Origin of the sequence: Roseateles cavernae (assembly GCF_040187885.1) — a bacterium.
GTDB lineage: Bacteria > Pseudomonadota > Gammaproteobacteria > Burkholderiales > Burkholderiaceae_C > Roseateles_E > Roseateles_E cavernae.
The window spans coordinates 165,967-217,014 of record NZ_JBDPLH010000009.1; the positions used below are offsets into that span (position 1 = coordinate 165,967).

Annotated in this window: 47 protein-coding genes and 1 pseudogene; 12 read left to right on the top strand and 36 right to left on the bottom strand. The window is 67.8% G+C overall.

Annotated elements, in window-relative coordinates:
* Positions 1–168: 168 nt before the first annotated feature.
* The 6 genes from asd to ABGI63_RS20805 all read right to left on the bottom strand — a co-directional run bounded on the left by asd (position 169) and on the right by ABGI63_RS20805 (position 6,496).
* Positions 169–1,299: an aspartate-semialdehyde dehydrogenase gene (asd, locus tag ABGI63_RS20780; RefSeq protein ID WP_349744364.1), complete on the bottom strand. Its 1,131-nt coding sequence runs from the start codon at positions 1,297–1,299 to the stop codon at positions 169–171.
* An 86-nt stretch (positions 1,300–1,385) separates the two neighbouring features.
* Positions 1,386–2,477 carry a 3-isopropylmalate dehydrogenase gene (gene leuB, locus ABGI63_RS20785; protein WP_349744365.1) on the bottom strand — a complete coding sequence of 364 codons (1,092 nt, stop codon included), beginning with the start codon at positions 2,475–2,477 and terminating at the stop codon, positions 1,386–1,388.
* A 2-nt stretch (positions 2,478–2,479) separates the two neighbouring features.
* The gene (gene leuD / locus ABGI63_RS20790; RefSeq protein WP_349744366.1) at positions 2,480–3,130 is read right to left on the bottom strand and encodes a 3-isopropylmalate dehydratase small subunit; all 651 of its coding nucleotides are present in this window, start codon (positions 3,128–3,130) and stop codon (positions 2,480–2,482) included.
* A complete protein-coding gene (gene leuC, locus ABGI63_RS20795; protein ID WP_349744367.1) occupies positions 3,130–4,560 on the bottom strand; it encodes a 3-isopropylmalate dehydratase large subunit in 1,431 nt (476 codons plus the stop codon). The genes leuD and leuC overlap by 1 nt, the downstream gene beginning before the upstream one ends.
* Positions 4,557–5,468, bottom strand: coding sequence for a LysR family transcriptional regulator (locus tag ABGI63_RS20800; RefSeq protein ID WP_349744368.1), 912 nt, complete (start codon positions 5,466–5,468; stop codon positions 4,557–4,559). Before ABGI63_RS20800 ends, leuC begins: the two co-directional genes overlap by 4 nt.
* Before the next feature lie 17 nt (positions 5,469–5,485).
* On the bottom strand, positions 5,486–6,496 hold the full coding sequence (locus tag ABGI63_RS20805; protein ID WP_349744369.1) for a Bug family tripartite tricarboxylate transporter substrate binding protein: 1,011 nt from the start codon (positions 6,494–6,496) through the stop codon (positions 5,486–5,488).
* Positions 6,497–6,874: 378 nt separating this feature from the next.
* Between ABGI63_RS20805 and ABGI63_RS20810 the strand changes: the two genes are divergently transcribed.
* Positions 6,875–9,178, top strand: a complete 2,304-nt coding sequence (locus ABGI63_RS20810) for a TIGR03790 family protein (protein ID WP_349744370.1) — start codon at positions 6,875–6,877, stop codon at positions 9,176–9,178.
* A gap of 20 nt (positions 9,179–9,198) precedes the next feature.
* On the opposite strand, the gene ABGI63_RS20815 is transcribed toward ABGI63_RS20810, so the two are convergent.
* From ABGI63_RS20815 to scpA, 6 genes are read right to left on the bottom strand one after another with little or no spacing between them, the layout of a single operon-like run.
* The gene (locus ABGI63_RS20815; RefSeq protein ID WP_349744372.1) at positions 9,199–9,663 is read right to left on the bottom strand and encodes a VOC family protein; all 465 of its coding nucleotides are present in this window, start codon (positions 9,661–9,663) and stop codon (positions 9,199–9,201) included.
* Positions 9,663–11,708, bottom strand: a complete 2,046-nt coding sequence (gene accC, locus ABGI63_RS20820; protein WP_349744373.1) for an acetyl-CoA carboxylase biotin carboxylase subunit — start codon at positions 11,706–11,708, stop codon at positions 9,663–9,665. Before accC ends, ABGI63_RS20815 begins: the two co-directional genes overlap by 1 nt.
* A gap of 21 nt (positions 11,709–11,729) precedes the next feature.
* Positions 11,730–13,262: an acyl-CoA carboxylase subunit beta gene (locus ABGI63_RS20825; RefSeq protein WP_349744375.1), complete on the bottom strand. Its 1,533-nt coding sequence runs from the start codon at positions 13,260–13,262 to the stop codon at positions 11,730–11,732.
* A complete protein-coding gene (gene meaB, locus ABGI63_RS20830; RefSeq protein ID WP_349744377.1) occupies positions 13,255–14,268 on the bottom strand; it encodes a methylmalonyl Co-A mutase-associated GTPase MeaB in 1,014 nt (337 codons plus the stop codon). Before meaB ends, ABGI63_RS20825 begins: the two co-directional genes overlap by 8 nt.
* Positions 14,265–14,708 (bottom strand): GNAT family N-acetyltransferase, encoded by a 444-nt coding sequence (locus ABGI63_RS20835; protein WP_349744378.1) that lies wholly within the window; start codon positions 14,706–14,708, stop codon positions 14,265–14,267. The genes meaB and ABGI63_RS20835 overlap by 4 nt, the downstream gene beginning before the upstream one ends.
* Positions 14,708–16,876 carry a methylmalonyl-CoA mutase gene (scpA, locus tag ABGI63_RS20840; protein WP_349744379.1) on the bottom strand — a complete coding sequence of 723 codons (2,169 nt, stop codon included), beginning with the start codon at positions 16,874–16,876 and terminating at the stop codon, positions 14,708–14,710. The genes ABGI63_RS20835 and scpA overlap by 1 nt, the downstream gene beginning before the upstream one ends.
* Before the next feature lie 83 nt (positions 16,877–16,959).
* Here scpA and ABGI63_RS20845 point away from each other — a divergent pair, with 83 nt between their 5' ends.
* The gene (locus ABGI63_RS20845; RefSeq protein WP_349744381.1) at positions 16,960–17,607 is read left to right on the top strand and encodes a GntR family transcriptional regulator; all 648 of its coding nucleotides are present in this window, start codon (positions 16,960–16,962) and stop codon (positions 17,605–17,607) included.
* Positions 17,608–17,612: 5 nt separating this feature from the next.
* Here ABGI63_RS20845 and ABGI63_RS20850 read toward each other — a convergent pair whose 3' ends face one another.
* The 7 genes from ABGI63_RS20850 to ABGI63_RS20880 form a co-directional block, all read right to left on the bottom strand.
* Positions 17,613–18,365 (bottom strand): substrate-binding periplasmic protein, encoded by a 753-nt coding sequence (locus tag ABGI63_RS20850; protein ID WP_349744382.1) that lies wholly within the window; start codon positions 18,363–18,365, stop codon positions 17,613–17,615.
* A 21-nt stretch (positions 18,366–18,386) separates the two neighbouring features.
* A complete protein-coding gene (locus tag ABGI63_RS20855) occupies positions 18,387–19,085 on the bottom strand; it encodes an RES family NAD+ phosphorylase (protein ID WP_349744383.1) in 699 nt (232 codons plus the stop codon).
* On the bottom strand, positions 19,082–19,504 hold the full coding sequence (locus tag ABGI63_RS20860) for an MbcA/ParS/Xre antitoxin family protein (protein ID WP_349744385.1): 423 nt from the start codon (positions 19,502–19,504) through the stop codon (positions 19,082–19,084). The genes ABGI63_RS20855 and ABGI63_RS20860 overlap by 4 nt, the downstream gene beginning before the upstream one ends.
* An 81-nt stretch (positions 19,505–19,585) precedes the next feature.
* The gene (locus tag ABGI63_RS20865) at positions 19,586–20,602 is read right to left on the bottom strand and encodes a TRAP transporter substrate-binding protein (protein ID WP_349744386.1); all 1,017 of its coding nucleotides are present in this window, start codon (positions 20,600–20,602) and stop codon (positions 19,586–19,588) included.
* Positions 20,603–20,642: 40 nt separating this feature from the next.
* The gene (locus ABGI63_RS20870) at positions 20,643–21,935 is read right to left on the bottom strand and encodes a TRAP transporter large permease (RefSeq protein WP_349744387.1); all 1,293 of its coding nucleotides are present in this window, start codon (positions 21,933–21,935) and stop codon (positions 20,643–20,645) included.
* A gap of 5 nt (positions 21,936–21,940) precedes the next feature.
* Positions 21,941–22,456 (bottom strand): TRAP transporter small permease subunit, encoded by a 516-nt coding sequence (locus ABGI63_RS20875; protein ID WP_171018069.1) that lies wholly within the window; start codon positions 22,454–22,456, stop codon positions 21,941–21,943.
* The gene (locus tag ABGI63_RS20880) at positions 22,453–22,953 is read right to left on the bottom strand and encodes a gluconokinase (protein WP_349744389.1); all 501 of its coding nucleotides are present in this window, start codon (positions 22,951–22,953) and stop codon (positions 22,453–22,455) included. Before ABGI63_RS20880 ends, ABGI63_RS20875 begins: the two co-directional genes overlap by 4 nt.
* Before the next feature lie 169 nt (positions 22,954–23,122).
* Here ABGI63_RS20880 and gntR point away from each other — a divergent pair, with 169 nt between their 5' ends.
* A complete protein-coding gene (gene gntR, locus ABGI63_RS20885) occupies positions 23,123–24,163 on the top strand; it encodes an HTH-type transcriptional regulator GntR (protein ID WP_349744390.1) in 1,041 nt (346 codons plus the stop codon).
* A gap of 6 nt (positions 24,164–24,169) precedes the next feature.
* On the opposite strand, the gene ABGI63_RS20890 is transcribed toward gntR, so the two are convergent.
* From ABGI63_RS20890 to ABGI63_RS20920, 7 genes are all read right to left on the bottom strand, one after another.
* Positions 24,170–27,370 (bottom strand): efflux RND transporter permease subunit, encoded by a 3,201-nt coding sequence (locus tag ABGI63_RS20890; protein WP_349744392.1) that lies wholly within the window; start codon positions 27,368–27,370, stop codon positions 24,170–24,172.
* A gap of 26 nt (positions 27,371–27,396) precedes the next feature.
* The gene (locus ABGI63_RS20895; RefSeq protein ID WP_349744393.1) at positions 27,397–28,554 is read right to left on the bottom strand and encodes an efflux RND transporter periplasmic adaptor subunit; all 1,158 of its coding nucleotides are present in this window, start codon (positions 28,552–28,554) and stop codon (positions 27,397–27,399) included.
* Between the two features lie 92 nt (positions 28,555–28,646).
* Positions 28,647–29,855: an MFS transporter gene (locus ABGI63_RS20900; RefSeq protein WP_349744394.1), complete on the bottom strand. Its 1,209-nt coding sequence runs from the start codon at positions 29,853–29,855 to the stop codon at positions 28,647–28,649.
* Between the two features lie 2 nt (positions 29,856–29,857).
* Positions 29,858–30,955, bottom strand: coding sequence for a chorismate synthase (gene aroC, locus ABGI63_RS20905; protein WP_349744395.1), 1,098 nt, complete (start codon positions 30,953–30,955; stop codon positions 29,858–29,860).
* Positions 30,956–31,016: 61 nt separating this feature from the next.
* Entirely contained in the window at positions 31,017–31,781 is a 765-nt protein-coding gene (locus ABGI63_RS20910; RefSeq protein ID WP_349744397.1) for an alpha/beta fold hydrolase, read from the bottom strand.
* A gap of 13 nt (positions 31,782–31,794) precedes the next feature.
* A complete protein-coding gene (locus tag ABGI63_RS20915) occupies positions 31,795–33,096 on the bottom strand; it encodes a 3-deoxy-D-manno-octulosonic acid transferase (protein ID WP_349744398.1) in 1,302 nt (433 codons plus the stop codon).
* Positions 33,093–34,490 (bottom strand): phosphomannomutase/phosphoglucomutase, encoded by a 1,398-nt coding sequence (locus ABGI63_RS20920; RefSeq protein WP_349744400.1) that lies wholly within the window; start codon positions 34,488–34,490, stop codon positions 33,093–33,095. Before ABGI63_RS20920 ends, ABGI63_RS20915 begins: the two co-directional genes overlap by 4 nt.
* Positions 34,491–34,682: 192 nt before the next feature.
* Between ABGI63_RS20920 and ABGI63_RS20925 the strand changes: the two genes are divergently transcribed.
* The 3 genes from ABGI63_RS20925 to ABGI63_RS20935 are packed head-to-tail and all read left to right on the top strand — an operon-like array spanning position 34,683 to position 36,940.
* Positions 34,683–35,819, top strand: a complete 1,137-nt coding sequence (locus tag ABGI63_RS20925; protein WP_349744402.1) for a sensor histidine kinase — start codon at positions 34,683–34,685, stop codon at positions 35,817–35,819.
* Positions 35,816–36,580, top strand: a complete 765-nt coding sequence (locus ABGI63_RS20930) for a LytR/AlgR family response regulator transcription factor (protein ID WP_349744404.1) — start codon at positions 35,816–35,818, stop codon at positions 36,578–36,580. Before ABGI63_RS20925 ends, ABGI63_RS20930 begins: the two co-directional genes overlap by 4 nt.
* Before the next feature lie 42 nt (positions 36,581–36,622).
* On the top strand, positions 36,623–36,940 hold the full coding sequence (locus tag ABGI63_RS20935) for a DMT family transporter (RefSeq protein ID WP_349744423.1): 318 nt from the start codon (positions 36,623–36,625) through the stop codon (positions 36,938–36,940).
* 79 nt (positions 36,941–37,019) lie between these two features.
* Here the strand turns inward: ABGI63_RS20935 and ABGI63_RS20940 are convergent, their stop codons facing one another.
* The 3 genes from ABGI63_RS20940 to ABGI63_RS20950 all read right to left on the bottom strand — a co-directional run bounded on the left by ABGI63_RS20940 (position 37,020) and on the right by ABGI63_RS20950 (position 38,572).
* Entirely contained in the window at positions 37,020–37,436 is a 417-nt protein-coding gene (locus ABGI63_RS20940; protein WP_349744406.1) for a hypothetical protein, read from the bottom strand.
* 114 nt (positions 37,437–37,550) lie between these two features.
* Positions 37,551–38,144 carry a hypothetical protein gene (locus ABGI63_RS20945; protein ID WP_349744407.1) on the bottom strand — a complete coding sequence of 198 codons (594 nt, stop codon included), beginning with the start codon at positions 38,142–38,144 and terminating at the stop codon, positions 37,551–37,553.
* A gap of 59 nt (positions 38,145–38,203) precedes the next feature.
* On the bottom strand, positions 38,204–38,572 hold the full coding sequence (locus ABGI63_RS20950) for a VOC family protein (RefSeq protein ID WP_349744409.1): 369 nt from the start codon (positions 38,570–38,572) through the stop codon (positions 38,204–38,206).
* A 245-nt stretch (positions 38,573–38,817) separates the two neighbouring features.
* Between ABGI63_RS20950 and ABGI63_RS20955 the strand changes: the two genes are divergently transcribed.
* Genes ABGI63_RS20955 through ABGI63_RS20965 form a run of 3 tightly spaced genes read left to right on the top strand, consistent with a single transcriptional unit; the run spans position 38,818 to position 41,745 of the window.
* Positions 38,818–40,353 (top strand): DNA-3-methyladenine glycosylase 2 family protein, encoded by a 1,536-nt coding sequence (locus ABGI63_RS20955; RefSeq protein WP_349744410.1) that lies wholly within the window; start codon positions 38,818–38,820, stop codon positions 40,351–40,353.
* Positions 40,350–40,862: a methylated-DNA--[protein]-cysteine S-methyltransferase gene (locus tag ABGI63_RS20960; protein ID WP_349744412.1), complete on the top strand. Its 513-nt coding sequence runs from the start codon at positions 40,350–40,352 to the stop codon at positions 40,860–40,862. The genes ABGI63_RS20955 and ABGI63_RS20960 overlap by 4 nt, the downstream gene beginning before the upstream one ends.
* Before the next feature lie 7 nt (positions 40,863–40,869).
* A complete protein-coding gene (locus tag ABGI63_RS20965) occupies positions 40,870–41,745 on the top strand; it encodes a DMT family transporter (RefSeq protein ID WP_349744413.1) in 876 nt (291 codons plus the stop codon).
* Between the two features lie 5 nt (positions 41,746–41,750).
* On the opposite strand, the gene ABGI63_RS20970 is transcribed toward ABGI63_RS20965, so the two are convergent.
* From ABGI63_RS20970 to mltG, 7 genes are all read right to left on the bottom strand, one after another.
* The gene (locus ABGI63_RS20970; protein WP_137940605.1) at positions 41,751–41,978 is read right to left on the bottom strand and encodes a hypothetical protein; all 228 of its coding nucleotides are present in this window, start codon (positions 41,976–41,978) and stop codon (positions 41,751–41,753) included.
* A gap of 108 nt (positions 41,979–42,086) precedes the next feature.
* Positions 42,087–42,725: an ankyrin repeat domain-containing protein gene (locus tag ABGI63_RS20975; RefSeq protein ID WP_349744414.1), complete on the bottom strand. Its 639-nt coding sequence runs from the start codon at positions 42,723–42,725 to the stop codon at positions 42,087–42,089.
* A complete protein-coding gene (locus ABGI63_RS20980; RefSeq protein ID WP_349744415.1) occupies positions 42,722–43,513 on the bottom strand; it encodes a TatD family hydrolase in 792 nt (263 codons plus the stop codon). Before ABGI63_RS20980 ends, ABGI63_RS20975 begins: the two co-directional genes overlap by 4 nt.
* Positions 43,514–43,903 (bottom strand): PilZ domain-containing protein, encoded by a 390-nt coding sequence (locus ABGI63_RS20985; protein ID WP_137940608.1) that lies wholly within the window; start codon positions 43,901–43,903, stop codon positions 43,514–43,516.
* Between the two features lie 38 nt (positions 43,904–43,941).
* Positions 43,942–44,958: a DNA polymerase III delta subunit-related protein gene (locus ABGI63_RS20990; protein WP_349744417.1), complete on the bottom strand. Its 1,017-nt coding sequence runs from the start codon at positions 44,956–44,958 to the stop codon at positions 43,942–43,944.
* On the bottom strand, positions 44,952–45,581 hold the full coding sequence (gene tmk, locus ABGI63_RS20995) for a dTMP kinase (protein WP_349744418.1): 630 nt from the start codon (positions 45,579–45,581) through the stop codon (positions 44,952–44,954). Before tmk ends, ABGI63_RS20990 begins: the two co-directional genes overlap by 7 nt.
* 4 nt (positions 45,582–45,585) lie before the next feature.
* The gene (mltG, locus tag ABGI63_RS21000; protein ID WP_432767448.1) at positions 45,586–46,578 is read right to left on the bottom strand and encodes an endolytic transglycosylase MltG; all 993 of its coding nucleotides are present in this window, start codon (positions 46,576–46,578) and stop codon (positions 45,586–45,588) included.
* Between the two features lie 96 nt (positions 46,579–46,674).
* Between mltG and ygfZ the strand changes: the two genes are divergently transcribed.
* The 3 genes and pseudogenes from ygfZ to ABGI63_RS21015 form a co-directional block, all read left to right on the top strand.
* Positions 46,675–47,619 (top strand): CAF17-like 4Fe-4S cluster assembly/insertion protein YgfZ, encoded by a 945-nt coding sequence (gene ygfZ, locus ABGI63_RS21005; protein WP_349744420.1) that lies wholly within the window; start codon positions 46,675–46,677, stop codon positions 47,617–47,619.
* Positions 47,616–47,909: a DUF4936 family protein gene (locus ABGI63_RS21010; RefSeq protein WP_349744421.1), complete on the top strand. Its 294-nt coding sequence runs from the start codon at positions 47,616–47,618 to the stop codon at positions 47,907–47,909. The genes ygfZ and ABGI63_RS21010 overlap by 4 nt, the downstream gene beginning before the upstream one ends.
* Before the next feature lie 355 nt (positions 47,910–48,264).
* Positions 48,265–51,048, top strand: a pseudogene (locus ABGI63_RS21015) (hypothetical protein); the annotation flags it as partial.

Here is a 51,048-nt window from a genome sequence, read left to right on the forward strand (position 1 = left end):
GCGATGCTGTCCTCATGGCTCTTGCGATCCGAAATCACAACAGCATCAAGCATATACGCTGCAACCCTCATGCAAAGGCTGAATACGCCCCAGGACACCTGCCTGATTCACTGCCCGTTACAGGCTTGTCGTTTGCCGGCAACGGGCGGGGCTCGGAAACTGGGGAAATTACCGAGCCAGCAGGATGCGCAGCATGCGGCGCAGCGGCTCGGCCGCGCCCCACAGGAGCTGGTCGCCGATCGTGAAGGCGCCGACATACTCCGGGCCCATGGCCAGCTTGCGGATGCGGCCCACGGGGATGGTCATCGTGCCGGTCACCGCCACCGGGGTCAGGTCTTGAATCGTCGCCTCGCGGGTATTGGGCACGACCTTCACCCACTCGTTGTCAGCGGCGATCATCGCCTCGATGTCGGCCAGCGGCACGTCCTTCTTCAGCTTGAAGCTCAGAGCCTGGCTGTGGCAGCGCATCGCGCCGACGCGCACGCAGAAGCCGTCCACCGGAATCGGCGCCGAGCCGAAGCCCTCGCCGAGGCCGAGAATCTTGTTGGTCTCGGCCATGCCCTTCCACTCTTCCTTGGACTGGCCATTGCCCAGATCCTTGTCGATCCAGGGGATCAGCGAGCCGCCCAGCGGCACGCCGAAATTGGCGGTCTCGGCCGCGCTCAAGGCCCGCTGCGTGGCGATCACCTGACGGTCGATCTCGAGGATGGCGCTCTTCGGGTCATCCAGCAGCGAGCGCACCGAGGCATTCAGCGTACCGTACTGCGTCAGCAGCTCGCGCATATGTTGCGCGCCGCCGCCCGAGGCCGCCTGGTAGGTCTGGGTGCTCATCCATTCGACCAGGCCGGCCTTGTAGAGCGCGCCCACGCCCATCAGCATGCAGGAGACGGTGCAGTTGCCGCCGACCCAGTTCTTGCCGCCCTTGCTAAGCGCGTCCTTGATGACGGGCATGTTCACCGGGTCCAGCACGATGACGGCATCGCCGTTCATGCGCAGCGAGGAGGCGGCGTCGATCCAGTGGCCATTCCAGCCGGCCGCGCGCAGCTTCGGGAAGACCTCGTTGGTGTAGTCGCCGCCCTGGGCCGTGATGATGATCTCGCAGCGCTTGAGCTGCTCGATATCGAAGGCGTTCTGCAGCTTGGTTTCGTTCTTGGCCTGCGCCGGGGCGGCGCCGCCCGCGTTCGAGGTGCTGAAGAACAGCGGTTCGATCAGATCGAAATCACGCTCGGCCACCATGCGGTCCATCAGCACGGAGCCCACCATGCCGCGCCAGCCTACCAGTCCTACCAATGTCGTCATCTTGAATTCCTCTTGATCACAAACCCCAGTCTCTGTGCCCCGGCTCGCTTCGCCGGGGTTTGTGGGGGCGAGACGATCCGAGAGCTTCAGCTCTTGATGGTTTTGGTGGTGGTAATCGCGGCAACGACCGCATCACCCATCTCGCGCGTGCTCACCTTCTGGGTGCCCTCGCTCCAAATGTCCGCAGTGCGCAGACCTTGGGACAACACAGCGCTCACCGCCGCTTCGATACGAGCGGCAGCTTCGGGCTGGTTGAGGGTGAACTTGAGCATCATGGCAGCGGAGAGGATTGTAGCCAGAGGATTGGCGATTCCCTTGCCCGCGATGTCCGGTGCGCTGCCATGGCTGGGTTCGTACAGGCCTTTGTTGTGCTTGTCCAACGAGGCCGAGGGCAGCATGCCGATCGAGCCGGTCAGCATCGCGGCCTCGTCCGACAGGATGTCGCCGAACATATTGCCGGTGACGACCACGTCGAACTTCTTCGGCGCCTTGACCAGCTGCATCGCGGCGTTGTCCACATACATATGGTCCAGCTCGACATCCGGATATTCGGCGCTGACCTCGATCATCACGTCCTTCCAGAACTGGAAGGTTTCCAGCACATTGGCCTTGTCCACCGAGGTGACGCGCTTGCTGCGCTTGCGCGCCGCCTGGAAGGCCACATGGGCGATGCGCTCGATCTCAGGGCGCGAGTAGCGCATCGTGTCGAAGGCCTCCTCAGAACCCGGGAAGTGGCCGTCGACGGCGGTGCGGCGGCCGCGCGGCTGGCCGAAATAGATGTCGCCGGTCAGCTCGCGGATGATCAGGATGTCCAGGCCGGCGACCAGCTCGGGCTTCAGGCTCGATGCATGGGTCAGCTGCTCATAGCAGATCGCCGGGCGGAAGTTGGCGAACAGGCCCAGATGCTTGCGCAGGCCCAGGATGGCCTGCTCGGGGCGCAGCGGGCGGTCCAGCTTGTCGTACTTCCAGTCGCCGACGGCGCCGAACAGGATGGCGTCGGCGTCCTTGGCCAGCTGCAGCGTCGATTCAGGCAGCGGGTGGCCGGCGGCCTCATAGGCGGCGCCACCCACCGGGGCGCTTTCCAGCGTCAGCGGCAAGTCCAGCACCTTCAGGACCTTGACGGCCTCGGCGACGATTTCGGTCCCGATGCCATCACCGGGTAGCACTGCAATTTTCATGGTCATCCGATCAGACGGTTGTTGAGCCAGGGCTTGCTGGCGATACGTTCGGCCTCGAAGGCCTTGATCTTGTCGGCATGGCGCAGGGTCAGACCGATGTCATCGAAACCGTTGAGCAGGCAGAACTTGCGGAAGGGCTGGACCTCGAACGCCAACTCCCCCCCATCGGCCTTGATGACGAGCTGGCGCGCCAGATCGATGGTCAGCTGATAGCCCGGGAAGGCGAACACCTCGTCGAACAGCTGGGCCACCTGGGCCTCAGGCAGCACGATGGGCAGCACGCCGTTCTTGAAGCAGTTGTTGAAGAAGATGTCGGCAAAGCTCGGCGCGATCAGCGCGCGAAAGCCGTACTGCTCCAGCGCCCAGGGCGCGTGCTCGCGGCTGGAGCCGCAGCCGAAATTGCTGCGCGCGATCAGCACCGAGGCGCCCTGGTAGCGCAGCTGGTTCAGCACGAAATCGGGGTTGGGCTTGCGGCTGGCCGGATCCTGGCCGGGCTCGCCCGCATCCAGATAGCGCCATTCGTCGAACAGATTCGGGCCGAAGCCGCTGCGCTTGATCGATTTCAGGAACTGCTTGGGGATGATCGCGTCGGTGTCGACATTGTCGCGATCCATCGGGGCGACGAGGCCCTTGTGAACGGTGAACTTTTCCATCACGAAATCCTTCGAACATCAACGAAATGGCCTTGCATCGCGGCCGCTGCGGCCATCGCCGGGCTGACCAGATGGGTGCGGCCGCCGGCGCCCTGGCGTCCTTCGAAATTGCGATTGCTGGTCGAGGCACAGCGCTCGCCCGGCTCCAGCCGGTCGGCATTCATCGCCAGGCACATCGAGCAACCCGGCTCGCGCCACTCGAAGCCGGCCGCCTTGAAGACCTGGTCCAGGCCTTCGCGCTCGGCCTGCTCCTTCACCAGGCCCGAGCCCGGCACCACCATCGCCAGCTTCACATTGGCGGCGATCTTGCCGCCATTGCTTCCGGACATCCGGCGCACGACGGCCGCAGCCTCGCGCATGTCCTCGATGCGGCTGTTGGTGCAGGAGCCGATGAAGACCTTGTCGATCAGGATGTCGTTGATGGCCTTGTTCGGCTCCAGATTCATGTACTGCAACGCCCGCTCGATGGCGCCGCGCTTGACGGCATCCTTTTCCTTGTCCGGATCGGGCACACGGTCCTCGATCGACAAGACCATCTCGGGGCTGGTGCCCCAGGTGACTTGCGGGCGGATCTGGGCGGCGTCGAGCTCGACCACTTTGTCGAAGCTCGCACCCGGGTCCGAGTGCAGGGTGCGCCAGTAGGCCACCGCCTGCTCCCATTCGACACCGCTGGGCGAGAAGGGCCGGCCCTTGCAGTAGTTGATCGTGGTCTCGTCCACGGCAATCAGGCCGGCGCGGGCGCCCGCCTCGATGGCCATATTGCAGACCGTCATCCGCCCTTCCATGCTCAGCGCGCGGATTGCCGAGCCGCCGAATTCGATCGTGTAGCCGGTGCCGCCGGCCGTGCCGATCTTGCCGATGATGGCCAGCACGATGTCCTTGGCGCCGACGCCTTTCGGTGTCTGGCCCTCGACCTTGATCAGCAGGTTCTTGGCCTTCTTGGCCAGCAGGGTCTGGGTGGCCAGCACATGCTCGACCTCGGAGGTGCCGATGCCGTGGGCCAGCGCGCCGAAAGCGCCGTGGGTCGAGGTGTGGCTGTCGCCGCAGACCACGGTCATGCCCGGCAGGGTCGCGCCCTGCTCCGGGCCGATCACATGGACGATGCCCTGGCGCTTGTCGCTCATCTTGAACTGGGTGATGCCGAAGCGGTCGCAGTTCTGGTCCAGGGTGTCGACCTGCAGCTTGGAGATCGGGTCGGCGATGCCCTGGCTGCGGTCGGTGGTCGGCACATTGTGGTCGCTGACCGCCAGATTGGCCGACAGGCGCCAGATCTTGCGCCCGGCCAGATCCAGACCTTCGAAGGCCTGCGGGCTGGTCACCTCATGGACCAGATGGCGGTCGATATAGAGGGTGGCCGTGCCGTCCTCCTCGGTGTGGACGACATGCTCGTCCCAGAGCTTGTCGTAAAGCGTGCGAGCTGCAGTGGTCATGGCTGGCTTTCTACGGGGATGTTGGGGAGGGGACAGAGGGCATCGACAAAGCGTTGCACCACGGTGGGCAGGCGCTCCTGACGCTGCACACCCAGACAATAGTCGCGCGCGGCCCAGGCTTCATCGAGCACGAGATGACTGACCGCGAAGACACGCGAGAAACGTTCGGCCGGCACCGAAGGCAGCACCGCCACGCCCAGGCCGGCCTCGACCAGCTGGGCAATCGCATCGAAGCCGCGCACCTGCAGGCGCGCGTTCAGCGTGCGGCCGCGCGACAGCGCCTGCTCGCGCATCAGCTGCTGGGCGCTGGCGCCGGCATGCAGGCCGATCAGGTCGTAGTCCAGCAGGTCGGAGAAGCTGACCGACCGCTGCCGCGCCAGCCCATGATTCTTGGGCACCAGCACGGCCAGCCGGCTCTGGGCATAGACCCAGGCCTGGACCCGGTTGTCCAGCAGCGGCGGCGTGAACACGCCGATATCGGCGCGGCCCTCGGCCACCGCTGCCTGCACCTCGGCGCTGGTCTGGTCTTCCAGGCTGATGCGGATCTGCGGATGGGCCTGGCTGAAGGCGGCCAGATCGGCCGGCAGGCATTCGGCGATCGCGCCGCTATTGGCGGCGATGCGCAGATGGCCCTTGATGCCGCGCGCGAACTCGACCACCTCGCTCTCCAGCGCATGCAGCGAGGCATGCAGCGAGCGGATATGGCGCACCAGCGCGCGGCAGGCCTCGGTCGGCTCGACACCGCGGGCGCGGCGCTCGAACAGCTGCACGCCCAGCCGCGCCTCCAGGTCGGAAACCCGCTTGCTGGCCGCCGCCAGCGCCAGGTGCTCGCGCGCCGCCCCGGCGGTGATCGAGCGGGTCTGCTCGATCGCCAGCACGAGATTCAGCGTGGTCAGGTCCAGGCGCATGGCGGCGGCGGCTTTTATTACTCGGCGTTGATGCCGGCGGCCTGTACGGCCTTGGCCCACTTCAGCGTTTCCTTGGCCGCGAACAGGCCCAGCTCGGGCGGCGTGCTGGGCGTCAGCTCGAAGCCCGACAGCGCCAGCTTGGCCTGCACGCTCTTGTCGGTCAGCGCCGAGCGCACCCACTGGTTCATCTTCGCGAGCACCGGCTCGGGCGTGCCGGCCGGCGCATACATCGCGAACCAGGCCGTCATCTCGAAGCCGGGCACGACGCTCTTGGTCATCGTCGGCACGCCCGGCAGCATCGGATGCTCCTTGCCCGAGGTGACCGCCAGCGCGCGCAGCTTGCCGGCCTTGACCTGGGGCACGCCCGAGGCCAGATCGCCGAACACCAGCTGTATCGTGCCGCCCATCGTGTCCGTCATCGCCGGCTGCACGCCCTTGTAGGGAATATGGGCCATCACCAGCTTGTTGGCATGCACCAGCGCATGGCCGGGGATCAGGCTGCCGCTGGAGCCCGAGCCCCAGGCCAGCTTGTCCGGATTGGCCTTCACATAGGCGACGAACTTTTCGGCCGTGTCGGCCGGCACCGCCGGGTTGACCAGCATGATGAAGGGGATCTCGGCCAGGCGGCTGACCGGCGTGAAGTCCTTGATCGGGTCATAGGGCAGCTTGCGGTACAGCGAGGCATTGGCCGCGTGCGTGGTGCTGGTGGCGATCAGGAAGTTGTAGCCGTCGGGGGCGGCCTTGGCGGCTGCGCCCGTGCCCAAGGTACCGTTGGCCCCGGGCTTGTTGTCGACGACGACCGCCTGGCCGGCCGCCTTGCCCACATGTTCGGCCAGCACCCGGGCCAGCTGATCGGTGGCGCTGCCGGCTGGGAAGGGCACGATCCAGTTCAGGCCGCGCTGCGGATAGCCGGCCGGCAGCTCGCTCTTGGGTGCGGCCAGCAGCGTCGTGCTCGCCGCCAGCAGGCCCAGGCAGACGGCGAGGTGCCGGCGGGCGGCGGACGGGCTGGAAATCTTCGACACAGGCATGGCAGTCTCCGCGTTGGTATAGGGCATAGACCCGTCGCCGGGCCGGCAGCTCGCACGATAGCCTTCGCAGCTCCGCTTGATCTACTCAAGCTGCCAATTAAGACTTCGCGCCAAGCGAAGTCTCGCAGATTCCTGGCTGCTGCGGCAATGCGCGGATCAGTTTCGTCCCCGCTCCAACTCGCTCATTTGGTGCACTGGTTGCTGACCGCGACGGCGCAGCCGGGCATGGACGGGGTGAGCCTGCAGCAGGCCATGTGTGCGATGGCCAAGCTGAACCGACTAGCTCCTTCGGCCCACCGACGGCGAGCCGGCCACGGGGCGGCACGTCATCTCCCGCCCCTAAGCTGAGGCGCTTCGACCACCACCCGCCGAAGCGTCATGTCCACCTTTCTCGCCTGTGCTGCCCTGCTGCTGACCGCCGTCCTGCCGATTCGGGCTGCGGCCGATTGCAAGGCGCTCGACAACTCGCTGACCGTGCGGATTGGCGCTTATGACTCCGGCGTCGACAACCCTATGGTCGAGGGCAAGTGCACCATCGACGACCTGCTGGATGACGAGCGGACCTGGGGCAGCCAGAGGGAATTTCTGGACCATGCCGGCAAGGTCTTCAACGACCTGCTGAAGGATGGCCTGATCAGCCTGGATGAGCGCGACCGGCTGATGGCCGCGGCCCGCTCATCTGGCATCGGCAGCCAGCTGACGGTCAAGCTGATCGCCTTCAACGATCTCCACGGCGCGATCAAATCCGCTGAAGGTGCGCCCGGCAACCCCGGTGTGGCCCGACTTGCGAACCGCATCCAGGCCTTGAAGGCCACCAATCCCTTGCATGCGGTCGTCTCGGCAGGCGATATGGTCGGCGCCAGCCCGCTGAGCTCGGCCCTGTTCAAGGACGAACCGACCATCGAGGCGATGAACCGCATCGGCATCGACTTTGCCGCCACCGGCGTCCACGAGTTTGACGAGGGCCGCGACGAACTGCTGCGCCTGCAGCAGGGCGGCAATCACCCGAGCAGCGGCTTCTCCGGCCAGGGGCTCGCAGCGGACCGGCGTCAGGACGGCCAGTTTTCCGGCGCCGCCTTCCAGTTCCTGGCCGCCAATGTCATGGACGCCGCCAGCCTTCAAGCCCTGCTGCCGGCGCTAGGCTACAAGGAATTCATGGGCCACAGGATCGCCTTCATCGGCGTCGCGCGCCGCAGCACGCCGGCCCATGTCCCGGCTGCTGGCGTGGCCGGCCTGGAGTTCCGGGACGAGGCCGAGACCATCAACGCCCTGGTGCCCGGCATCCTGGCCCAGGGGGTCAAGAGCATCGTCGTGCTGGTGCATGAGGGCGGGCTGACGGCCGGGGGGACCAGCAATGGCTGCAGCGGCCTGTCCGGTCCCATCGTGGACCTCGTCGGTCGACTGGACCCGGAAATTGATCTGATCGTGTCCGGCGGCAGTCATCTGGCCTACAACTGCAGCGTCAACAACCGGGCCGGCATCCCGGTGCCCCTCACATCGGCCGGTCATCACGCCAGCCATCTGTCGGATATCGAACTGACTCTGGATACCAGTAGCGGCAATGTGGTGGCGGCATCTGCGACCAACTACCCGATCGGACCCGATGAACCGGAAGCCGCCGAGATCCAGGCCGTCGTCGCCCACTATGCAGCGCTGGCCTCGGCCACCCCGGCCGTGGGGCGCATCACGGCCGAAGCGCTGGGCCTGGTGATCAATCTCAACGATCCCTATTCGGTCGCCGTCGGGGAGTACTACGCAAGGCGCAGAGGCATACCCGAGAGCCATATCGTCCGCGTCAGCCTGCCAACCACGGCGTCGATCAGCAGGAGCAGTTTCGAAGCCCTGGCCGCCGAGTTGCGGAACCGCCTGCCCGAGACGGTCCAGGGCTTGGCGCTGGCCTGGGTCAAGCCCTATGCGGTCGAATGCAACTCGATCACCTCGGCCCTGACCATGGGCTTCCAGCCCGAGATCTGCAGCAGCCCCAACGTCTGCACGCCCAGCAAGGCATCGCCTTATTTCCGCTACATCGGCGCGCGGCCGTTCACCGACATGGGCCAACGGCCCAGCATGCTGATCGCGGCACGCAGCATCGACAGCGCCAAGGCGCTGATCGAGCGCGGCATCAGTGCCGACCAGAGCATGCCGGCCGACCACCGGTCATCGGCCAAGGCCTACTTCATCAAGACCTGGGATGGCTTTCGCAGTGTGCGACATGGCGATTTCCCGGCGGCCGGCCCCATCGGTCCCTGGGGCCTGACGGTGCAGCGCGAAAGCCTGAACAGCGGCTACACCCAGGTGCCGATTTCCGAGGTGCTGATCTACCAGACCGGGCTGACCCGCGTCGACGGCTTGAATCAGGTGCAGTGGCGGCCCGGCGCCTTGGCCGACCACCTGACCTCGTTCGGCGGCCGGCTCGATGCAGCACCGGGCAGCGCCCAGATGAGCGTGCTCGACTGGATCGAGTCCGGCGCCACCGCCAGCTACGGCACGGTCACCGAACCCTGCAACTACAACACCAAATTCCCCCACCCTCGCCTGCTGACGAAAAGCTATCTGCAGGGCGCCACGGCGCTGGAGGCCTATTGGAAGAGTGTCGAGTGGCCCGGCCAGGGGGTCTTTGTTGGCGAACCTTTGGCCGCGCCTTTCGCCCCTTTGCTGGAGTTGCCGCCGGGCCGGCCCTGAGCCCGGAACGGCATGGCGAATTAAGCCAGCGCTGCGATCACCTCGGCCGGCGCCTGCACCAGCTCGATCAGCACGCCCTCCCCGCCAATCGGGAACTCGGCGCTGCTCTTCGGGTGGATGAAGCAGATATCAAAGCCGGCCGCGCCCTTGCGGATACCGCCCGGGGCGAAGCGCACACCGTTGGCCGTCATCCACTCGACGGCCTGGGCCAGATCATCGACCCACAGGCCCACATGGTTCAGCGGCGTGGTGTGGACGGCCGGCTTCTTGTCGGGGTCCAGCGGCTGCATCAGATCGACCTCGACCTTGTACGGACCGCTGCCGATCGCGCAGATGTCCTCGTCGACGTTCTCGCGCTCGGAGACGAAGTTGCCGGTGACGGTCAGACCCAGCACATCGACCCAGAGCTTGCGCAAGGCCTGCTTGTCGGGGCCGCCGATGGCGATCTGCTGGATGCCAAGGATCTTGTAGGGTTTCTTGTCCATTACTCGAACCTCAAAATCGGCTGATCGACCGACAGACTTTCACCGGTCTTTGCCAGCACCTCGGCGATCTTCACATCGCGTTCGGCGACGAGGATGTTCTCCATCTTCATCGCCTCGATCACCGCCAGGCGCTCGCCGGCCTGCACGGTCTGCCCCGGCTCGGCGGCGATATGAACCAGCAGACCCGGCATCGGCGAGAGCAGGAATTTGCTGGTGTCGGGCGGAGCCTTGTAAGGCATCAGCGCCTGCAGCTCGGCGGCGCGCGGCGACAGCACGCTGACCTCGATGGCCAGGCCGTTGTGCTGGATGCGGTAGGCCAGCGGATTCTTGGCCGTGCCGCGCTCGGCCTGGGCCGTGAAGGGCCGGCCGTTGACGGTGCCGGCGATGCGGATGTCGTTCAGGCGCGAGGTGCTGACGATGCGGTAGCTGCGGTCGCCGACCCGCACATGGGCCTCGCCAAGATGACCGACGAACTCGTCGATATGCAGCGCATGGCGCTGATGCCGGCCGCCGCCCTCGTTGACCAGGGCCATATAGTCATGCTCGATCTTCACCTCATGGCCGGGCAGCTGGCCGGTGATGCCGGCCTCGCGCTCGCGCGCCTTGCGGCGGATGAAGCCGGCCAGCGCGTCCAGAAAGCCCGGATCCTCATGCACCACATCCTCGGCCTTGAAGCCGCCGCCGTAGTGCTGGGCGATGAAGCCGGTGTTGAAGTTGCCGCTGCCGAAATCGGGGTGGGCCAGCAGGGCGGACTGGAAGGGGATGTTGCTGCTGATGCCGCGGATCACAAAGCCGTTCAGGGCCTCGCGCATCTTCGCGATGGCCTCGGCGCGGTCCTTGCCGTGCACGATCAGCTTGGCAATCATCGAGTCATAGAACATCGGAATCTCGCCGCCCTCGTAGACGCCGGTGTCCACCCGCACGCCGAAGCGTTCGGGCGCCGCCTGCTCCATGCTGGTCTCGGGCGGCTGGTATTTCACCAGGCGGCCGGTCGAAGGCAGGAAGTTGCGGAAAGGATCCTCGGCATTGATGCGGCACTCGATGGCCCAGCCTTCGCGCTTGATCTCGTCCTGCTTGAAGGGCAGCGGCTCGCCGGCGGCCACGCGAATCATCTGCTCGACCAGATCGACACCGGTGATGCACTCGGTCACCGGATGCTCGACCTGCAGCCGGGTGTTCATCTCCAGAAAATAGAAGCTCTGGTCCTTGCCGACGACGAACTCCACCGTGCCGGCGCTCTGGTACCTGACGGCCTTGGCCAGCGCCACGGCCTGCTCGCCCATGGCCTTGCGCGTGGCCTCGGAAATAAAGGGCGACGGCGCCTCCTCGATCACCTTCTGGTGGCGGCGCTGGATCGAGCATTCGCGCTCATGCAGATAGACGACGTTGCCCTGGCTGTCGCCCAGCACCTGGATCTCGATATGACGCGGCTCCTCGACGAACTTCTCCATGAAGACACGGTCGTCGCCGAAGCTGTTGCGGGCCTCGTTGCGGCAGCTGGTGAAGCCCTCGAAGCAGTCCTTGTCGTTGAAGGCCACGCGCAGGCCCTTGCCGCCGCCACCGGCGCTGGCCTTGATCATCACCGGGTAGCCGATACCCTTGGCGATCTCGACGGCCGACTCGGCCGACAGGATGGGCTCGTTGTGGCCGGGGATGGTGTTGACATTCGCCTCCTTGGCCAGCTTCTTCGAGGCGATCTTGTCGCCCATCGCAGCGATCGAATAGTGCTTGGGGCCGATAAAGGTGATGCCCTCTTCCTCGACACGACGCGCGAAGTCCTCGTTCTCGCTCAGAAAACCGTAGCCGGGATGGATGGCCTGGGCGCCAGTAGCCTTGGCCGCTGCGATGATCTTGTCGGCCACCAGATAGGACTCGCGCGAGGGCGCGGGGCCGAGCAGCACCGCTTCATCGGCCAGCTCGACGTGGCGGGCGTCCTTGTCGGCCTCGGAGTAGACGGCTACCGTCTTGATGCCCAGCTTTTGCGCGGTCTTGATGACGCGGCAGGCGATCTCGCCACGATTTGCAATCAGGATCTTGGTAAACATTGTTCTTCTCCTAGGGCCTGATCACAGCGGGATATTGCCGTGCTTGCGCCACGGGTTCTCGAGCTTCTTGTCCTTGAGCATGGTCAGCGAGCGGCAGATGCGCTTGCGCGTCTCGTGCGGCTGTATCACGTCGTCGATGAAGCCGCGCGCGCCGGCCACGAAGGGGTTGGCGAAGCGGGCCTTGTACTCGGCCTCCTTGGCCGCCAGCTTCTCGGGGTCGCCCTTGTCCTCGCGGAAGATGATCTCGACCGCGCCCTTGGCACCCATCACCGCGATCTCGGCATTGGGCCAGGCAAAGTTGACGTCGCCGCGCAGATGCTTGGAGCTCATCACATCGTAGGCGCCGCCATAGGCTTTGCGGGTGATCACGGTGACCTTGGGCACCGTGCACTCGGCATAGGCATACAGCAGCTTGGCGCCGTGCTTGATGATGCCGCCGTACTCTTGAGAAGTTCCGGGCATGAAACCGGGCACATCGACAAAGGTAATCACCGGAATGTTGAAGGCGTCGCAGAAACGCACAAAGCGTGCCGCCTTGATGCTGCTCTTGATGTCCAGGCAGCCGGCCAGCACCAGTGGCTGGTTGGCCACGATGCCGACGGTCTGCCCCTCCATCCGCGCAAAGCCGGTCAGGATGTTCTTCGCATAGTCGGCCTGCAACTCGAAGAAGTCGCCATCGTCGACGACCTTCAGGATCAGCTCCTTCATGTCGTAAGGCTTGTTGGCGTTGTCCGGCACCAGGGTGTCGAGCGAATGGTCCAGGCGCTGGCCGGGATCGCCGCTGGGTCGCGTCGGCGCCTTCTCGCGGTTGTTCAGCGGCAGGTAGTTGAAGAAACGCCGCAACATCAGGATGGCCTCGACATCGTTGTCGAAGCTCAGATCGGCCACACCGCTCTTGCTGGTATGGGTGCCGGCGCCGCCCAGTTCCTCGGCCGTCACTTCCTCGTGCGTCACGGTCTTCACCACCTCGGGGCCGGTGACGAACATATAGGACGAGTCCTTCACCATGAAGATGAAGTCCGTCATCGCCGGCGAGTAGACCGCGCCGCCCGCGCAAGGACCCATGATCATGCTGATCTGCGGGATCACGCCCGAGGCCATCACATTGCGCTGAAACACATCGGCATAGCCGCCGAGGGACGCCACACCCTCCTGGATGCGCGCACCGCCCGAGTCGTTCAGGCCTATCACCGGGGCGCCGACCTTCATCGCCTGGTCCATCACCTTGCAGATCTTCTCGGCATGGGCCTCGGACAGCGCGCCGCCGAAGACAGTGAAGTCCTGGCTGAAGCTGAAGGCCAGCCGGCCGTTGATCATGCCGTAGCCGGTGACGACGCCGTCGCCGGGGATCTTGTTGTCCTGCATGCCGAAGTCGACGCAGCGGTGCTCGACAAACATATCCCATTCCTCGAACGTGCCATCGTCGAACAGCAGCTCCAGGCGCTCGCGGGCGGTCAGCTTGCCTTTCGCATGCTGGGCGGCGATGCGCTTCTCGCCGCCGCCCTTGCGCGCTTGCTCGCGCTTTTCTTCGAGCATTTGTTGGATGTCATGCATGGTGATCGTCTCCGGAAAACTTGGCTAACAGAATTCTCGCGGCCGTCGAGGCGGCCAGTTGGCCATTCAAGACTTGGGCGGTGGTGTCGGCCAGCGCCGCGCGCACGGCGCTGGCCTGGGCGAACTGCTGGCGCAGCCCCGCCTGGATGCGCTCCCACATCCAGGCCAGCGCCTGCTGGCGGCGCTTCTCGGCCAACAGGCCATTGGCGCCCTGCAGCTCGAGGTACTCGCTGACCGCCGCCCAGAAGCGGTCCAGCCCCTCGCTCTTCAGCGCGCTGAGTTGCAGCACCTGCGGGTGCCAGGTCTTGACATCGTGATGGGCATGGTCCGGATGGCCGTGCATGCCATACAGGCGCAGGCTGGAGACGATCTGCGCCCGCGCGCGGGTCGCCGCCGCATCGTCCAGATCGGCCTTGTTGATCACGACCAGATCGGCCAGCTCCATCACGCCCTTCTTGATCGCCTGCAGATCGTCGCCGGCATTGGGCAGCTGCAAGAGGCAGTACATATCGGTCATGCCCGCCACCGCCGTCTCGCTCTGGCCGACGCCGACGGTTTCGACGATGACGATGTCGTAACCGGCCGCCTCGCAGACCAGCATGGCCTCGCGGGTCTTCTCGGCCACGCCGCCCAGCGTGCCGCTGCTGGGGCTGGGGCGGATGTAGGCGCGCTCGTCCATCGACAGCCGCTCCATCCGGGTCTTGTCGCCGAGGATGGAGCCGCCGGACACGCTGCTCGATGGGTCGACCGTCAGCACCGCGACACGATGGCCCTGCTCGATCAGCATCAGGCCCAGCGCCTCGATGAAGGTGCTTTTGCCCACGCCGGGCACGCCGGAAATGCCCAGGCGGAAGGAGCTGCCGGTGTGCGGCAGCAGCTCGGTCAGCAAGGCGTCGGCCTGCGCCCGGTGGTCGCTGCGCGTCGATTCCAGCAGCGTGATGGCCTTGGCGATGGCCCGGCGCTGCGCGGGGCCGGGGCCGGCCAGCAGAGGGGGGGCCCAGCTCATGGCCGGACCTTCCAGCGGTATTCGATTTCCAACTCGTTCTCGCCGACCGGCTCGAAGCCATGGCGCCGGTAGAAGCGGTTGGCATCGCTGAGCTTCAAGGCGCTGAGGGTCACGTCTTGCCCATGCGCTCGTGCCACACTTTTGACCCAGTCCAGCACCCAGCCCCCCGCGCCGCAGCCCTGCGCGCCGGGGCGGATGAACAGTTGCTCGAGATGCAGATGATCGCCGGCCGGCCTCAGCAGCACGAAGCCGATACGTTCACCATCGCGCAGGATGGACCGGGTCCGCTGGGCGTCGAACTGGCTGGTGAAGCGATCGCGACTGCGCTGGACATCACCCAGACCGAGCCGAGCCAGGCTCTCGCGCATCGCGTCCATGCGCAACGCAAACAAGGCCTCGAAGTCCTCGGCCGCGATCGATGCCAACGACAGGCTGGCCATCAGGCGGCCACCGCCTGACGGATCTGCTCCAGCACATCCTTGGCACTGGCCGGGATCGGCGTGCCGGGGCCGTAGATGCCCTTGACGCCTGCTTCGTACAGCATGTCGTAGTCCTGCGCCGGGATCACCCCGCCGACGAAGACGATGATGTCGTCGGCGCCCTGGGCCTTCAGCGCCTGCAGGATGGCCGGCACCAGGGTCTTGTGGCCGGCGGCCAGCGTGCTGACGCCCACCGCATGGACATCGTTCTCGATCGCCTGGCGTGCGCACTCCTCCGGGGTCTGGAACAGCGGCCCCATGTCCACGTCGAAGCCCAGGTCGGCATAGGCGGTGGCCACCACCTTGGCGCCGCGGTCATGGCCGTCCTGGCCCAGCTTGGCGATCATCACGCGCGGGCGGCGGCCCTGCGCCTCGGCAAAGGCCTGGATCTCCTCCTGCAGCTTGGCCCAGCCCTCGGCGGAGTCGTAGGCAGCGGCGTAGACGCCGCTGACCTTCTGCGTGTCGGCGCGGTGGCGGCCGAACACCGCCTCCAGCGCGTCGGAGATCTCGCCGACGGTGGCGCGCAGCCGGCAGGCCTTGATCGCCAGGTCCAGCAGATTGCCCTGGCCCGAGCGGGCGGCCTCGGTCAGCGCCGCCAGTGCGGCCTGCACGCTGGCCGCGTCGCGCGTGGCCTTGATGGCCTTCAGCCGCTCGATCTGGCCGTCGCGCACCTTGACGTTGTCCACATCCAGGATCTCGATCGGGTCCTGCTTCGCGAGCTTGTATTTGTTGACGCCGACGATCACATCGCGACCCGAGTCGATGGCCGCCTGCTTCTCGGCCGCGCTGGCCTCGATCTTCAGCTTGGCCCAGCCGCTGTCCACCGCCTTGACCATGCCGCCCATGGCCTCGACCTCCTCGATGATGGACCAGGCCTTGTCGGCCATGTCCTGGGTCAGCTTCTCCATCATGTAGCTGCCGGCCCAGGGGTCGATCACGCTGGTGATGTGGGTCTCTTCCTGGATGATCAGCTGGGTGTTGCGGGCGATGCGGGCGCTGAACTCGGTCGGCAGCGCGATCGCCTCGTCCAGCGAATTGGTGTGCAGCGATTGCGTGCCGCCGAACACCGCCGCCATCGCCTCGATGGTGGTGCGCACGACGTTGTTGTACGGGTCCTGCTCGGTCAGGCTCCAGCCCGAGGTCTGGCAGTGGGTGCGCAGCATCAGGCTTTTCGGACTCTTGGCCTCGAAGCCCTTCATGATGCGGCACCACAGCAGGCGCGCGGCCCGCATCTTGGCGATCTCCAGATAGAAGTTCATGCCCACGGCCCAGAAGAAGGACAGGCGCGGCGCGAAGTCGTCGACATCCATGCCCTTGGCCATCGCGGTCTTCACATATTCCTTGCCGTCGGCCAAGGTGAAGGCCAGCTCCAGCGCCTGGTTGGCCCCGGCCTCCTGCATGTGATAGCCGCTGATGCTGATCGAGTTGAACTTGGGCATGTGCTGCGCCGTGTACTCGATGATGTCGCCGATGATCTTCATCGACGGCTCGGGCGGGTAGATATAGGTGTTGCGGACCATGAACTCCTTGAGGATGTCGTTCTGGATGGTGCCGCTCAGCTTGTCCTGCGAGACGCCCTGCTCCTCGGCCGCCACCACATAGCCGGCCAGCACCGGCAGCACCGCGCCGTTCATCGTCATCGACACCGAGACCTTGTCCAGCGGGATGCCGTCGAACAGGATCTTCATGTCCTCGACCGAATCGATCGCGACGCCGGCCTTGCCGACATCGCCGGTCACGCGCGGATGGTCGCTGTCATAGCCGCGGTGCGTGGCCAGATCGAAGGCCACCGACACGCCCTGCCCGCCGGCGGCCAGGGCCTTGCGGTAGAAGGCGTTCGATTCCTCGGCGGTCGAGAACCCGGCGTACTGGCGGATGGTCCAGGGCCGCACCGCATACATGGTGGCCTGCGGGCCGCGCAGAAAGGGCTCGAAACCGGGCAAGGTGTCGGCATAGGGCAGCTCGGCCGTGTCCGCCGCCGTGTACAGCGGCTTGACGGTCAGCCCCTCGGGGGTGATCCAGTTCAGCGCCTCGACATGGCCGCCCGGCGCCGACTTGGCGGCGGCCTTGTGCCATTGCGCCAGGCTGGCGGCGGCGAACTCGGACGGGGTGGGACGGGATTCAGACATTGACGGCTCCTGCGAACGCGGCATCATAGCGCTCTCGTTATTCATAATTATAAATTCGGAACTGACTAGAATCTGATGCCACGATGACTACCACCACCCTGCTCGCCCCCCGCGCCCTCTACCAGGAGGTGGCCGAGCGCCTGCGCCTGCAGATCTTTGGCCGCGAGCTGGAGCCCGGCGCCTGGATCGACGAACTGAAGCTCTGCAGCGAGATGGGCATCAGCCGCACGCCGCTGCGCGAAGCGCTGAAGGTGCTGGCGGCCGAGGGTCTGGTGACGATGAAGGTGCGGCGCGGCGCCTATGTGACCGAGATGAGCGAGCGCGATGTACGCGAGGCCTATCAGCTGCTGGCCTTGCTGGAGAGCGATGCGGCGGCGCGGGTGGCCGAGAGCGCGGCGCCGGCCGAGCTCGACGAGCTGCAGGCACTGCACGAGCTGCTGGAGCGCCAGGTCGGCCAGCGCGATGCCTTCTTCGCCGCCAACGAGCGCTTTCATCTGCGCCTGCTGGAGATCGAGGGCAATCGCTGGCGCCAGCAGATCGTCACCGATCTGCGCCGCGTGATGAAGCTCAACCGGCATCACTCGCTGTTCAAGCAGGGTCGCCTGAACGAGTCGCTGGACGAGCACCGGGCGCTGGTGGCCGCCATCGTCCGGCGCGACGCGGCAGCGGCGGCCCAGCTGATGCGCCGGCATTTCGAGAACGGACTCAGCGCGGCACGGCCGCAGGCCTGAGCCGATCAGCCGGGCGGGCTGTCATCGGGCAGCCAGCGCTTGTAGATGGTCTGGAAGCTGCCGTCGCGCTTCATCCGGTCGAGCTGCCGCTGCCAGGCCTTGATCACCGCATCGGGCGTCCCGCGCGAAAAGGCGATATAGCCCTCGGCGCTGGCATAGCTGTAGACGATCTCCAGCGCATCCTCGGCCAACCCGGCCTGGGCCAGGGTCTCGGGCATCGAGATGCGCTCGGTCGCAAACAGCGGCGCACGGCGGGCCAGCAGCATGCGTATGCCCTGGGTCGGATCGCTGACCCTGACCAGATTCCTGAAGCCCTGGGCGCTCAGATGCTCGCTGACATACCAGTCGCGCACGACCAGCACGCCCTCGGCCTTCTTCGCATCATCGAGGCTGCGCAAGCGCACGCCGCCGCCGGCCGGCGCATAGAGGGCGCTGTAGAACAGGACGATGGGGCCGACCCATTTGAACTGGCGCTCGCGCTCGGGCGTGCGCGCCATCGCGAACAGCGCGGCCGGCGCCGGCCCCTGCAGATCGCGGAAGGCACGCGCCCAGGGCATGAATTCGATGGCCTGCTGCTGGCCCAGGCGGCGCTGGATCTCGCGCACCATGTCCACCGCCAGCCCCCGGGCCTCGCCGTCCTGGCTGAAGTTGATCGGCGGGAACTCCTCGCTCATCAGCCGCAGCGCCGGCGCCTGGGCATGGGCAGCGCCCAGCAGCAGCGCCATGATCAAACCCACACATCGGCTGAGATACGCCATGGCACTGACTCCAGAACTTGGCTAGAGCCGATGCAGATCCGACTTCAGATACCACTCGGCCATGCGCTCGCCATTCCAGCGCAGTGTCACATGTTCGGCCTGGCGGGCCGGTGGCAGGGTCGCGCGTGGAGTGAACAGCGCCACGCATTGGCCGCCGGCATGGCGCACGCTGTCGTAGGCGATGCCGGCCAGGCCTTGCTCGCGCTGGCGGCGTCCGAAGGCCTGCGACGCGACATAGCTGTCGGGGTCATGCAGCGCGGCGCTGTCGGCGCTGCGGCCGTCGCGCAGTTCGACCAGGGCCGCGCTGATGGTCACGCGGTAGCAGCGCAGATCCAGATCGATGGGCGGCTCCTGCGTGCGCAGCAGAAAGCGCGTGCGGTGGTGGCTGACTTCGGCCACCGCCGTCTCCAGCTGGGCGGCCGCGTAATAGACGCCGTAGCTGCCGTCGCTGAAGCGCGAGCCTTCGGGGTTCAGATGGGTGAAGGCCGCCATGATGGGACTGCAACCGGGGCCGCTGATGCGCTGCTCGGCGGGCACCAGGCTCAGCTCGCCGACCGCGTCACGCAGCCTGGGGTTGCCCAGCGCCTCGATCGCGAACACCACCTCCAGATCGGCCGGGTCGGCCACCGCATCGAACAGCAGCACCGGCGGAAAACGGCTGGGTATCAGGCGGCAGCTGTCGGGCCACAGCAGCTGGACCACACCTTGCCCGCCGCTCAAGACCAGCCACCGCGCTGGGCATCCAGATACTGGCGCACGACGAAGAGATCGGCCACCTGCCCGCCCAGCATGCGCTCCAGCGCCGAGCGGCCACCGAACAGCGCGGCGCTATTGGGTTTCTTGATCCAGGCATCGGCGCGCTCCGCCACCGGCAGCAGGATCTGCAGCGCGGCATAGATGCCGAAGAGATGGGACAGGCGCTCCAGGGTCGCGCCGTCCAGCCCGGTCTTGATGCGGCCGGCCTTCCAGTCGTAGAAACTGGTGCGGCCGCAGCCCAAGAGGCGCTGCTGCTCTTCATTGCTCAGGCCCCAGGCCTTGGCGATATTGAAGAAGCTGCGCAGCGCCGCCGCCGCAGCGGCCGGCGAATGCAGATCGGGCGCGGTGGGTGCCGCTTCGCGGCTTGGAAGACTGAGGGCCATGACACACCTTGTGCTGGATTGCCTGATCCTCAGTGTAAGTTCGATTGCGAACTAAAGTCAAACTTTAGTCCGAAACAGAACTTACTTGCCGCCGCGGATCTTGGCCAGCTCGGCCTGGGTCTCGTTCCACAACTCCATGCCCACCTGGGTGGCGATGCCGGCATTGACCTTGGTCAGCTTGTCGCGCATGCGGCCGCTTTCGGCCGGGCTCAGCTCGGTGACCTGCATGCCCTTGGCCTTCAGATCGGCCAGGGCCTTGGCGGCCTCGGCACGGGTGTCCTTGCGCTCGAAGTCGCGGCTGATCACGGCGGCCTTCTGCAGCACGGCGCGCTCATCCTTGGACAGGCCGTCCCAGTATTTCTTGCTGACCAGCACGATCCACGGCGCGTAGACATGGTTGGTCACCGTCAGGTACTTCTGCACCTCGTAGAACTTGGCCGACAAGATGGTGTTGTAGGGGTTCTCCTGGCCGTCGACCGCCTTGGTCTCCAGCGCGGTGAACAGCTCGGAGTACGGCAGCGGCACGGCATTGGCGCCCAGGGTCTTGAAGCTGTCCAGGTAGACGTTGTTCTGCATCACGCGCAGCTTGATGCCGTCCAGGTCTTCCAGCTTGGCGACCGGCTTCTTGTTATTGGTCAGGTTGCGGAAGCCGTTTTCCCAATAGACCAGACCGACCAGGCCCTTTTCTTCGAGCTTGGCCATCACCTTCTGGCCGATCGGGCCGTCCAGCAGCGCATCGGCTTCCTTGGTGTTGTTGATCAGGAAGGGCGTGTCCCACAGCGCCATTTCCTTGGTGATGCCCACCAGCGTGGCGGTCGAGCCGACCATCATTTCCTGCGCGCCGCCGATCAAGGCCTGCTGCATCTGCGTATCGGGCCCCAAGGCCGCGCCGCCGATGGCGCGCAGCTTCATCTTGCCGCCGGACAGCTTCTCGACGTTCTCGGCCAGCACCTTGGCGGCGCGGCCCTGGTTGCTGGCCTCGGCCAGGCCGTAGCCGAAACGGATCAGGCGCGGCTTGATGTCCTGGGCCTGGGCCAGCGGGGCGACGCAGGCCAGCGCAACGGCGGCCAGCAGGGTACGGCGAAGGGTGTTTTTCACGGAAGTCTCCTTATGGATGATCAATCAATCTATCTATCAATCAGCGCATCCACGCCACCGGCGCGATCACGATCTGGGGGAACAACACAAACAGGATCAGGATCAGGGTGTAGGTGATCAGGAAGGGGTTCACGCCCTTGATCACCTGGTGCATCGACAGCCGCCCGACGCCAGCCACCACATTGAGCACCGTGCCCACCGGCGGCGTGATCAGGCCGATCGCACCGTTGAGCACGAACATCAGGCCGAAATACACCGGGTCGATGCCGGCCTTGACTGCGATCGGCAGCATCACCGGCGCGAAGATCAGGATGGTGGGCGTCAGGTCCAGCGCGGTGCCGATGACCACCAGCGTGATCATCATCACCGCCATCAGCAGGCGCGGCGACTCGATCAGCCCGCCCAGCCAGCCGCTCAAGGTGCCCGGCAGATCGGCCAGGGTGATCATGTAGCTGGCCACCTGGGCACCCGCGCAAAGGAACATCACGATGGCCGTGGTCTTGGCGGCGCGCACCAGCACCTGGTGCAGCTCGCCCATGCTGAGCTCGCGGTGGATGAAGAAGGCGATCAACAGCGCATAGAAGGCCGCCACCACGGCGGCTTCGGTGGGTGTGAACACACCGGTCTTCATGCCGCCGATGATGATGACGGGCATCAGGATGGCCCAGAAGGCCTTGGCCGTCGCGCGCAGGCGCTCGACCATCGGCAGCGCGACGCCGCCGGGCAGGTCAATCTTGCGCAGCTGCAGCTTCCAGGCCACCAGCAGGCCCGCGCCCATGATCAGTCCCGGCACGATGCCCGACAGAAAGAGCTGGGAGATCGAGGTATTGGTCGTCACGCCATAGATCACGAAGGGCATGGACGGCGGGATGATGGGCGCGATGATGCCGCCCGAGGCGATCAGGCCGGCCGATGTGTGCATCGGGTAGCCGTGGGCCCGCATCATCGGCAGCAGGATGGTGGCCAGCGCCGCAGTGTCGGCCAGCGCCGAGCCGCTCATGCTGGCCATCAGCACCGAGGCGCCGATCGCGACAAAGCCCAGGCCGCCGCGGATATGGCCGACCCAGGCCTGCGCCATCGTGATGATGCGCCGGCTAATGCCGCCGGCATTCATCAGCTCGCCGGCCAGGATGAAGAAGGGCACGGCCAGCAGCGGGAAGCTGTCGATGCCGGCCACCAGGTTCTGCGCCAGCAGCTGGGTATCCCAGAAGTCCAGCGCCCAGGCCATGCCGGCACCGGTCAGCACCAGCGCAAAAGCCATCGGCATGCCGATGCCCATCAGCACCAGCATGCCGGCAGAGAAAACCACAAAGGCGAGTGCCTCGTTGCTCATGACACTCACTCCACGTCAGCACCATGGCCGAGATCCAGCGGGCTGCCACGCAGCAGCTGGACCAGGGCCATCAGACCAATGAAAACCGCGCTCAGCAGCCCGGGCAGCGGCAGCAGGGCCGTCGGATAGCCCATCACCACCGAGTGGCTGTCCATGCCGACCACCACCTGCTGCCAGGCCCCCCAGCCCAGCAGCACGCAAGCCAGCACGACGGCCGCACGTATCAGCGCCGCCATCAGCTTCAGCGCCAGCGGCCGCTTGCGCAGCGGCAGCAGCAGGCTGGTAAAGGCCATGTGCTCGCCGCGCGGATAGGCGGCCGTCGCGCCGATGAAGACCATCCAGACAAAGAGCAGGCGCGACAGCTCCTCGCTGGCGGCGATGCCGCTGCCGAAACCGTAGCGCAGCACGACGTTGACAAAAACCGCGATGGCCATCACGGCCAGGCAGGCGGCCATCAGGCCGTCGCTGAGGCGCTGCCACAGCGGCAGCGGCCGGGTTTCGGGGGTCGGCGACTCGCTCATGCGCCCTCTCCTTGCAGCCAGGCCAGGGCCTCGCTGAGTTGTTGTTCGGGTGTGGCGGCGGCCGCGACGCGCAGCACGCCGGCCTCGCCGAGCGGCGATTCCAGCGCGGCGAACTGGCTGTCCACCAGGCTGGCCGGGAACAGATGTTCGGCCGCGCGCGCCGCCACGCGCTGCAGCGACAGCTCGCGGCTGATGTCCAGGAACACGAAGCGCAGGCCCGGCACCGCCGCACGCAGGCGTTCGCGGTAGCTCAGCTTCAACGCCGAGCAGGCCAGCACCGCGCCGCCGCGCTGGACCGCCAGCTCGCGACCCAGCAGGTCCAGCCAGCCCTCGCGGTCGGCATCGGTCAGCGCGATGCCGGCGCGCATCTTGGCCACCGAGGCCGGCGAATGATGGGCATCGCCCTCGATATAGGCCCAGCCCCGGGCCGCAGCGATGGCCTGGCCCAGGCTGGACTTGCCGCAACCGGCCACCCCCATCACGACTGCTTTTGACATTGGATAGCGCTATCCCACTGCATCAAACAAAAGGTGGCAGCGTCGGCGCTGACCACCACGGATTGCTCCAACCGGCGCCGATTTCGGGTATGCACGAAGCCTGCGACCGTCTGGATAGCGCTATCCTACGCCCGAGTTCATCGCACCGTATCAGGGATAACACGCACCCATGTCAGGCACAACGCCCCCCAACAAGGCACGCCGGCGCCGCTCCAGCGGCCGCGCCACGCTGCAGGATGTGGCCCAGGCGGCCGGCGTCAGCCCCATCACCGTGTCGCGCGCGCTGCGTGGCGAACGCGCCGTCGCGCCGGAGCTGGTGGCCCGGGTGCAGGCGGCGGCGGCGCAGCTGGGCTATGTGCCCGACCCGGCCGCCCGTGCGCTGGCTTCCAGCCGCAGCTCCCAGGTCGCGGTGCTGATTCCGCTGCTCAGCAATGCCTTGTTCGTCGATCTGCTGGACGCCGCGCAGCGCGCCCTGCTCGCGGCCGGCTACCAGACCCTGATCGGCGTCACCCATTACGAGCCGAGCGAAGAGGAAGCCCTGCTGCGCAGCTATCTGCTGCATCGGCCGGCCGGCCTGATCGTGACCGGCTTCGACCGCACCGACGAGGCACGTCGCCTGATCGAGGGCAGCGGCGTGCCCTGCGTGCATGTGATGGAGACGGTGGCGGCGGCCGGCACCTACAGCGTCGGCTTCTCGCAGGCCGATGCCGGCCGGGCGATGACCGAGGCCTTGCTGGCGCGCGGACGGCGCCAGATCGCGTTTGCCGCCGCCCAGCTCGACCCGCGCACGCTGCAGCGCAGCGAGGGCTATCGGCGCGCGCTGCAGGCGGCCGGCCGCTACCGGCCGGCGCTGGAATTCCTGAACCCGGAGCGCTCCTCGCTGGCGCTGGGCGGCGCGCTGCTGGAGCAGGTCTTGCGCGAGGCCCCCGAGGTCGACGCGATCTTCTTCAACAACGACGATCTGGCCCAGGGTGCGCTGCTGGCCGCGCTGCGGCTGGGCATCGAGGTGCCCGGCCGGATCGCGATCGCCGGCTTCAACGACCTGACCGGCAGCGAGCAGATGCTGCCGCCGCTGTCCACCGTGCGCACCCCGCGCAGCGAGATCGGCGCCGAAGCGGCGGCCATGCTGATCAAGCTGATGCGTGGCGAGGCAGTGGCCGCGCCGCAGCTGGACCTGGGCTACCAGGTGCTGCTGCGCGGCAGCTGCTGACGCGCCCTACTCGGCCGGTACCACCTGCGCCGCAGGCTCGGCCACATCGGCTGGCTTGGGCTTGCGATCCCGCACCAGATACGAGTACAGCACCGGCACCACCACCAGGGTCAAGAGGGTCGAGGTGATGACGCCGCCGATGATGGCCCGGCCCATCGGTGCCTGGATCTCGCCGCCATCGTTCAGCGCGATCGCCATCGGCAGCATGCCGAACACCATCGCGGCGGTGGTCATGATGATGGGCCGCATCCGTATCAGGCCGGCCTGCAGCAAGGCCTCGGCCACCGTGGCCCCGGCCTTGCGCGCATGGTTGGCGAAGTCCACCAGCAGGATGGCGTTCTTGGTCACCAGGCCCATCAGCATCACCAGACCGATCATCGAGAACACGTTCAGCGTGGTCTTGGTCAGCAGCAGGGCCAGCATCACGCCGATCAGCGACAGCGGCAGCGAGGCCATGATGGCGATGGGCTGCACAAAGCTGCCGAACTGGCTGGCCAGCACGATGTAGATGAAGATCACCGCCAGCGCCATCGCGCCCATCAGGCCGCCGAAGGCCTCGGCCTGCTCCTTGCCGGCGCCATCGACCATGAAGCTGGTGCCCGGCGGCAGCTGGGTCTGCTTCAGCAGCTTCTGCACATCGGCATTGACATCGCCCGAGGGCCGGCCCTGCACGCCGGCGTAGACGGCCTCGCGGCGCTGCAGGTTCTGGCGCCGAATCACCTCGGGATTGAAGACCTGCTCGATATCGGCCACCTGATCCAGCGCGATCGGTGAGCCGTCGCGGGCAAAGGCCACCGGCAGCTTGGCCATCTGCTCGACCCGCTCGCGCTGCTCGCGCGGCAGACGCAGCAGCACCTCGACCTGGTTGCCGTCCGGCGTGCTCCAGTGGGTCGCGACATCGCCGTTGACATAGGCGCGCAGCGAGGCCGCGACCTGGGGCGCGGTCAGGCCCAGCTCGCGGATCGCCGAGTCCTTCAAGCGCACCGCGAACGCCGGCAGGCCGGGCTTGACCGTGGTCTCGACATCGACCGCGCCGGGCACCTTCTTGATCGCCTCGACCAGGTCCTTGGCCGCCTGGGTCAGCACCTCAGGATCATTGCCGAGGATGGTGATCCAGACCGGGCGCTCGAAACCGACGCTGACCTCGATGCCGGGGATCTTGGCGATGTCGGCGCGGATCGCATCCTCGATCTCCTTTTGCGTGCGCTGACGGTCCTTGCGGTCCTTCAGCGTGATGTTCAGCACCGCCTGGTTGCGGCCGGTGGCCATGCCCTCGCCGGTGCTGCCGACCACGGTGGAGACCGTCTTGATGTCTGCATAGCCCATCAGGATCTCCTCGACCTGCTGCACCTTGGCCGAGCCGCGCTCCAGGCTGGTCGCGACCGGCATGCGCAGATTGATCGCGGTGAAGCCCTCGTCGGTCTGCGGAATGAACTCGCTGCCGACCAGCGGTGTCAGGCCCAGCGCCAGCACAAAGCTCAAGACCCCACCGCCCATCACCAGGCCGCGCGGCGTGATCGTCGCCATGCGCAGACGGCGCGGCTGGCCGCGGTCGCGCCGGCCCTCGGCATCGAAGGGCAGGGCAAACACCGGCAGCCAGGCGCGGTAGCGCCGCGCCGAGAAGGCCCAGCGGATCAGGCGCTCATAGGCGTCGTGCAGCCAGTCCATGCCACGGTCGGTGCCGTTGATCAGTTGGCGCAGCACGGGCAGCTGCTTCAGCCGGTTGCTGGGCGGGTCGGGCCAGATGCTGGACAGCATCGGATCGAGCGTGAAGCTGACGAACAGCGACACCAGCACGGCCACGACGACGGTGATGCCGAAGGGGTAGAAGAACTTGCCGATGATGCCGCCCATGAAGGCCACCGGCACGAACACCGCGCAGATCGCAAAAGTGGTCGCCATCACGGCCAGGCCGATCTCATTGGTGCCGTCCTCGGCCGCGCGGTGGTGGTCCTTGCCCATGCCGACATGGCGCACGATGTTCTCGCGCACCACGATGGCGTCATCGATCAGCAGGCCGATGCACAGGCTCAGCGCCATCATCGTCATGAAGTTCAGCGTGAAGCCGAAGGCATGGACCGCGATGAAGCTGGAGATCACCGCGATCGGCAGGGTCAGGCCGGTGATGATGGTCGAGCGCCAGCTGTGCAGGAACAGGAAGACGATGGCCACGGTCAAGAGCGCGCCCTCGATCAGCGTGTGCTGCAAGCCCTTCAGCGAGCCTTTGACGAAGTCGCTGCTCGCATAGATCAGGCTCAGCTCCACATCCTTGGGCAGGGTCTTGCGCAGTTCCTCGGCCGCCTCCTTCACCGCATCGCCGGTCTTGACGATATTGGCATCCTGCTGCTTGAAGACATTGAAGCTGACCGCCGGCACGCCGTTGATGCGGGCCACGCTGTCGGGCTCACGCTCGCGCTCGACCAGGGTGCCGAGATCGGCCAGGGTCAGCACCAGCGAGCCGCGGCGCGCCACGACGATCTGTGCGAACTGTTTCGGGTCCTTGACCCGGCCCTCGACGCGCAGGATGGCGTCCGACCGGCCGTCCGACAGCAGGCCCACCGGCTGGTCGGTATTGGCCTCGGCCAGGGCCTTGGCGATCTCGGCCGGCGTCACGCCATAGGCGCGCAGGCGCAGCGGGTCCAGATCGATGCGCACCTCGCGCGACACCAGGCCGCCGACATCGACCTTGGCCACGCCCTCGACCCGGCCCAGGCGCTTGGCCACGGTCAGCTCGCCCAGCATCGACAGCTCGCGCGCCGGCCGGGTCTTGCTCATCAGCGCCAGCACCACCACCGGCTCGGCGTTCTCGCCCTGGAAGCGCGAGACCGCCGGCGGTTTCACATCCTCGGGAAACACCGCCTGGGCCAGCGCGACGCGGTCACGCAGGTCCTGCATGGCCCGGCTCATATCGGTGTCGAGCGTGAACTCGGCACTGAGCTGGGCCCGGCCCTCGAAGCTGCGCGACTGGATGCGCTTGACGCCGGCGATGGTGTTGATCGTCTCCTCCAGCGGCTTGGCGACCTCGCGCTCCACCGCCTCGGGGCTGGCGCCCGGATAGCGCACATCGATCCAGGCGCCCGGCAGGCTGATGTCGGGCGTCTGCTCGACGCCCAGCTTGGCATAGGAAAACAGGCCCAGCACACACAGGGCCACCATCACCATGGTCGCGAAGACCGGGTTCTGGATCGAGATTCGGGTCATCCACATGGCCGACTCCTCTTTCTTTTTATGTTTTATTGAGCGGCTGCGCCGCTGGCGGCGCTGGCGACCTTGTTGGCCTTGCTCGCGACGATGCTGGCCTTGGCACCCTCACGCAGATTGTCGAAGCGCGCCGCCAGCACCTGGGCCTCGGGCGCCAGGCCTTGCAGGATCTCGATCCGGCCTTCGCGCGCGTCCTTGCGGCCGGTCGTCACGATGCGCCGCACCAGCGCCCCCTGCTCGATCATCCAGACCTGCTCCTGGCCGGAGTTGCTGCTGATCGCGCCCTGCGGCACGGTCAGGCGCCGGGTCTCGTCGGGCAGCTCGACCCGCGCCACCGCATACTGGCCGGCGCGGAACAGCTCCTTGGGATTGGCCAGCTCCAGCGTCACGACGATGGAGCGGGTGCCGGGCTCGGCGGCCGGCGCGATGCGGGCGATCTGGGCCTCGACGGTCTCGTCCACACCCTCGACCCGCACCTGCACCGTCATGCCGGGCTTGAGCCGGCTGACCTCGTGCGTGCCGACCAGACCGGCCAGTTCCAACTTGCTCAGATCGACGATGGACAGGATCTGCTGCTCTTCGGCGAGCTTTTCGCCCGGCAGCGCATGGCGCTTGGACACCAGGCCGTTGATCGGCGCGATCAACGCCGCCTGGCGAAGCAGCACCTGGCTGGTGTCGAGCTGGGCCTTGGCGGCCAAGGTCTGGGCGCGCGCGGCCTCCAGTGCGGCGCGCGAGGTTTCCAGCGCGGTCGGTGCGATGAAGTTCTGCGCCGCCAGGCCCTCGTTGGCCTGGTGCTGGCGCTCGGCCTGGGCCTGCTGGGCGCGCGCCGATTCCACCGTGGCGCTGCGCTCGGCCACGCGCAGCCTTTGTTCTTCCAGGTCCACCTGACCCAGCGCCTGGCCGGCGCGGACCCGGCTGCCCTCACCCACCGACAGGCTCAGCAAGGTGCCGCTGGCCTTGCTGCGCACGATCACCGTGCCCGGCGCCACCAACGGACCCGAAAACTCGATCAAGCCGGGCATCGCCGCCAGGCTGGGCTTGACCACCTCGGAGGGCACGAACTCCAGCGCCACCTGGGCCTTCTTGTCCTCGCCCTTCTTGTCATCCCCCTTGGACGCCCAGACCGCCACGCCCGCGCCGCCAGCCAGCACCACGGCCGCCAATCCCCCATAAAGCCATTGCTTGCGCATGGTCTACCCCACTTCTGTCTCTAGCCGAAAGTGGCCGCAGTGTAGGGAGATGATTCTGAACTTAAAGAGGCGCTGCGACGAACTGCAGATTGCTAGGCACGACTTGCGTTGGACACAGACAGGTCCAGTTGCTCGTGCCGGTGGCTGAGCCAGCAGCACCAGCCCCCCCCCAGCGCCGCGACGCTGGCGGCCCAGAACACCGCCGCATAGCCCCAGCGGGCCGCCAGCCAGGCCCCGCCCAGGCCGCCGATCACGCCCGAGAAGCCATAGCCCAGCACCGAATACAGGGCCTGGCCACGGCCGCGCAGTCGGCCCGGAAAGTAGCGCGTGATCAGGCTGATGCAGACCGTGTGCTGGGCCGCGAAGGTGATCGCATGCAGGCATTGCGCCAGCACCAGCACCCACAGGCTGGCGCCGAAGCCGGCCGTCAGCGCAAAGCGCAGCGCGCTCAGCAGCGCCGCCGCGAGCAGCCAGCGATGCGGCGCCGCGCGGTCCAGCAGCCGGCCCTGGAAGCCGAACCAGGCGATCTCGGCCAGCACCGAGGCCGCCCACAGCAGCCCCACCCATTGCTTGCCATAGCCCAGCGCGTCCAGATAGAGGCTGAAGAAGGCGTAGAGCGCGGCGTGGGCCAGCACGGTCAGGAACACGCCGGCAAAGAACCAGCGCACCGCCGGGCGGCGCAGCACCGCGCCGATCGGCTCGCCGGCCTCCTGCGCATGCACGGCCGCCGGCTGCTGCGGCAGCCGCCAGGCCGCCAGCACGATCAGGCCCAGCAACACCAGCGTGGTGGCCGCGAAGGCGCGCAGGCCGACCTGCTGATACCACCAGCCCGCCAGCACCACGCTGGCCAGAAAGCCCACCGAGCCCCAGACCCGCACCCGGCCGTAGCGGCGCACATCCATCGCCCCGTCGGCACGCATCAGCTGGGCCGCGACCACGGTCTCGGTCAGCGGCACGATGGCGGCGTTGAAGCTGAACATCAGGAAGACCGAGGCCGCCAGCAGCGCGAAATGCGGCGGCAGCACAAAGCCGATCGCGGCCACGAAGCTGGCCAGCGCGGCCCAGCGGATGATGGCCACGCGCTGGCCGGTGCGGTCGGCCAGCGCGCCCCACAAATAGGGTGCGAACAGCCGCGTCCAGCTCTGCAGCGAGACCAGCAGGCCGATCGCGAACACCGACAGCCCCAGCTCCTTGTACCAGAGCGGCGCATAGGGATTGAAGCCGCCGATGGCCGCGAAATAGGCGCAGGACAGCGCCGCGCTGGCCGCCAGGGTGCGGCGCGAGGCCGCTGCCTCGGCCATGCTCAGCGGCTGGCGGGGATGGGCGGGATCGGCAGCGTCACATCGCCGCACTGGGCGCGGTGGCGCAGCGCATGGTCCATCAGCACCAGGGCCAGCATGGCCTCGGCGATCGGCGTCGCGCGTATGCCCACGCAGGGGTCGTGGCGGCCGAAGGTCTCGACCTGGGTCGGGTTGCCGGCCCGGTCGATCGAGGCCTTGGGCGTGCGGATCGAGCTGGTCGGCTTGATCGCGATCGAGGCCCAGATGTCCTGGCCGGTCGAGATGCCGCCCACCATGCCGCCGCTGTGATTGCTGGCAAAGCCGGCCGGGCTCAGCTCGTCGCCATGGTGGCTGCCGCGCTGGCCCACCACCGCGAAGCCGTCGCCGATCTCGACGCCGCGCACCGCATTGATGCCCATCAGCGCATAGGCGATCTCGGCATCGAGCTTGTCGAACAGCGGCTCACCCAGGCCCACCGGCACGCCGGTGGCCTCGACCCGGATGCGCGCGCCGACCGAATCGCCGTCGCGGCGCAGCGCGTCCATATAGGCCTCGAGCTCGGCAATCTTGCTGCTATTGGCCGCGAAGAAGGGGTTGTTGCCCACATGCTCCCAGCCCTCGAACGGGATCTCCAGCTCGCCCAGCTGGGTCATGCAGCCACGGAATTCGCAACCGAACTTCTCCTTCAGCCATTTGCGCGCCACCGCGCCGGCACCGACCATCGGAGCGGTCAGCCGCGCCGAGGCCCGGCCGCCGCCGCGCGGGTCGCGCAGCCCGTACTTGCGCCAGTAGCTGTAGTCGGCATGGCCGGGGCGGAAGGTGTCGAGGATATTGCCGTAGTCCTTGCTGCGCTGATCGGTGTTGCGGATCAGCAGGCAGATCGGTGTGCCGGTGGTCAGGCCCTCATAGACGCCGGACAGGATCTCGACCGCATCGGGTTCGTTGCGCTGGGTCACATGGCGGCTGGTGCCGGGGCGGCGGCGGTCCAGCTCGGGCTGGATATCGGCCTCGCTCAAGGGCATCCCCGGCGGGCAGCCATCGATCACGCAGCCGATCGCAGGCCCATGGCTTTCGCCGAAATTGGTGACGCGGAACAACTCGCCGAAGGTGCTGCCTGACATGGATTGCGTGCCTAGATCTCGATGCGGGAGGCGCCGATTCTACGGGCGCGCTTGCGCGCCTTCACCCCTGCCCTTGAGCGAGTACCTGCCGCAATGCCTCGATCACCAAGGCCGGCTCCGACATCTGCGGGAAATGCCCGCTGCGCTCGGCCAGCAGCTGGACGCCTTGCGGTGACAGCGCCAGCAGGCCTTGCTGGTGGCGCCGGCGCAGCGCCAGCGCGGCGGCCGACGTCATCCAGCCGGGCAGGGTCTTGGCGCCGGTGATCACCCGCAGCGGCACGGCAGGGAACGGCGGCGCGGCGGCGATCTGGGCGACGGTCTGCTGCTCCTGGCTGACCTCCTCATTCGGGTCCGGGCGCGAGAACAGATTCAGCAGCCGGTTGACGGCCCGCTGGGCCGCCGTCTGATGCTCGCGCATCGAACCGACATCGGCCGGCGCCGTGGCTTCCAGCAGCACGACGCCCATCACCTCCTCGGGGTGCAGACGTGCAAACAGATTCGCATGCAGGCCGCCAAAGGAATGGCCCAGCAGCAGATAGGGGCCGGGCAAGGCCAGCGCGCCAAGCAGGCCGCGCAGCAGGGCCACGGCGGCCGTGCCGGTCTGCGGCGTGGTCGGCTTGGCGCTGCCGCCGACGCCGGGGCGGTCATAGGCCAGCACCCGGCTGCCCAGCTGAGCGATCTGCGGATAGAGCTTGTACCAGGCCTCCAGCGGGCCGCCCGAACCGTTGATCAACACGATGACCGGCGCCGTGCCCTCGCCGGCCAGCGTGTAGCACAGGCGCTGGCCGGCGATCGTCAGCTCTTGCTTGCTCGGGAGGTGTTTCATCGATAGGTTTTGCTCAACGGGCTCGCATCACCGCGAGCACCTCGGCCGCCATCCGGGCCGCCGCGCCGCCGTGCTGGGCGGCAAAAGCCTGGGCCTGTGCGCTGGCCTCGGCACGGCGCGCCGGCAGCAGGGCCAGATGCAGGGCCTGCACCAGGGCCTGCGGCATATCGACCACCCGACGCGCCGCGCCGGCCGCCTCGGCCAGCTCGGCCGCCTCGGCGAAATTGAAGGTGCTGGGGCCCATCACCAGCGGGCAGCCGCAGGCGGCCGCCTCGATCAGGTTCTGGCCGCCCAGCGGCGCGAAACTGCCGCCCAGCAGGGCCACATCGGCCAGGCCGTAGTACAGCGCCATCTCGCGCATGCTGTCGCCGAGCCAGGCATCGGCCTGCCAGGCCTCGGTCGGGGGCAGGTCTTGCCAGGCGCTGCGGCGCGCCAGGCTCAGGCCCTGCCCGGTGATCAGCGCAGCCACCTCGTCAAAGCGCTGCGGATGGCGCGGCACGATGAGCAGCAGGGGCCGGTCGGCGCCGCGCACCGCGCGCCAGGCCTGCAGCAGCAAGGCCTCCTCGCCCTCGCGGCTGACGGCCAGCAGCAGCACCGGCCGCGCCAGCTGCGTCCGCCAGGCCCGGCCACGCGCCAGCAGGGCGGCATCGGGCTGCAGGTCGAACTTCAGATTGCCGCAGACCTCGATACGCGGCGCACCGCTGGCGCGCAGACGCTGCGCATCGGCCTCGGTCTGGGCCAGCACCAGGGCCAGGCGCCGCGCCGCCGGGTGCAGCAGCCAGGCCAGGCGCCGGCCCTGGCGCTCGCTCTTGGCCGACAGTCGGGCATTGGCCAGCACCATGGGCAGCCCGGCGCGAGTAGCCTCGTGCAGCAGCACCGGCCAGATCTCGGTCTCCATCAGCACGCCCGCCGCAGGCCGCCAGTGGCGCAGAAAGCGCCGCACCGCGCCCGGTGTGTCATAGGGCAACCAGGTCTGGGCATCGCCGGCCTGCAACAGCTTGGCGCCGGCCGCCAGACCGGTGGCGGTGCTGTGGGTCAGCAGCAGGCGCAGGCCCGGGCGTTGCGCGCGCAAGGCCGCCAGCAGCGCCGCAGCGGCCAGCGTCTCGCCCAGCGACACCGCATGGATCCACAAACGCCCGGCCTCCCCGCGCCGCTCGTAGCAAAAACCCAGCCGCTCGCCCATGCGCTGCCGGTAGGCCGGCTCGGCGCCGCCACGCCGCCACAGGCGCAGCAGGTAGAGCGGCGTCAGCAGGCGCAACAGCACCGCATAGACCCAGCGCGCCAGGGTCTCGAGCGGACGTTCCCGAGCGATCAATGGCCGGCCGCGAACACCGCGTCGGGCTTGATGCGCTTGAGCTGGGCCAGCACATCGTGCTGGATGCGCTCCAGCGCCTCGGGCGTGTGGCCCTCGAAGCGCAGCACCAGCACCGGCGTGGTATTGGACGGGCGGATCAGGCCGAAGCCGTCCTCGTACTCGACGCGCAGGCCGTCGATCGTCACCAGCTCCTTGGCGCCGGGGAAGTCGGCCAGCGTGGCCAGGGCCTTGAGCTTGGTGACCACCTCGTGGTGCTCACCCTCGGCGCAGGGCACATTGATCTCGGGCGTGTTGAAGCTATTGGGCAGGGCCTTCAGCACCGCGCTCGGATCGGCCGAGCGCGACAGGATTTCCAGCAGGCGGCCGGCGGTGTACATCGCATCGTCGAAGCCGTACCAGCGCTCGGCGAAGAAGATATGGCCGCTGAGCTCGCCGGCCAGCGGCGCGCCGGTTTCCTTCAGCTTGGCCTTGGCCAGCGAGTGGCCGGTCATCCACATCAGCGGGCGGCCACCATGCTCGCGGATCCAGGGTGCCAGGCGCTGCGTGCACTTGACGTCGAAGATGATCTCGGCGCCGGGCTTGCGTGTCAGGATGTCGGCCGCGAACAGCATGATCTGGCGGTCCGGCATGATCATCTCGCCGTCCTTGGTGACCACGCCCAGGCGGTCGCCGTCGCCGTCGAAGGCAAGGCCCAGCTCGGCGTCGCAGGCATGGACGATGCGCTTCAGGTCTTCCAGATTCTCGGGGCGCGAGGGATCGGGATGGTGGTTGGGGAAGTCGCCATCGACCTTGGAGTAGATGTCGATCACCTCGCAGCCCAGCGCGCGCAGGATGGCCGGGGCGCTGGCGCCGGGGATGCCGTTGCCGCTGTCGACGACGATCTTCATCGGGCGCTTGAGCTTGCAGTCCTTGGCGATGCGGTGGGCGTATTCGGCGACGATGTCCATCTGGGCCGCGCGGCCCTTGCCGCTGGCGTAATCCTCAGCCTCGATGCGACGCTTCAGGCCCTGGATCTGCTCGCCATAAACGGCGGCGCCGGCCAGCACCATCTTGAAGCCGTTGTAGTCCTTGGGGTTGTGGCTACCGGTGACCATGATGCCGGACTTGCAGCCCTGCTTGGCGCGGGTCGCGGCCACGTAGTACAGCATCGGGGTCGTGACCGCGCCGAGGTCCACCACGTCCAGGCCGGTCGATTGCAGGCCGCGGATCAGCGCCGCCACCAGGCCGGGGCCGGAGAGGCGGCCGTCGCGCCCCACCGCCACCGCCTTCTCGCCAACGGCCTTGGCCTCGGTGCCGAAGGCACGGCCCAGGTGCTCGGCCAGCTCTTCGTTCAAGGTCTGACCGACCACGCCACGGATGTCGTAGGCCTTGAAGATGGAGGCGTGTACTTGCATGAGTTCCCTTTGTTGCGTTGCTTGTGATCGTCTTGCCCTGTACGGGCCCGGGCGGATTGTAGGCAAGCCCCGTGCCAGTTCTTGGCGGCGGCCCTGACAAACAAGGGACGCCGGCCGTCGATTCGTCGCCGCCGCTGTCCAGTCGTCGCCCGAGGGCTGCTGCGGCCGCGCCGCGCTTTCTACACTGGCGACATGACATTCCAACAAGAACTCGCGACCGCCTGGCGCCGGCAATGGCGCTTGAGCAAGCAGCGCGACGAGGCGCTGTGGGCCCGGCTGCTGATCACCGCCCTGCTGGCGCTTGGCTTTGCCCTGGCGGTCACCGGGCTGGCGCTGCTGCTCAATGCCCGGGTGCTGCAGTCCGGCGCCTGGGTCCATGTGCTGCAGGAGAACCTGATCATCTCCGGCTGCGTCAGCTTCACCATCATGGCCGGCTACCGGCTGCTGGAGCTCGCGCTCAGCGAGGCCTGGCTGGCCCGCATCAACAGCGACCGTGGCGGGCTGTCGGTGCTGGTGCATGCCGGCCTGGTCATCGTCTGCATGCTACTCGGTGGTGCGCTGGGCCTGACCCTGCTGGGCTGGCTGCTGCAGCTCGACAGCTGGGCCTTCATCGCGCGCCGGCCGCAGACGGTGCTGGAGTTCCTCGTCATCGGCCTGGTGCTCTCGCTGATCTCCAGCCTGTGCTGGCAATGGCGGCTGCGCGCCCAGGCCCGCCAGCTGCGCGCCACCGAAGCCCAGCTGAAGCTGCTGCAGGCGCAGATCGAGCCACATTTCCTGTTCAACACCCTGGCCACCGTGCACAGCCTGATGGAGCAGGACGCGCCGCGCGCCAAGCGCATGCTGGAATCCTTCACCGACTATCTGCGCGCCAGCCTGGGCCAGCTGCGCAGCGCCGATGCGACGCTGGCCACCGAGCTGGCGATGGCCGACAGCTATCTGCAGCTGATGCAGGCCCGCATGGACGAGCGGCTGCGCTTTGTCATCAGCGCCGAGCCGGCCGCCCGCGAGGCCTTGCTGCCGCCGCTGCTGCTGCAGCCGCTGATCGAGAACGCCATCCACCACGGGCTGGAGCCCAAGCTGGACGGCGGTCAGGTCACGGTCAGCGCGACACTCGCCGAGGGCCGCTTGCGCATCGAGATCGCCGATGATGGCCTCGGCCTGAACGCCGCTCCCCGCGCCCGGCGCGGCGGGCACGGCCTGGCGCTGGAGAATATCCACGCCCGTCTGCAGGCCCGCCATGGCGACGCCGCCGCCTTGCAGCTGCAGGCCGCCGCCGGCGGCGGCACCCTGGCCATCCTGACCCTGCCCTTCATCACCCAGACCCCATGAACCCAGTCCGCGCCCTGATTGCCGATGACGAACCCCATCTGGCCCAGTACCTGAAGACCCAGCTGACCCAGCTCTGGCCCGAGCTGGACATCGTCGCGGTGGTGAAGAACGGCGTCGAGGCCGCCGCCCAGATCGCCGCGCTGGCGCCCGACATCGCCTTTCTGGACATCCAGATGCCCGGCCTCAGCGGCCTGGAGGTAGCCCAGGGCATCGAGGGGGCGACCCGCGTGGTCTTCGTCACCGCCTATGACGAGTACGCGGTCGAGGCCTTCGAGCAGGCCGCGCTCGACTATGTCTGCAAGCCGGTCAAGACCGAGCGCCTGGCCAAGACGGTCGAGCGCGTCAAGGCCGCGCTGCGGGCCGCGCCGGCCGAGCCCGACGGCGCGCTGGCCGCGACGCTGCAGCGCCTGCTGCAAGAACAGCAACCGGCCCCGCCGCGCCTGCGCTATGTGCGGGCCAGCCAGGGCGAGCTGATGCACCAGATCGATCTGGCCGAGGTGCTGTTCTTCCATGCCGACGAGAAGTACACCGTCGTGCAGACCCAGGCCGCCGAGTACCTGATACGCACCGCCATCGTCGAGCTGATGCCCCAGCTCGACCCCGAGCAGTTCTGCCAGATCCACCGCTCCACCGTGGTCAATCTGGCCCATCTGGCCGGCACCCGCCGCGACGAGGCCAGCCGGCTGTTTGTGCGCATCAAAAACCACGCCCGTGAGCTGCCGGTCAGCCGCGCCTATGTCCATCTGTTCAAGGCCATGTGATCCATGTCTAGCCTGCAAACCCTGTTGAAGAACCCCGTCACCCTGGCCTGGGCGGCGCTGCTGCTGGCCGGCCTGCTGGAGATTGTCTGGGCCAGCGCGATGAAGGCCTCCGAAGGCTTCACCCGCACGGGCATGGCGGCCCTGTGCTTCGCCGCCGCCTCGGCCAGCTTCGCGCTGCTGGGCCTGGCGATGAAACAGCTGCCGCTGGGCACCGCCTACGCCGTCTGGACCGGCATCGGCGCCGTTGGCGCCGCACTCCTGGGCATCCTGGTGTTCAAGGAGCCGGCGACACCGGCCCGTATCGCCTGCATTGCGATGATTCTGGGCGGGATCGTGGGCTTGAAGGTGTTGAGTCGCTGAGACGCGCAGAGTGGCGGGGGCTTGGTGAGCGGGACGGGTCTCAATCCAGGCAGTTGGCCGCCTCGAATGCCGGCATGGCTCACAGCCTGGAAACCACGGCCTGCTCCCAGATGTGGGGGCTGCGATGAATGTACTGAAAGAGGGCTACAACGAATGGCACGCCGGTCAGCGTTAGCCCTAGAAGCAGCATCAGGACTTCTCCGCTGCCTGTTTTGAACAGCATAAAGAGCAAGATTCCGCTTGCGCCTACTTGTCCGCAGCCGGCAATGGCAAGCAGGACCCGCCACAACCACCGAGGATTCAATCGCCTTTGGCGCACATAGCCAAACAATGGCCACAGTGCCAATACACCAATGATCTGGCCGACGGCATTCTGGACTGAGCCCTTGCCGCCGATCGCTGCCACGAACGCAGCACCAGAACTGATGGCGACCATTGCAGCAGACACGACAAAGTAGATCAGCCAGAAGCGTGGGTATCGCAACGCATAGTTCATTCGTATCTCCGCAATCCATAGGCCTGTTTTAGCCGCTACGCGTCTACACGATCTCGCACGGGTTCATCGCGTGGTATCCGGCGGATTGATAGGTGGCCCGCAGGGCGAAGCAGTTCAGTTCGTAACTCTCAAGCGGGATGCGACCGATAGTGCTCGGCCAGAAATTCGGTCTTTGACATTCGCGGTGATCTTGTAATTACCAACGGGATCAGTCTTGTCAAAGACTACGGTCATGCTGGCCCGGCCGAGCTGCAATAGCCGGTGCTGCAACGGCTTTTCAGACCAGACCGCGCCTCCACCCGCTGGCGTTCTTTTCCCGTACGCATCTTCGAGAACGAATTCCGTAACCACATCGCAAACGCCCGTGACATTCGGCGAACACCCATGAAAGATCAGAAGCGCTGAAACAGAAGTACCGAGGCGCACGGTATTGGTCGTACTCAGCGTTGGCAGGGTCGTTGACGAGTTCCAGGCCTGGCGAAACTGACCTTCGTCCGCCGCAAGCACAATTTGCACGCCAAAGTCTCCGGCACTGCGCCTGCTCTCACTATCGGGGATCGCTGTGCCCGTCGTATCAATCCATGCGCTGTGAGCGACAAACGGCAAGAGCGCAGCGATGAGTGTCAAACACCATCTCATCAGGATGACTCCGATAGTAAGTGCCGAGTTCGAGTTGTGCGGCAGGGCCGTCGAACGCATGGTTTTCATGCTGCCCCTCGCTGAGAACGAAGTAGGGTTCGCATCGCAACCGCTCCTGGGGCAAGACATCATTCGATGTTCTGGCCAATACGCCACAGCACGCCCGAGGGATCGGTGAGGCAGAAGTCCCGCATCCGCCAGGGCTGAGTCTCGACATCCGAGACCTTGACGCCGTACTTGGTGCTCACGCCGCTCTGCTGGACCGCATCCCACCAGGCCTCAACATCCTCGACCAGGATGTGCATCATGAAATTCTCGGCCAGCCCCTCGGCACAGAAGTCTTGAAGCAGAAAGCTGACGTGACCCCAGTGAAAGTAGGCGACACCGCCGCCTTCCGAGGCCATGGTGAAGCCCAGGTCTTGGTAGAACTGCTTGGAAAGATTGAAGTCCTTCGACGGCACAAAGGCCTTGATCTCGGTGACGCGGAGATTGGGCATGGTGATTTCGTCCTTCGGCGCCTACATTGCTGTCGCCCAACTGCGGCGGGGATGTCGTCTCGCCAGCTGCTGCCCGGCGACGAGTCTGCGGCCGCGATTCTCACTTGGAATCCCGGGGTGACGGCCCCCTCTGAAGAGGGACGGCGTGGCAGGCCCGGGTGGATTCCAGCCGGCCGAGGATGCCTCCCCACCCAGATGTCCGTTTCCGGCCAGCCAACGCCCCGCATCTGCCTATCATCGCGGCCATGGATGCCACTTCCCCCGCCCGCGCTGCCGATCTGGACCCGGCCCACTGCTACCCCGCCCTGCTGGCCCGCGATGCGCGCTTTGACGGGCACTGGTTTGTCGGCGTCACCTCGACCGGCATCTACTGCCGCCCGGTCTGCCGGGTGCGAGCGCCCAAGCGCGAGAACTGCCGCTTCTATGCCTCGGCGGCCCAGGCCGAGGCCGCGAGCTTTCGGCCTTGCATGAAATGCCGGCCCGAGCTGGCGCCGGCCGCCGGCGGGCTGGCCTGGAGCGTGATGGACGCCTCGCGCACGCTGGCCCGGGCGGCGGCCCGCTGGCTGGACGACTGCAGCGACGAGCAGGCCTCGATGGAAGACCTGGCCGCCCATCTGGGCATCACCAGCCGCCATCTGCGCCGCATCTTCGCGGCCGAGCACGGGGTCACGCCGCTGCAATATCTGCAGACCCGCCGCCTGCTGCTGGCCAAGCACCTGCTCAGCGACACCACGTTGGCGATCACCGAGGTGGCCCATGCGGCCGGTTTTGCCAGCCTGCGGCGTTTCAACGCCGCCTTCATCGAGCACTACCGGCTGCAGCCCGGCGCGCTGCGCAAGCAGACCGGCGCCGCCGACACCAGCGACAGCGCAGCCGGCACCCTGCTGCGCCTGGGCTACCGCCCGCCCTATGCGGTGGACGCGCTGCTGGGCTTTCTGGCGCCGCGCGCGATCGGCGGCGTCGAGCATGTGGACCCGCTCAAGCGCCGCATCGAGCGCACGCTGAGCCTGATGCACCGGGGCCGGCTGCACAGCGGCTGGCTCAGCGTGAGCTTCGACACGCAGCGCCACCAAGCCCTGGTCAGCCTGTCGCCGGGGCTGTGGCCCGCCATCGCGAGCCTGCTACCGCGGCTGCGGCGCTGGCTGGACCTGGACGCCGAGCCCAGCCGCATTGACGAGGCGCTGGAGCCGGCCCTGGGCGAGCCGGCGGCCGAGGAGCTGGGCCTGCGCCTGCCCGGCTGCCTGGACCGCTACGAGCTGGCGGTGCGCGCCGTGCTGGGCCAGCAGGTCACGGTGGCGGCCGCCCGCACCCTGGCGGCGCGCCTGGTGTCCCGCTTCGGCACGCCGCTGGTCGGCGCACCCGATGAGCGCATCGCCCGGCTGTTCCCAGGCCCGGAACGGATGGCCAGGGCCGAGGTCGGCGAGATTGCCGAGCTGGGCATCATCCGCCGCCGTGCCGAGACCCTGATCGCGCTGGCCCAGGCCTGGCCGGGGCTGGCCTATGCGCGCCAGCAGGGCACGGTGGACGAGGCGCTGGCCGAGCTCTGCGCCCTGCCCGGCATCGGTCCCTGGACCGCCCACTACATGCTGATGCGCGGCTGGAGCTGGCCCGATGCCTTCCCGCCGGGCGATGTGGTGTTGAAAAAAGCCCTGAGCCCCGATCCCGAACGGCCGCTGAGCCCGGGCGCCTATGCACAGGCCGCGCTGGCCTTCCAGCCCTATCGCAGCTATGCGGTGCTGCGCCTGTGGCGCGCCGCCGCGATCAAGGACAAGAAGTCATGAGCATCCGATCCACGCACCATATCCTGCAATGCCGGATCGACACGCCTTTGGGTGCGATGACGGCCACGCGCAGCGCGCGCGGCCTGTCGGGCCTGTGGTTCGATGCGCAGAAGCACCATCCCGGCGCGCTGGACCTGCCGAGCGCACCGGATGATGCGCTGTTCGCACAACTGAGGACCGCCCTGCGGGCCTATTTCGAGGGCCAGGGTCTGCCGCAAGACCTGGCGCTGGACCCGCAAGGCACGCCCTTCCAGCAGCAGGTCTGGCAGGCGCTGCTGGCGATACCGGCCGGCGCCAGCCGCAGCTACGGCGAGCTGGCGCGTCAGCTGGGCCGGCCACTGGCGGTGCGGGCGCTGGGCGCGGCGGTGGGGCGCAATCCGCTCTCCATCCTGATACCCTGCCACCGCGCGCTCGGGGCCAGCGGGGCCCTGACCGGCTATGCCGGCGGCCTGGCGCGCAAGACCGCCTTGCTGCGCCTGGAAGGTGCGGCCTTCAAAGAAGCCGCCTGAGTCCTCGATGAAACCTTTTGATATCGCCGAACTGCTGCTGCTGGCCGCCATCTGGGGCGCGTCCTTTCTGTTCATGCGCCTGGGCGCGCATGAGTTTGGCCCGATCGCGATGGCGGCGGTGCGCGTCGGCGGTGCCAGCCTGATGCTGCTGCCGCTGCTGGCAGCGCGCCAGGGACTGAGCGAGCTCAGGCGCGAATGGCGACCGCTGCTGGCCGTGGGCCTGCTCAACAGCGCCCTGCCTTTTGCGCTGTTCAGCTTCGCCGCGCTGTCGATCACGGCCGGCCTGTCCAGCATCCTGAACGCGACCACGCCGCTCTGGGGCGCCATCGTCGCCTGGATCTGGCTCGCCCAGCGCCTGAGCCTGCTTCGCTGCGCCGGCCTGGCGCTGGGTTTTGCGGGCGTCTTGTTCCTGGCCTGGGACCAGGCCTCGTTCAAGCCCGGCGGCAGCGGCTGGGCCATCCTGGCCTGTCTGGGCGCGGCGCTGAGCTACGGTGTGGCGGCCAATTACACCAAGCGATTCCTCGCACATGTGAGCCCGCTGAGCGTGGCCACCGGCAGCCAGGTGTTTGCGGCGCTGCTGCTGGCGCTGCCGGCCTTCTGGCTGTGGCCGGTCCAGCCACCGAGCCTGCAGGCCTGGATCGGCGTGCTGCTGCTGGCGCTGCTGTGCTCGGGCATCGCCTACATCCTGTTTTTCCGCCTGATGTCGCGCATCGGCGCGACCAACACGATCGCCGTGACCTTTTTGATCCCGGTGTTCGCGGTGCTGTGGGGCTGGCTGTTCCTGGCCGAGGCCTTCACGGCCCGCATGGCCCTGGGCTGCGCCGTCGTGCTGCTGGGCACGGCGCTGGCGGTCGGCCTGCTCGGCAAGCCGAACAAGGCCTGAATCGTTCAGAGCAGGTCTTCGGGCTCGGGTTCGGGCAGCGCGTCGATCAGGCGATCGAAGTCGGCCGCGTCGCCCGGCGCCTTGGCAAGCAGCGGCTTGTCCAGCGGACGGTAGATGCGGCTGTGCAGGCGGTTCAGTCGCTCCGAGCTTTCGACGGCGCGCGCCACCTGCTGCGGGTCCAGCATCATCGCGAAGGGGTTGGCGGCAGCGGTGATGTGAGAGGCAAGGCGCATAGGTAACTCCGGTTGGCAGGGGCTATGGATCAGCCTTGGAGTCACTGTAGGGCTGCGCCGCTGCGCGCGGCAGTGGGCCGGGCGCCAAAGCGCGTGTCAGGCAAAGTCCTAGGGCTTGTCAGCCTGGGCGCGCAGCAGCTTGGCAAAGCGGTCGCGCCCGGCACGCTCGGCGAAGTCGGCCGCGCGCAGGCCCTGCTCGTTCTGCAGCTGGGCCTTGGCACCGGCCTTCAGCAGCAGCTCGGCCGTGCTGAGCCCGCCATAGCCGGCCGCCATCATCAGCGGCGTGCTGCCATTGGGCGAGCGCGCATCGATCTCGGCACCCTGGCTCAGCAGCCAGGCCGCTACCCCTTCGTCGGGGCCGCTGCAGGCATAGTGCAAGGGGCTCCAGCCCTCGCGATTGATCTGCGCGCCGCGCTGCACCAGCAGCCGGGCGGTGTCGAGCCGGCCGCGCAGCGCCGCCAGCATCAGCGGCGTCTCGCCAGCGGCATTGACCGCGTTGACATCCAGCGCCGGATGGCTCAGCAGGCTTTTGACGGCCTTGTCGCCATCGTCCTTCAAGGCGATGTGCAAGGGCGTCTGGCCGTGCTCGTCGCGCACATTGGGATCGCCCCCGCGCAGCAGCAGCACGCCGATGCGGTAGCCGTCATCGCGCATCGCCGCGTTCAGCAGGTCCTCGGCCGGCCCGGCCATGGCCAGTCCAGCACCGGCCAGCAGCACCAGCGCGACCAGGCGCGGGACGCTCTTCATGGCAGACCGAACAGGCGCCGGCAATTGGCCGAGGTCCGGGCCGCGACCTCGTCGACGCTCAGCCCACGCAGCTCGGCCAGCTGCTGGGCCACATAAGGCACATAGGCCGGGCTGTTGGTCTTGCCACGATAGGGCGCCGGCGCCAGATAGGGGCTGTCGGTCTCGATCAGGATGCGGTCCAGCGGCAGCGCGGCAGCCACATCGCGCAGGTCCTGCGCGTTCTTGAAGGTCAGGATGCCGGAGAAGGAGATGTAGAACCCCAGCTCCACGGCCGCCCAGGCCACCTCGGCGGTCTCGGTGAAGCAGTGGAACACGCCGGGGCGCTCACCCAGCGAACCGCCCGCGGCGATCTCCTCGCGCAGCAGGCGCAAGGTGTCGGCCGAGCTGCTACGCGTGTGGATGACCAGCGGCTTGGCCGTGGCCCGCGCGGCACGGATATGGCTGCGAAAACGCTCGCGCTGCCATTCCATCTCGTCGATGCTGCGACCGTTCAGGCGGTAGTAGTCCAGCCCGGTCTCGCCGATCGCGACCACCTTGGGGTGCTGGGCCGCGGCCACCAGTTCGTCGACCGTGGGCTCATGCACCTCCTCGTTATCGGGATGCACGCCCACCGTGGCCCAGAGCTGGCTGTGGGCGGCCGCGATCTCGCGGACGGCGGGGAACTCCTCCATCGTCGTGCAGATGCAGATGGCCTGCTCGACGCGGGCGGTGGCCATCTCGGCCAGGATCTGCGGCAGATTGGCGCGCAGTTCGGGGAAACTCAGATGGCAGTGCGAATCGATGAACATCTAGATAGTCTGGGTCGGCTTGGCCGAGGAGATCGAAGTACCCAGCTGCTCCTCGATCCGGATCTTGATCAGCCGGTGCTTCTCGTCACCGGGAAAGCGCACGCCCACCCCCTGGGTGCGGCCGCCCGAGGCATTGGGCGGCGTGATCCAGGCCACCTTGCCGGCCACCGGATAGCGCTGCGCATCATCGGGCAGGGACAGCAGCAGATAGATGTCCTCGCCAAGCTTGTAGTCGCGCGTGGTCGGCACGAACAGGCCGCCATCGGTGAACAGCGGGATGTAGGCGGCGTAGAGCGCGCCCTTCTCCTTGAACACCAGCTGGATCACGCTGGGCCTGGCGCCGGCGGCGGCTGGGGTCACGGGAGGTTTGGCGGGCGCGGCGTCACTCATGTTCGGCAGTGTAGCGAATGGCTTGCTCGTGGCTTGGTTCAAGCCCGAGCCGCACGGCGGCGGCCCTGCAAGGCCGACTGGCCCTGCAGTACCAGCGACTCCATCAGGAGCCCGGCATTGAGCGGATGGTCTTCATGGCGTGCGGCCTGCTGCAGCGCCAGGGCCCATTGCTGCAGCGGCGCGGACGGCCCCGGCGCCGGCAAGGCCTCGGGCGCGAAATAGCGTGGCGGCGCGCCATGGCTGGTGCGCAGCAGGTCATGGCACAGGCGCTGCATCGCGTCGATCGCGCGCGGCACCGGCCAGTCCGAGATCGCCGCGACCTCGCCGCGCGCCAGCCGCGCCGGCAGCTGGGCCCAGGCGGCCGCCTTCAGCCCCTCCTCGCTCCAGCGCAAGGCCTCCTGCGGCCGCCCGCCGGCCGCCGCCAGCAAGACCTCGGCGCCGTCGACGCCCTGGGCCTGCAGCCAGGCCAGCGCCGGCCCCGGGGCCGGCAGGCCCAGCGGCACCGGCTGGCAGCGGCTGCGGATGGTCGGCAGCAGGCTTTCGGGCGCCGCGCTGGCCAGCGCGAAGCGCAGCACGCCGGCCGGCTCTTCCAGGGTCTTCAGCAGCGCATTGGCGGCCACCGTGTTCAAGGCCTCGGCCGGATAGACCACCACCACCTTGGCGCGGCCACGTGCCGAGGTGGCCTGAGCAAAGCTCAGCATCTGGCGCACCGCCTCGACCTTGATCTCGCGGCTGGGCTTGGTCTTGCTTTCCTTGCTGCTCTCGCCCTCGTCGGCGGCCCAGCCCAGCGGCTCGCGCAAGGCCTCGGGGATCAGCAGCTGGAAATCCGGGTGGGTGCGCGACTGGAACAGCTTGCAACTGCCGCACTGGCCGCAGGCCCAGCCCGAGCCGGGGACCGGCGTCTCGCACAGCCAGGCCTGGGCCAGCAGCAGGGCCAGATCGAACTGGCCGACACCGGCCGGCCCCTGTATCAGCAGGGCGTGCGAGCGCGCGCGTGCGAGGGCCTCGGTCAGCGGCTCGGCCAGCCAAGGCAGGGCCAGGGTGTCCGTCACCATCCGCGCGACTCCAGCACGGCCGTGATCTGGGCCGCGACGCTGGCGATCGAGCCGCTGGCATCGATGCGGGCAAAGCGCTCGGGCGCGGCCGCAGCGCGCGCCGCATAGCCGGCGCGCACCCGCTCGAAGAAGTCCAGGTCCTGCTGCTCGAAGCGGTCTGCCTCGCGTGCGGCGGCGCGGCGCTGCGCGGCGATCTCGGCCGGCAGGTCGAACCACAGGGTCAGGTCGGGCTGGCGGCCCTGCAGCACCCACTGCTCCAGGCTGCCCAGCACCGCCAGATCCATGCCGCGTCCATAGCCCTGATAGGCAAAGCTGGCGTCGGCAAAGCGGTCGCAGACGACGGTCTTGCCGGCGGCCAGCGCCGGCTCGATGACCTTGACCAGATGGTCGCGGCGGCCGGCAAACACCAGCAGCGCCTCGGTCAGCTCATCCATGCCGCTGTGCAGGAACAGGCCGCGCAGGGTCTCGGCCAGCGGCGTGCCGCCGGGCTCGCGGGTGTTGACCAGCTCGGCGCCGCGCTCGCGCAGGCGCTGGCTCAGGGCCTCGATATGGGTGGACTTGCCGGCACCGTCGATGCCTTCGAAGCTGATGAAACGGGCGCTGCGGCCCAGGGCACTGTTCACGAAACTATTGACCACGCTGGTATTTGTTGACGGCGCGATTATGCGCGGCCAGGTCCTCGCTGAACTCGCTGCTGCCGTCGCCCCGGGCGACGAAGTACAGCGCTTTGCTGGCCGGCGGATGCAGGGTCGCCTGCAACGAGGCCACGCCGGGCATCGCAATCGGCGTCGGCGGCAGGCCGCCGCGGGTGTAGGTGTTGAAAGGGGTGTCCGTCTGCAGGTCGCGGCGGCGCAGATTGCCGTCGAAAGCCTCGCCGAGGCCGTAGATCACGGTCGGGTCGGTCTGCAGCGGCATGCCGATGCGCAAGCGGTTGATGAAGACCGAGGCCACCAGGCCTCGGTCGGCCGCCGCGCCGGTCTCCTTCTCGACGATGGAGGCCAGGATCAGGGCCTCGTCGAGGCTCTTCAGCGGCAGGCCGTCGGCCCGGCCGGCCCAGGCCGATTCCAACCGGCGGGCCATCGCCGCATGGGCGCGCTTGAGCACGGTCAGGTCGCTGACGCCGCGGCTGTAGGCATAGGTATCGGGGAAGAAGCGGCCTTCGGCCGGCATGCCGGGCGCGCCCAGCGCCGCCATGATCTGGGCCTCGCTCATGCCGGCCGTGGCCGGTTTGAGCGCCGGCGCCTTGGCCAGCGCGGCGCGGAACTGGCGGAAGGTCCAGCCCTCGATCAGGCGCACCACCTCCAGCACCTCGTCGCCGCGCACCATCTTGTTCAGCAGATCGCGCGGCGTCGCGCCCTGGTGGATCTCATAGCTGCCGGCGCGGATCTGGCGCGCCTGGCCCGACCAGCGGAACCACTGATAGAGCAGCCGCGCATCGGTGGCGACACCCGCCGCCACCCAGGCCTGGGCCACCTGCTGCGGTGTGCTGCCCGGCTCGACGGACAGCTCCACCGCCGGCTTGTCCAGCGCCAGCGGCTGGTCCAGCCACCACCAGGCCGCGCCGGCGCCCGCCCCGGCCAGACCCAGGGCCAGCAGCAGCAGGCTCAGCAGCCAGCCCACGGCGCCGAGACCGGCGGAGCGTTTTCTTCTGTTGCGATGGCGGGCCAAGACCTGAGCTTTCCGAAGGTGATGTGGGCGCTGATGATAATCGGGGCCATGAGCGAACCCACCCACACCACTTCCACCATCACCGGCGGCGCGCTGCGCCTGGCCGACTGGGGCCTGATGCGCGCCCAGGGCGAGGAAGCCGCCAAGTTTCTACACGGCCAACTGACCCAGGACATCGCGCTGCAGCCCCCCGAGCAGGCCCGGCTGGCCGGCTACTGCTCGGCCAAGGGCCGGCTGCTGGCCACCTTGCTGGCCGTCAAGAACACCGGCGATGAGCTGCTGCTGGCCCTGCCGGCCGAGCTGCTGGCGCCGACCCTGAAGCGGCTCTCGATGTTTGTGCTGCGCGCCAAGTGCAAGCTCAGCGACGCCAGTGCCGACTGGGCGCTGTGGGGCCTGGCCGGCCCAGCCGCCAGCGCCTGGCTGGGCACGGCCGCGCCGGCCGAGGTCTGGGGCGTGGCCCGCATCGGCGTGGCCCTGGTGGTGAAACTGCCCGAGGCCGGGTTGGCGCGCTACGCGCTGCTGCAGCCGGCGCAGGCCCCGGCCCCCGCCCTGCCCGCGCTGGCCGAGGCCGACTGGCAATGGCTGGAGGTGCAGGCCGGCCTGGCCTGGGTGCGCGGCGCGACGGTCGAACAGTTCGTGCCGCAGATGCTCAATCTGGAGCTGCTGGGCGGGGTGAACTTCCAGAAGGGCTGCTATCCCGGCCAGGAGGTGGTGGCGCGCAGCCAGTACCGCGGCACGGTCAAGCGGCGCACCCTGATGTTCGCCGCCGAGGGCGCTGCCCAGGCGGCGGTCGGCCAGGAGCTGTTCCACAGCGCGGACCCGGCCCAGCCGGCCGGACTGGTGGCCGCGGCGGCGCGGCGCGGAGACCGGACCCTGCTGCTGGCCGAGGTCAAGCTGGCGGCGCTGGAGGCCGGCAGCCTGCATCTGGGCAGCGCCGAGGGCCCGGTCCTGAGCCCGCGCGCGCTGCCTTATCCGGTGGGCGAACCGCAGTGAGCAGTACCGCCCAGGCCGAGCTCTATATTTACTACAAGCTCGGCCCGGCGCAGGCCGAGGCCGCGCTGGCGGCCTTCGAGCAGGCCCGGGGCGAGGCGCCGGTGCGGCTGCTGCAGCGCCGCGATGGCGATGCAGCCCTGCTGACCTGGATGGAGGTCTACGGCCCGGATGTGGCCCAGGCCCAGCTTGTGGAACAGCGTATCGCCGCCGTGATGGCGCCGTTCGCTGTCGGGGCCCGGCACCGCGAGGCCTTTGAGGCACTGAGCCCGGCGGCCAGCCCGGCGAAGTAACAAATAGTCAGCCAAAGCGGCTGTTTTTGGGGCGATCAGCGCCCGCCCAGGCCCTCTAGCATGCGGACGATGGAAAGATCGCGGCCATGTGCCGGTAGCGCCAGCAGCCCAGTTCCCCCGGCCTTTGTGTCCGGCGGATCTGTCGTCACGCTCAAGTTTGCCGGTGCCTGTCCGAAATCCGACCATAGGCCATCGTAGGTAGATCACCTGCAAGGCGTTCTCAAGCGACTCGCGTCACTGCCGCGAGCCGGAACGCCGTCGCATCCCTGATCGACCTGCCGTGCTGCCGGAATTTCTGCCCCGCGCAAGCCATCGTGATGCGGGGGGCTCAACTTACATGCTCCTGGAGCTGACCATGGCCTCTCTCATCGAGAACCTCAGTACTGCACAAATCGCCGGCTTGTCCACCAGCACCCTGGCTAAGCTGGGGAGCGCCGATTGGGCGGCGTTCAGTACCGAACAGATCCAGGCGCTGACCACCAGCCAGTTCAATTACCTGACGACCAACGCGGTCGCCCAGCTGTCGACCGCCCAGTTCGCGGTGATACAGACCGAAGACCTGCGCATGCTCAGCACGCAGGCGGTCAAGGTCATCAGCAGCGCCCAGATCGATGCGATGGGCTCCGAGCAGTTCGGCGCACTGAAGACCCAGCAGGTCAGCGCCTTCTCGACAGCCCAGCTCGGCAGCTTCGGCAGCGAGGACATCAGCGCGCTGGCCAGCGAGCAGATCCGCGCGCTGACCAGCAACCAGGTCTCCAATCTGTCGACCCACCAGGTCGCCAACCTGACCAGCGAGGACTTGCAGGCCCTGAAAACCGACCAGGTGCGCGCGCTGAACTCGGCCCAGGTCGGCGGCCTGAGCAGCGAGAACATCGTCGCTTTGCAAAGCCAGCAGGTCGCGGCGCTGGGCTCGACCCAGGTCGGCGGCCTGGGCACGGCGCAGCTGGCCGCGATGGAATCGGCCGATCTGCGAGCCCTGGGCACGGCCGCCCTGCGGGCGCTGAGCACGGCTCAGCTTGACAGTCTGGGCACCGATCAGATCGCGGCACTGGCCACCCAGCAGGTGGCCGCCCTGACGACCAGCCAGCTGAGCAATCTGAGCAGCGAAGACCTGGCCGCCTTGGGCAGCGAGCAGATACGCGCACTGAGCACCGGCCAGATCGCCGGTCTGGGCAGCGCACAGCTCGCCAACCTGACCAGCGAGGACTTGCAGGCCTTGAAGACCGAGCAGGTGCGCGCGCTGGGTTCGGCCCAGCTGGGCGCGCTGAGCACGGAAAACATCGTGGCGCTGCAGACCCAGCAGGTCGCGGCCCTGGGCTCGGCCCAGGTCGGTGGCCTGGAGACCGAGCAGCTGGCGGCGATGGAATCGGCCGATCTGCGCGCGATCAGCACCGCCGCGCTGCGCGCCTTCTCCAGCGCCCAGCTCGACAGCCTGGCCTCCGAACAGATTGCCGGCCTGGCCACCCAGCAGGTGGCCGGGCTGTCCACCTCGCAGCTGGCCAATCTGGCCAGCGAGGACTTGAGCGCGCTGAGCAGTGAACAGCTGCGTGCGCTGAGCACCGGCCAGATCGCCGGCCTGACGACCGGCCAGCTCGCCAACCTGACCAGCGAGGACTTGCAGGCCCTGAAGACCGAGCAGGTGCGTGCGCTGGGCTCGGCCCAGCTCGGCGCGCTGAGCACCGAGAACATCGCCGCGCTGCAAAGTCAGCAGGTCGCGGCACTGGGTTCGGCCCAGGTCGGCGGTCTGGAAACCGAGCAACTGGCCGCGCTGGAGTCGGCCGATCTGCGCGCGCTGAACACCGCCGCGTTGCGCGCCCTGTCCACCGCCCAGCTTGACAGCCTGGCCTCCGAGCAGATCGCGGCGCTGGCCACGGGCCAGGTCGCCGCCTTGTCGACCAGCCAGCTGGCCGCCATGAGCAGCGAGGATCTGGCCGCGCTGACCAGCGACCAGATCCGCGCGCTGGGCACCGGCCAGATTGCCGGGCTCACGACGGCCCAGCTGGCCACGCTCACCAGCGAGGATCTGCAGGCGCTGAAGACCGAACAGATCCGCGCGCTGGGCTCGGCCCAGCTGGGTGCGCTGTCCAGCGAGAACATCGTCGCCTTGCAAAGCCAGCAAGTCGCAGCCCTGGGCTCGGCCCAGGTCGGCGGCCTTGAAACCGATCAACTGGCCGCGATGGAATCGGCCGACCTGCGTGCGATGAACACGGCCGCCTTGCGCGCCCTCTCCACCGCCCAGATCGACGGCCTGGGCACGGAGCAGCTGGCCGGCCTGGCCACGGCCCAAGTGGCCGCCCTGTCCACCAACCAGCTGGCCAATCTCAGCAGCGAGGATCTCGCCGCTTTGACCAGCGACCAGATCCGGGCCCTGGGTACCGGCCAGATCGCCGGCCTGAGCACGGCCCAGCTGGCCACGATCACCAGCGAAGACCTGCAGGCGCTGAAGACCGATCAGATTCGCGCCCTGGGTNACCAGCTGGCCAATCTCAGCAGCGAGGATCTCGCCGCTTTGACCAGCGACCAGATCCGGGCCCTGGGTACCGGCCAGATCGCCGGCCTGAGCACGGCCCAGCTGGCCACGATCACCAGCGAAGACCTGCAGGCGCTGAAGACCGATCAGATTCGCGCCCTGGGTTCGGCCCAGCTGGGCGCACTGTCCACCGAGAACATCGAAGACCTGCAAACCCAGCAGGTCGCGGCACTGAGCTCGTCCCAGGTCGCCGGCCTTGGCACCGAGCAGCTGGTGGCCATGGAATCGGACGATCTGCGCGCGCTGAGCACCGCCGCCCTGCGCGCCCTCTCCACGGCCCAGCTCGACGCCCTGGGCACGGACCAGATCGCCGCACTGAGCTCGGCCCAGATCGCTGCGCTGAGCTCTGCACCGCAGCTGGGCAACCTCAGCAGCGAAGACCTGAGCGCGCTGACCAGCGACCAGATCCGCGCCCTGAGCACCAGCCAGATCGCCGGGCTCACGACGGCCCAGGTTTCGACCCTGGCCAGCGATGATCTGCAGGCCCTGAAGACCGAGCAAATCCGCGCGCTGGGCTCGGCCCAGCTCGGCGCCCTCTCCTCGGAAAACATCGTCGCGCTGCAGAGCCAGCAGGTCGCGGCCCTGGGTTCCGCCCAGGTCGGCGGTCTT

Excerpts from the sequence above, each read along its gene's own strand:
- ABGI63_RS20890 (WP_349744392.1), bottom strand. The coding sequence starts at position 27,370 with ATGTGGATGACCCGAATCTCGATCCAGAACCCGGTCTTCGCGACCATG.
- ABGI63_RS20825 (WP_349744375.1), bottom strand. The coding sequence starts at position 13,262 with ATGCATGACATCCAACAAATGCTCGAAGAAAAGCGCGAGCAAGCGCGC.
- ABGI63_RS20860 (WP_349744385.1), bottom strand. The coding sequence starts at position 19,504 with ATGGCCCTCAGTCTTCCAAGCCGCGAAGCGGCACCCACCGCGCCCGAT.
- ABGI63_RS20925 (WP_349744402.1), top strand. The coding sequence starts at position 34,683 with ATGACATTCCAACAAGAACTCGCGACCGCCTGGCGCCGGCAATGGCGC.
- ABGI63_RS20980 (WP_349744415.1), bottom strand. The coding sequence starts at position 43,513 with ATGTTCATCGATTCGCACTGCCATCTGAGTTTCCCCGAACTGCGCGCC.
- ABGI63_RS20950 (WP_349744409.1), bottom strand. The coding sequence starts at position 38,572 with ATGCCCAATCTCCGCGTCACCGAGATCAAGGCCTTTGTGCCGTCGAAG.
- gntR (WP_349744390.1), top strand. The coding sequence starts at position 23,123 with ATGTCAGGCACAACGCCCCCCAACAAGGCACGCCGGCGCCGCTCCAGC.
- ABGI63_RS20845 (WP_349744381.1), top strand. The coding sequence starts at position 16,960 with ATGACTACCACCACCCTGCTCGCCCCCCGCGCCCTCTACCAGGAGGTG.
- ygfZ (WP_349744420.1), top strand. The coding sequence starts at position 46,675 with ATGAGCGAACCCACCCACACCACTTCCACCATCACCGGCGGCGCGCTG.
- ABGI63_RS20940 (WP_349744406.1), bottom strand. The coding sequence starts at position 37,436 with ATGAACTATGCGTTGCGATACCCACGCTTCTGGCTGATCTACTTTGTC.
- ABGI63_RS20815 (WP_349744372.1), bottom strand. The coding sequence starts at position 9,663 with ATGGACAAGAAACCCTACAAGATCCTTGGCATCCAGCAGATCGCCATC.
- leuB (WP_349744365.1), bottom strand. The coding sequence starts at position 2,477 with ATGAAAATTGCAGTGCTACCCGGTGATGGCATCGGGACCGAAATCGTC.
- aroC (WP_349744395.1), bottom strand. The coding sequence starts at position 30,955 with ATGTCAGGCAGCACCTTCGGCGAGTTGTTCCGCGTCACCAATTTCGGC.
- ABGI63_RS20895 (WP_349744393.1), bottom strand. The coding sequence starts at position 28,554 with ATGCGCAAGCAATGGCTTTATGGGGGATTGGCGGCCGTGGTGCTGGCT.
- leuD (WP_349744366.1), bottom strand. The coding sequence starts at position 3,130 with ATGGAAAAGTTCACCGTTCACAAGGGCCTCGTCGCCCCGATGGATCGC.
- ABGI63_RS20800 (WP_349744368.1), bottom strand. The coding sequence starts at position 5,468 with ATGCGCCTGGACCTGACCACGCTGAATCTCGTGCTGGCGATCGAGCAG.
- accC (WP_349744373.1), bottom strand. The coding sequence starts at position 11,708 with ATGTTTACCAAGATCCTGATTGCAAATCGTGGCGAGATCGCCTGCCGC.
- leuC (WP_349744367.1), bottom strand. The coding sequence starts at position 4,560 with ATGACCACTGCAGCTCGCACGCTTTACGACAAGCTCTGGGACGAGCAT.
- ABGI63_RS20880 (WP_349744389.1), bottom strand. The coding sequence starts at position 22,953 with ATGTCAAAAGCAGTCGTGATGGGGGTGGCCGGTTGCGGCAAGTCCAGC.
- ABGI63_RS20965 (WP_349744413.1), top strand. The coding sequence starts at position 40,870 with ATGAAACCTTTTGATATCGCCGAACTGCTGCTGCTGGCCGCCATCTGG.
- scpA (WP_349744379.1), bottom strand. The coding sequence starts at position 16,876 with ATGTCTGAATCCCGTCCCACCCCGTCCGAGTTCGCCGCCGCCAGCCTG.
- ABGI63_RS20810 (WP_349744370.1), top strand. The coding sequence starts at position 6,875 with ATGTCCACCTTTCTCGCCTGTGCTGCCCTGCTGCTGACCGCCGTCCTG.
- ABGI63_RS20850 (WP_349744382.1), bottom strand. The coding sequence starts at position 18,365 with ATGGCGTATCTCAGCCGATGTGTGGGTTTGATCATGGCGCTGCTGCTG.
- ABGI63_RS20920 (WP_349744400.1), bottom strand. The coding sequence starts at position 34,490 with ATGCAAGTACACGCCTCCATCTTCAAGGCCTACGACATCCGTGGCGTG.
- ABGI63_RS20945 (WP_349744407.1), bottom strand. The coding sequence starts at position 38,144 with ATGAAAACCATGCGTTCGACGGCCCTGCCGCACAACTCGAACTCGGCA.
- ABGI63_RS20900 (WP_349744394.1), bottom strand. The coding sequence starts at position 29,855 with ATGGCCGAGGCAGCGGCCTCGCGCCGCACCCTGGCGGCCAGCGCGGCG.
- ABGI63_RS20955 (WP_349744410.1), top strand. The coding sequence starts at position 38,818 with ATGGATGCCACTTCCCCCGCCCGCGCTGCCGATCTGGACCCGGCCCAC.
- ABGI63_RS20960 (WP_349744412.1), top strand. The coding sequence starts at position 40,350 with ATGAGCATCCGATCCACGCACCATATCCTGCAATGCCGGATCGACACG.
- ABGI63_RS20870 (WP_349744387.1), bottom strand. The coding sequence starts at position 21,935 with ATGAGCAACGAGGCACTCGCCTTTGTGGTTTTCTCTGCCGGCATGCTG.
- ABGI63_RS20930 (WP_349744404.1), top strand. The coding sequence starts at position 35,816 with ATGAACCCAGTCCGCGCCCTGATTGCCGATGACGAACCCCATCTGGCC.
- ABGI63_RS20970 (WP_137940605.1), bottom strand. The coding sequence starts at position 41,978 with ATGCGCCTTGCCTCTCACATCACCGCTGCCGCCAACCCCTTCGCGATG.
- ABGI63_RS20875 (WP_171018069.1), bottom strand. The coding sequence starts at position 22,456 with ATGAGCGAGTCGCCGACCCCCGAAACCCGGCCGCTGCCGCTGTGGCAG.
- ABGI63_RS20805 (WP_349744369.1), bottom strand. The coding sequence starts at position 6,496 with ATGCCTGTGTCGAAGATTTCCAGCCCGTCCGCCGCCCGCCGGCACCTC.
- ABGI63_RS20985 (WP_137940608.1), bottom strand. The coding sequence starts at position 43,903 with ATGAGTGACGCCGCGCCCGCCAAACCTCCCGTGACCCCAGCCGCCGCC.
- meaB (WP_349744377.1), bottom strand. The coding sequence starts at position 14,268 with ATGAGCTGGGCCCCCCCTCTGCTGGCCGGCCCCGGCCCCGCGCAGCGC.
- ABGI63_RS20835 (WP_349744378.1), bottom strand. The coding sequence starts at position 14,708 with ATGGCCAGCCTGTCGTTGGCATCGATCGCGGCCGAGGACTTCGAGGCC.
- asd (WP_349744364.1), bottom strand. The coding sequence starts at position 1,299 with ATGACGACATTGGTAGGACTGGTAGGCTGGCGCGGCATGGTGGGCTCC.
- ABGI63_RS20990 (WP_349744417.1), bottom strand. The coding sequence starts at position 44,958 with ATGGTGACGGACACCCTGGCCCTGCCTTGGCTGGCCGAGCCGCTGACC.
- ABGI63_RS20975 (WP_349744414.1), bottom strand. The coding sequence starts at position 42,725 with ATGAAGAGCGTCCCGCGCCTGGTCGCGCTGGTGCTGCTGGCCGGTGCT.
- ABGI63_RS20910 (WP_349744397.1), bottom strand. The coding sequence starts at position 31,781 with ATGAAACACCTCCCGAGCAAGCAAGAGCTGACGATCGCCGGCCAGCGC.